The 57,671-nt window shown below is 50.1% G+C and carries 50 protein-coding genes and 1 pseudogene (2 of these 51 cut by a window edge); 49 read left to right on the forward strand and 2 right to left on the reverse strand.

Annotated elements, in window-relative coordinates; translation table 11 throughout:
- The 37 genes from ACZ439_RS21020 to ACZ439_RS21200 form a co-directional block, all read left to right on the forward strand.
- Positions 1-469, forward strand: the 3' portion of a protein-coding gene (locus tag ACZ439_RS21020; RefSeq protein WP_054799509.1) for a zinc-dependent alcohol dehydrogenase. The gene continues 575 nt to the left of window position 1, outside the view; 469 of the gene's 1,044 nt are visible here — the last part of the coding sequence; its start codon lies beyond the left edge, outside the window; its stop codon occupies positions 467-469.
- Positions 470-513: 44 nt separating this feature from the next.
- Entirely contained in the window at positions 514-1,554 is a 1,041-nt protein-coding gene (locus ACZ439_RS21025) for a substrate-binding domain-containing protein (protein ID WP_464621152.1), read from the forward strand.
- Positions 1,555-1,601: 47 nt separating this feature from the next.
- Entirely contained in the window at positions 1,602-3,092 is a 1,491-nt protein-coding gene (locus ACZ439_RS21030; protein ID WP_054796753.1) for a sugar ABC transporter ATP-binding protein, read from the forward strand.
- Positions 3,093-3,096: 4 nt separating this feature from the next.
- A complete protein-coding gene (locus tag ACZ439_RS21035; RefSeq protein WP_464620133.1) occupies positions 3,097-4,089 on the forward strand; it encodes an ABC transporter permease in 993 nt (330 codons plus the stop codon).
- A gap of 41 nt (positions 4,090-4,130) precedes the next feature.
- Positions 4,131-5,576, forward strand: coding sequence for an aldehyde dehydrogenase family protein (locus ACZ439_RS21040; RefSeq protein WP_464620134.1), 1,446 nt, complete (start codon positions 4,131-4,133; stop codon positions 5,574-5,576).
- Positions 5,577-5,610: 34 nt separating this feature from the next.
- Entirely contained in the window at positions 5,611-6,771 is a 1,161-nt protein-coding gene (locus ACZ439_RS21045; RefSeq protein ID WP_464620135.1) for an iron-containing alcohol dehydrogenase, read from the forward strand.
- Positions 6,772-6,862: 91 nt separating this feature from the next.
- Positions 6,863-8,323 (forward strand): aldehyde dehydrogenase family protein, encoded by a 1,461-nt coding sequence (locus ACZ439_RS21050; protein WP_464620136.1) that lies wholly within the window; start codon positions 6,863-6,865, stop codon positions 8,321-8,323.
- A gap of 61 nt (positions 8,324-8,384) precedes the next feature.
- The gene (locus tag ACZ439_RS21055; RefSeq protein ID WP_464620137.1) at positions 8,385-9,443 is read left to right on the forward strand and encodes a zinc-dependent alcohol dehydrogenase family protein; all 1,059 of its coding nucleotides are present in this window, start codon (positions 8,385-8,387) and stop codon (positions 9,441-9,443) included.
- 32 nt (positions 9,444-9,475) lie between these two features.
- Positions 9,476-10,801, forward strand: a complete 1,326-nt coding sequence (locus tag ACZ439_RS21060; RefSeq protein WP_464620138.1) for a substrate-binding domain-containing protein — start codon at positions 9,476-9,478, stop codon at positions 10,799-10,801.
- Positions 10,802-10,886: 85 nt separating this feature from the next.
- Complete coding sequence (locus ACZ439_RS21065) at positions 10,887-12,383, forward strand: sugar ABC transporter ATP-binding protein (RefSeq protein WP_464620139.1); 1,497 nt, start codon at positions 10,887-10,889, stop codon at positions 12,381-12,383.
- Position 12,384: 1 nt separating this feature from the next.
- The gene (locus tag ACZ439_RS21070) at positions 12,385-13,425 is read left to right on the forward strand and encodes an ABC transporter permease (protein ID WP_464620140.1); all 1,041 of its coding nucleotides are present in this window, start codon (positions 12,385-12,387) and stop codon (positions 13,423-13,425) included.
- A gap of 23 nt (positions 13,426-13,448) precedes the next feature.
- Positions 13,449-14,408, forward strand: coding sequence for an NADP-dependent oxidoreductase (locus tag ACZ439_RS21075; protein ID WP_464620141.1), 960 nt, complete (start codon positions 13,449-13,451; stop codon positions 14,406-14,408).
- Between the two features lie 2 nt (positions 14,409-14,410).
- Positions 14,411-15,439, forward strand: coding sequence for a zinc-dependent alcohol dehydrogenase (locus tag ACZ439_RS21080; RefSeq protein WP_464620142.1), 1,029 nt, complete (start codon positions 14,411-14,413; stop codon positions 15,437-15,439).
- A gap of 14 nt (positions 15,440-15,453) precedes the next feature.
- Positions 15,454-16,209 (forward strand): SDR family NAD(P)-dependent oxidoreductase, encoded by a 756-nt coding sequence (locus tag ACZ439_RS21085; protein WP_054796764.1) that lies wholly within the window; start codon positions 15,454-15,456, stop codon positions 16,207-16,209.
- A gap of 16 nt (positions 16,210-16,225) precedes the next feature.
- Positions 16,226-17,257 carry a zinc-dependent alcohol dehydrogenase gene (locus ACZ439_RS21090; protein ID WP_464620143.1) on the forward strand — a complete coding sequence of 344 codons (1,032 nt, stop codon included), beginning with the start codon at positions 16,226-16,228 and terminating at the stop codon, positions 17,255-17,257.
- Positions 17,258-17,394: 137 nt separating this feature from the next.
- Positions 17,395-18,252, forward strand: a complete 858-nt coding sequence (locus tag ACZ439_RS21095; RefSeq protein WP_054796766.1) for a transketolase — start codon at positions 17,395-17,397, stop codon at positions 18,250-18,252.
- Positions 18,249-19,214: a transketolase family protein gene (locus tag ACZ439_RS21100; RefSeq protein WP_054796767.1), complete on the forward strand. Its 966-nt coding sequence runs from the start codon at positions 18,249-18,251 to the stop codon at positions 19,212-19,214. The genes ACZ439_RS21095 and ACZ439_RS21100 overlap by 4 nt, the downstream gene beginning before the upstream one ends.
- Before the next feature lie 31 nt (positions 19,215-19,245).
- Positions 19,246-20,691: an aldehyde dehydrogenase family protein gene (locus tag ACZ439_RS21105; protein WP_464620144.1), complete on the forward strand. Its 1,446-nt coding sequence runs from the start codon at positions 19,246-19,248 to the stop codon at positions 20,689-20,691.
- A 40-nt stretch (positions 20,692-20,731) separates the two neighbouring features.
- The gene (locus tag ACZ439_RS21110; RefSeq protein WP_464620145.1) at positions 20,732-22,135 is read left to right on the forward strand and encodes an NAD-dependent malic enzyme; all 1,404 of its coding nucleotides are present in this window, start codon (positions 20,732-20,734) and stop codon (positions 22,133-22,135) included.
- A 129-nt stretch (positions 22,136-22,264) separates the two neighbouring features.
- Complete coding sequence (locus tag ACZ439_RS21115; RefSeq protein WP_464620146.1) at positions 22,265-23,209, forward strand: phosphotriesterase family protein; 945 nt, start codon at positions 22,265-22,267, stop codon at positions 23,207-23,209.
- 14 nt (positions 23,210-23,223) lie between these two features.
- Positions 23,224-24,150, forward strand: a complete 927-nt coding sequence (locus ACZ439_RS21120; RefSeq protein WP_054796769.1) for a phosphoglycerate dehydrogenase — start codon at positions 23,224-23,226, stop codon at positions 24,148-24,150.
- 27 nt (positions 24,151-24,177) lie between these two features.
- Positions 24,178-24,828, forward strand: a complete 651-nt coding sequence (locus ACZ439_RS21125; RefSeq protein WP_464620147.1) for a bifunctional 2-keto-4-hydroxyglutarate aldolase/2-keto-3-deoxy-6-phosphogluconate aldolase — start codon at positions 24,178-24,180, stop codon at positions 24,826-24,828.
- A gap of 6 nt (positions 24,829-24,834) precedes the next feature.
- Positions 24,835-25,650 carry a glucosamine-6-phosphate deaminase gene (gene nagB / locus ACZ439_RS21130; protein ID WP_464620148.1) on the forward strand — a complete coding sequence of 272 codons (816 nt, stop codon included), beginning with the start codon at positions 24,835-24,837 and terminating at the stop codon, positions 25,648-25,650.
- A gap of 149 nt (positions 25,651-25,799) precedes the next feature.
- Entirely contained in the window at positions 25,800-26,621 is an 822-nt protein-coding gene (locus tag ACZ439_RS21135; RefSeq protein ID WP_464620149.1) for an SDR family oxidoreductase, read from the forward strand.
- A gap of 185 nt (positions 26,622-26,806) precedes the next feature.
- On the forward strand, positions 26,807-28,303 hold the full coding sequence (gene glpK, locus ACZ439_RS21140) for a glycerol kinase GlpK (RefSeq protein ID WP_054796770.1): 1,497 nt from the start codon (positions 26,807-26,809) through the stop codon (positions 28,301-28,303).
- A 33-nt stretch (positions 28,304-28,336) separates the two neighbouring features.
- The gene (locus ACZ439_RS21145; protein ID WP_464620150.1) at positions 28,337-29,326 is read left to right on the forward strand and encodes a substrate-binding domain-containing protein; all 990 of its coding nucleotides are present in this window, start codon (positions 28,337-28,339) and stop codon (positions 29,324-29,326) included.
- 38 nt (positions 29,327-29,364) lie between these two features.
- Positions 29,365-30,870, forward strand: coding sequence for a sugar ABC transporter ATP-binding protein (locus tag ACZ439_RS21150; RefSeq protein ID WP_464620151.1), 1,506 nt, complete (start codon positions 29,365-29,367; stop codon positions 30,868-30,870).
- Entirely contained in the window at positions 30,867-31,871 is a 1,005-nt protein-coding gene (locus tag ACZ439_RS21155; RefSeq protein ID WP_464620152.1) for an ABC transporter permease, read from the forward strand. Before ACZ439_RS21150 ends, ACZ439_RS21155 begins: the two co-directional genes overlap by 4 nt.
- A gap of 97 nt (positions 31,872-31,968) precedes the next feature.
- Complete coding sequence (locus tag ACZ439_RS21160; RefSeq protein WP_464620153.1) at positions 31,969-32,877, forward strand: MurR/RpiR family transcriptional regulator; 909 nt, start codon at positions 31,969-31,971, stop codon at positions 32,875-32,877.
- A gap of 168 nt (positions 32,878-33,045) precedes the next feature.
- Positions 33,046-34,086 (forward strand): zinc-dependent dehydrogenase, encoded by a 1,041-nt coding sequence (locus ACZ439_RS21165; protein WP_054799521.1) that lies wholly within the window; start codon positions 33,046-33,048, stop codon positions 34,084-34,086.
- Between the two features lie 21 nt (positions 34,087-34,107).
- Positions 34,108-35,163: a galactitol-1-phosphate 5-dehydrogenase gene (locus ACZ439_RS21170; protein ID WP_464620154.1), complete on the forward strand. Its 1,056-nt coding sequence runs from the start codon at positions 34,108-34,110 to the stop codon at positions 35,161-35,163.
- A gap of 27 nt (positions 35,164-35,190) precedes the next feature.
- On the forward strand, positions 35,191-36,132 hold the full coding sequence (locus tag ACZ439_RS21175; RefSeq protein ID WP_054796776.1) for a shikimate dehydrogenase family protein: 942 nt from the start codon (positions 35,191-35,193) through the stop codon (positions 36,130-36,132).
- Between the two features lie 27 nt (positions 36,133-36,159).
- On the forward strand, positions 36,160-36,744 hold the full coding sequence (locus ACZ439_RS21180; protein ID WP_464620155.1) for a glucose-6-phosphate isomerase: 585 nt from the start codon (positions 36,160-36,162) through the stop codon (positions 36,742-36,744).
- Positions 36,745-36,861: 117 nt separating this feature from the next.
- Complete coding sequence (locus ACZ439_RS21185; RefSeq protein WP_464620156.1) at positions 36,862-38,058, forward strand: sugar ABC transporter substrate-binding protein; 1,197 nt, start codon at positions 36,862-36,864, stop codon at positions 38,056-38,058.
- 24 nt (positions 38,059-38,082) lie between these two features.
- Positions 38,083-39,576 (forward strand): sugar ABC transporter ATP-binding protein, encoded by a 1,494-nt coding sequence (locus ACZ439_RS21190; protein ID WP_054799522.1) that lies wholly within the window; start codon positions 38,083-38,085, stop codon positions 39,574-39,576.
- Positions 39,577-39,579: 3 nt separating this feature from the next.
- On the forward strand, positions 39,580-40,569 hold the full coding sequence (locus ACZ439_RS21195; RefSeq protein ID WP_464620157.1) for an ABC transporter permease: 990 nt from the start codon (positions 39,580-39,582) through the stop codon (positions 40,567-40,569).
- A gap of 95 nt (positions 40,570-40,664) precedes the next feature.
- Positions 40,665-42,368 carry a methyl-accepting chemotaxis protein gene (locus tag ACZ439_RS21200; RefSeq protein ID WP_464620158.1) on the forward strand — a complete coding sequence of 568 codons (1,704 nt, stop codon included), beginning with the start codon at positions 40,665-40,667 and terminating at the stop codon, positions 42,366-42,368.
- Positions 42,369-42,430: 62 nt separating this feature from the next.
- Here ACZ439_RS21200 and ACZ439_RS21205 read toward each other — a convergent pair whose 3' ends face one another.
- A complete protein-coding gene (locus ACZ439_RS21205; protein ID WP_464620159.1) occupies positions 42,431-43,225 on the reverse strand; it encodes an SDR family NAD(P)-dependent oxidoreductase in 795 nt (264 codons plus the stop codon).
- Positions 43,226-43,269: 44 nt separating this feature from the next.
- Positions 43,270-44,243 (reverse strand): annotated as a pseudogene (locus tag ACZ439_RS21210) (LLM class oxidoreductase).
- A 217-nt stretch (positions 44,244-44,460) separates the two neighbouring features.
- On the opposite strand from ACZ439_RS21210, the gene ACZ439_RS21215 reads away from it, so the two are divergent.
- The 12 genes from ACZ439_RS21215 to ACZ439_RS21270 all read left to right on the forward strand — a co-directional run.
- Positions 44,461-45,492: an NADH:flavin oxidoreductase/NADH oxidase gene (locus ACZ439_RS21215; RefSeq protein ID WP_054796783.1), complete on the forward strand. Its 1,032-nt coding sequence runs from the start codon at positions 44,461-44,463 to the stop codon at positions 45,490-45,492.
- 89 nt (positions 45,493-45,581) lie between these two features.
- Positions 45,582-46,346 (forward strand): GntR family transcriptional regulator, encoded by a 765-nt coding sequence (locus ACZ439_RS21220; RefSeq protein WP_464620160.1) that lies wholly within the window; start codon positions 45,582-45,584, stop codon positions 46,344-46,346.
- 99 nt (positions 46,347-46,445) lie between these two features.
- Positions 46,446-47,219 carry a Cof-type HAD-IIB family hydrolase gene (locus ACZ439_RS21225; protein ID WP_054799541.1) on the forward strand — a complete coding sequence of 258 codons (774 nt, stop codon included), beginning with the start codon at positions 46,446-46,448 and terminating at the stop codon, positions 47,217-47,219.
- 12 nt (positions 47,220-47,231) lie between these two features.
- The gene (locus tag ACZ439_RS21230) at positions 47,232-47,582 is read left to right on the forward strand and encodes a winged helix-turn-helix transcriptional regulator (protein ID WP_054796787.1); all 351 of its coding nucleotides are present in this window, start codon (positions 47,232-47,234) and stop codon (positions 47,580-47,582) included.
- A 477-nt stretch (positions 47,583-48,059) separates the two neighbouring features.
- A complete protein-coding gene (locus ACZ439_RS21235) occupies positions 48,060-48,935 on the forward strand; it encodes a D-psicose 3-epimerase (protein ID WP_464620161.1) in 876 nt (291 codons plus the stop codon).
- A 507-nt stretch (positions 48,936-49,442) separates the two neighbouring features.
- A complete protein-coding gene (xylB, locus tag ACZ439_RS21240) occupies positions 49,443-50,957 on the forward strand; it encodes a xylulokinase (RefSeq protein WP_464620162.1) in 1,515 nt (504 codons plus the stop codon).
- 32 nt (positions 50,958-50,989) lie between these two features.
- Positions 50,990-51,766, forward strand: coding sequence for an SDR family oxidoreductase (locus ACZ439_RS21245; protein WP_054796790.1), 777 nt, complete (start codon positions 50,990-50,992; stop codon positions 51,764-51,766).
- A 218-nt stretch (positions 51,767-51,984) separates the two neighbouring features.
- The gene (locus ACZ439_RS21250; RefSeq protein ID WP_464620163.1) at positions 51,985-53,016 is read left to right on the forward strand and encodes a zinc-dependent alcohol dehydrogenase; all 1,032 of its coding nucleotides are present in this window, start codon (positions 51,985-51,987) and stop codon (positions 53,014-53,016) included.
- 643 nt (positions 53,017-53,659) lie between these two features.
- Positions 53,660-54,457, forward strand: a complete 798-nt coding sequence (locus ACZ439_RS21255; protein ID WP_054796791.1) for an SDR family NAD(P)-dependent oxidoreductase — start codon at positions 53,660-53,662, stop codon at positions 54,455-54,457.
- A 21-nt stretch (positions 54,458-54,478) separates the two neighbouring features.
- A complete protein-coding gene (locus ACZ439_RS21260) occupies positions 54,479-55,555 on the forward strand; it encodes a sugar ABC transporter substrate-binding protein (protein ID WP_464620164.1) in 1,077 nt (358 codons plus the stop codon).
- Positions 55,556-55,634: 79 nt separating this feature from the next.
- On the forward strand, positions 55,635-57,146 hold the full coding sequence (locus ACZ439_RS21265) for a sugar ABC transporter ATP-binding protein (protein ID WP_464620165.1): 1,512 nt from the start codon (positions 55,635-55,637) through the stop codon (positions 57,144-57,146).
- 24 nt (positions 57,147-57,170) lie between these two features.
- A protein-coding gene (locus ACZ439_RS21270; RefSeq protein ID WP_464620166.1) for an ABC transporter permease crosses the window boundary here: on the forward strand, positions 57,171-57,671 show its 5' portion. Its footprint extends 450 nt past the window's final position; 501 of the gene's 951 nt are visible here — the first part of the coding sequence; its start codon is at positions 57,171-57,173; its stop codon lies beyond the right edge, outside the window.

A 57,671-nucleotide genomic window follows, 5' to 3' on the forward strand; every position in this document is an offset into this window, starting at 1 on the left:
GGTTATTGCATCGGTCACGAGCGATGCCCGCATCGAGGAAGCGCTGCAGGCAGGTGCCGATTATGCGTTTAACAGCAAGACATGCGATATTGTTGCCGAAGTGAGGAACGTTTGCAAGGACGGTGTCGATTTCGCCATAGATGCGGTCGGCAAAAATGAAATTATCAATCAAAGCATGGAATTGATCGCCCCATACGGACATATTTGCGTCTACGGGATTTCGCCGGAAACCGATATGAGGCTCGATTGGAGCAAAGCGCCGTATAACTGGCACTTGGATTTCAATCAATGGCCCTCCAAGCTGGAGGAAGCGGAATGCCACCGTCAGGTGATGAACTGGATCGAATGCGGCGTTCTGAAGCCGGAGACGTTCGTCACGACCGTTTTTAGTTTCGATCGTGTGCTGGAGGCGTTCGACCTGATCGGCCGAAACAGCAGCTTGAAGAAGACGGTCATTACTTTCGAGTAAACTTTATCAAGTATATACAAAAGGGGTGTTCAAACGTGAGAAAAATGAAAAAAGCAATGACGGCTGTAACGGCAATGGGACTTATCATGTTTGCGATGACGGGTTGCAAAATGGTGACTTCATCGTCGGAAGCCGGCAAAGCAGCGCCGGCGGCGTCAACCGAACAAAAGCCGGCAGTCAAGAAAGACCGTAAATCAATCAAAATCGGCTATTCCCAATTTACATTAGGCGCGCCTTATTTCGTTGCTTTGGTCGATTCAGCCAAAAAGACGGCGGAAGAAATGGGCGTCCAGTTCGTGTCCATCGACGGGCAGGATAACATCAATAAACAACTTGCCGACGTAGACGATTTGCTGGCCAAAAATATCGACGTCCTTCTTATGGATCCGAAGGATCCTCAAGCGTCCGTTCCCGCTACGAAAGCCGCAACGAAAGCGGGGGTTCCGGTCATTATCGTCGACAGCTCCATCGATCCGTCCGCCGATTTCGTTACGACAATCCAATCCAACAATTTGGCAAACGGCGAGCTGGTGGGCGAATGGCTGGCGAAGCAAATGAAAGGCAAGGACATCAAGATGGCGCTGCTCAGCGGCGCTCAAGGCAATCCGGTCGGCAAAGAACGGCGCCAAGGCGTCATTCGCGGCTTGACCGAAACCCAGATCAGCATGTCTGGCGGCTCCAGATTTGAAATCGTCGCCCAAGGCTGGGGCAATTGGGGCAATGAAGGCGGCTTGAAGGCGACGGAAGATATATTAACCGCTCACCCGGATATCAACGTATTGGTCACGGAAAACGACAGTATGGCCCTCGGCGCCATGAAAGCGATTCAAGCCGCAGGCAAGAAAGACGACATTCTGATCGTTGCCGCCGCAGATGGGCAGAAAGAAGCGCTGCAGCTGATCAAATCCGGCGACTATGGCGTTACCGGGATGAACAATCCCGCATTGATCGGGAAAATGGCCGTAGAGACGGCTGTCAAACTGCTCGAGGAGGGCGGTTCGTTCCCGAAAATTACGTACACGCCGCCGGTAGCGATTACGAAAGAAAACGTGGATAAATATTATGATCCGAACGCCCAGTTTTAAGTGGATGGATCGGAGTATCCCAGGCAGGTGTAAGGGAGGGATCGCGTATGGCCTCGGATGATGTCATCGAAATGCACAACATCAGGAAATCGTTCGGCGGTCTGCAGGCGCTCAAGGACGTTTCCTTCTCGCTAAAGCGCGGGGAAATTCACGCTCTTGTCGGAGAGAACGGGGCGGGAAAATCGACGTTGATGAAAATTTTGTCCGGCGTTTATCAAAGCGACTGCGGCGTTATCCGCATGGACGGCAAACCGGTTTCGATCGGCAATCCGCACATCGGACGGGAGCTAGGGATCGGCATCATTTACCAGGAGTTCTCGCTCGCTCCCGATCTTACGGTTGCGGAGAACATCTATATGTCCCAGCTGAGAGAGAAGGGGCATTTGGTTCGTTGGAAGAAGCTGTTTCGGGAAGCCGACGCGCTGCTCGAAAGTCTCGGCTTCCCTCTGGACTCCCGAACGCCAGCAGGTCGTTTAAGCGTAGCCTACCAGCAGGTCGTAGAGATCGCCAAGGCATTGTCCAGGCAAACCAAAGTGCTTATTCTGGATGAGCCTACAGCGGTGCTTGCTCCTAGCGAAGCGGAAAAATTGTTCAAGGTACTTGTCCGATTGAAGGAGCAGGGGGTCAGCATCGTTTACATCTCTCACCGCATGGATGAAATTTATCGGCTTTCGGACCGGATTACGGTGTTTAAGGACGGTACCAAGGTAGATACGGTGCTGCCATCGGAAGTCGGCCACGATGACTTGATCCGGATGATGATCGGCAGAAACCTGGAAGCGTTCTATCCCGAACGGAATACGGTACCGGGTGAAGTGATTTTACAGGTGGATGGTTTGAATTCCGGCAGTAGAGTCAACCAGTGCACGTTCAATTTGCGCGCAGGCGAGATTGTTGGCATAGCTGGCTTGATGGGCAGCGGCAGAACCGAGCTTGCTCAGGCGTTGTTCGGAATCGATCCGAAAGACGGGGGCAGCGTGATACTGCGCGGAAAGCCGGTTCATGCCAAATCGCCCAAACAAGCGGTTAGGCTGGGCATCGCTCTCGTCCCGGAAAGCCGGAAAGAGCATGGGGTTCTGTTAGACATGTCCGTTACGGACAACATCAATCTTCCGAATATGGCAAGCATTTCCGGACCTTTCGGAACGCTTCGCCAGAAGAAGGAAGCCCGGGTAGCACAAGGTCTAATTGAGAAATTGCGCATTAAGACGAAGTCGATCGATACGAAAGTCGGCCATTTGAGCGGCGGCAATCAGCAGAAAGTAGCGATCGCCAAATGGTATACGGCAGACTGCAGCGTCGTGATATTTGATGAACCGACCCGGGGAGTCGATGTCGGCGCTAAAGTGGAAATTTACAATTTAATGAACGAACTGGCGGCTCAGGGCAAGGGGGTCCTTATGATATCCTCGGATATGATGGAAGTGATCGGTATGTGCGACCGGGTGCTGGTCATGAGAAACGGATCCATTCAAACCGGCCTGAACAAACAGGAACTGTCGGAAGAAAACATCATGCGTCACGCGATAGGAGGGTAGCGCCATGAGCAGCTATAGCGCAGAAGCGAAGACGAAAAGGCGTCTGCTGCCTTCTTCGGCTGCCGGACATAAGGTTCTCGGTTGGTTTCAGAAATATAATACGGTGCTCGTCTTGCTTGTTTTGCTGGTGGTCTCCAGTATGATTTCGGATGTGTTCTTCACCGAACGAAATCTACTGAACTTGTTGCGTCAGTTGTCCGGAATCGGCATCATTAGTATGGGAGTGCTGTTGGTCATCTTGATCGGCGGCATCGACCTGTCGGTCGGATCCATATTGGCGCTGGGAAGCGTACTCTGTGCCTATTTTTTATCGTCCCAATCATGGCCGCTTCCTGTCGCCCTTGCCGTGACCATCGCGGTCGGGGCTTTGACCGGATGCTTATCGGGATATTTGGTGGCGGGCAGGCGAATCGCCTCCTTTATTGCCACACTTGCTATGATGACGATCGCACGAGGGCTGTCGTACATGATCTCCAAAGGGGCGCCGGTCAGCACCAACAACTCGATTCTGACAGACTATATCGGCAACGGCTTTATGTTCGGTATCCCGATTCCGGCGATTCTGATGATCATCGTCTTCGCTTTCACCGTGTTCCTGCTTAGGTTTACGGTTGCGGGACGAATGATTACGGCAATCGGGAGCAACGAGGCTGCAGTTACGTATTCCGGTGTACGAACGGCACCCTACAAACTGCTCGTATTCACAATTTCCGGCGCGTTTGCGGCGCTCGCGGGTATTATCAGCACGGCGAGGACGGGTGTCGGTTCGCCGCTGGTAGGCATCGGCATCGAGCTCGACGCCATTGCAGCCGTAGTCGTAGGGGGAGCCAGTCTGAGCGGCGGAAGAGGAACCGCACTCAATACGCTCATCGGCGTACTGATTATCGGCATGATCGGCAACATCATGAATTTGCTCGATGTACCGGCATATCCGCAACAGGTGATTAAAGGTATTATTATTATCATTGCCGTCATGCTGCAGGGAGTAAGGCGATAAAGCCGGTAACACGAAAAATAAGGAAAAGGAGCTTGTGAACGATGGAAATGTATATGAATGGAACTTGGAGAGCGAGCCGGAACGGGAAAGTAACCGAGGTATTGAATCCGACTACGAAGCAAGTGATCGATACGGTACCTTCCGCTACAGAGGAAGATGTGGAAGAAACGCTGCAAGCGGCCCAAAGCGCAAAAAAAGGGTGGGCCCGCACGCCGCTTTGGAAGAGAGAAGAAATCATCCTTCGCTTTTCTGATCGGGTATTGGAAAATAAAGAATGCCTCTCTGCGTTGTTGAGTCAGGAAGTCGGCAAACCGATCGCGCAATCGGAAGCGGAGATCGAAACGGTCGCACGGCTGTTCCGCAATTTTGTCGGGCAAGCCAAAACGCTTCATGGACTCAACATTCCGCTGGATATGCAGGCGGGAGTAGAGAACGACATTTATTTGACGCGGAAAGAGCCGATAGGCGTGATCGTCGGTATCGTACCCTTTAATTTTCCTGCAGAGCTATTTTCCCAGAAGGTTGCTCCTGCGCTGGCCATGGGCAACGTCGTCATTATCAAGCCTGCCAATGTAGCGCCGCTGACGATATTGGAGTTGACCAAGCTGCTTTATGAAGCGGGCTTGCCGGACAACGTGCTGCAGACGATTACCGGATCGGGCCGGGTTGTCGGCGAGATGCTGGCGCAAAGTCCGTTAGTCAACGGAATCAGCTTGACGGGAAGCACGGAAACCGGAATCAGAACCGCAATCAATGCGGCAAAGCATCTAAGCCGCGTGAAGCTGGAGCTGGGCGGCAACGATCCTCTGATCGTTTTTGACGATGCCGATCTGGAACTCGCCGTCGAACAGACGGTATTCGGCAGAACCTTGATGAATGGTCAAACTTGTTGCGCCAATAAACGAATGATCGTTCATCGTTCCAAGGTCAGCGATTTTACCGACTTATTGACGGCCCGCTTGCAGCGCATTCAGCATGGCGATCCGCTGCAGCGGCATGTAGGGATCGGTCCGTTAATCGACGAAGAAGCGCTGCATACCGTTCACAGTCAAGTTCAAACTACGATAAAACAAGGTGCGAAAGCGGTCTTGGGTGCGGAAATCGTTGACAATACCTGGTATTTGCCTACGGTCCTGACAAACGTCGCTCCGTCTTTCGAGGTAGCGCGGGACTTGGAAATATTCGGCCCCGTATTTCCGATCATTTCGTTCGAAACGGACGAGGAAGCTATCGCGATCGCCAATAGCTCGTGCTACGGCTTGAACGCTTCCGTGTTTACCAGGGATATCAACCGCGCCATGAACGCGTCTTACCAAATCGAATCGGGCATTGTCGCTGTGAACAATACCGGCACGTACAGGCCGGACGTGGCATTCTTCGGAGGCTACAAGATGAGCGGTCTCGGTAGGGAAGGACTCATCGGCGCGCTTGAAGAAGTGACTCAAACCAAAAGCGTAGCCATACGAAACGGTTTGAAATTGTATTGAACGAAAGCGGTAACGGAAGAGAGGAGAAAGTGCAATGTTTACTTGCTTCATGCCGAAAGTGGAGTTCGGAGCGGGCAAGGTTGGCCGCATCGCAGACTACGTTCAGGGAATGGGGAAGAAAGCGGCGATCGCCATCGATCCGTTCATGCATTCGCAAGGCATGGGGGATCGGATTGCTTCCGAATTGAGAAAAGTTTCTGTCGACAGCCTCATTATCTCCGACATTGAGCCGAATCCAAGCTGCTTCAAGATCGACGAAGCCGCACGTCTGGCAGGATCCGAACATTGCGATTTCGTCATTGCAGTCGGCGGAGGCAGCGCGATCGACTTCGGTAAGGGCTTGGCCGTCATGGTGAAGGGTCAAGGCTCTTCCTGGGACTACACGCAGCGAAACGACCATGAAGTGCGGTGGCCCGGATACGATACGCTGCCGCTTATCGCCATCCCGACCACCTCGGGTACAGGTTCGGAAGCGACCCCGTTCTCCGTACTGAACAACCCGGTGCTGAAGGAGAAGAGCACAATTGTCAGCGAACGGATATTTCCTAAGCTGGCGATCGTCGATCCGGAGCTGACGATGTCGATGCCTGCCAAAATTACGGCGTCCACCGGCTTCGATGCGTTCGCCCATGCGCTGGAAGCATTTATCAGCGTGAGAGCGAATCCGTTTACGGATATGGTGAGCAGAGAGGCGATGAGCCTGGCTGTAAGAAATCTTCCCGAAGCCGTAGCCAGCGGCGGAAACATCAAGGCAAGGAACAACATGGCCTGGGCGAGCACGCTTGCCGGAGCCGCGATCGCGCAGATCGGAGTCGCTTTGCCCCACGCCTTGGCTCAGCCTGTAGGCGGCATGTTCGGTGTTCCACATGGCGACAGCATTGCGGCGTGCATGGTCAACGTATTGGAAGCGAGCTGGCAAGCGGATCTTGAGAAATTCGCCGAAATTTCGTCGATTATCGATCCGTCGGTCAACACGCTAAGCTTGCGGCAAAGAGCGGAGAAATGCTCGGAGCTCGTCGGGAGACTGTTGTCGGATATCCATCTTCATGTCAACTATTCGTCCTTCGGCATGACGGAAAACGATATTGAAAAAGCGACGGCCATTGCACTGACAGGTTATTATTTCGATATCGAATGCCATCCCAAAAAAGTGACCGCGGAAGAAATCAAACAAATTTATAAGGCATGCTTATAATCATTTACAACAGGAGCCTTCATCGAAACCAATGTGGAGGCTCTCTTTTATTCACAGAATCTAATCGATTAGATTTAGGAGGGGATAAGCAATGCACATGTATATTTGCGGTGAATGGATTGATAACGAAGATCGGCAAGTTATCGCTGTAACAAACCCTGCAACGAAAGAGACGATCGATACTGTGCCGCACGCGAACCGGGTAGATGTCGAAAATGCATTGCACGCTGCGGCAAAAGCCAAGACGGGGTGGGCCCGTACGCCTGTCTGGAAGCGGGCAGAAATTCTGATCGAATTTTCAAAGCGAGTGACGGAAAACGCCGAAAGTCTGGCTACCCTGTTGAGTCAAGAAGCGGGCAAACCTATCGCTCAGGCCAGAATGGAAATCCAAGCCGTATCCCGGTTATTCCGTTCCTTTGCCGAACAAGCCAAATCCTTATACGGCCTGAACCTGCCGTTGGATCATCAAGCGGGGGTCGAGAACGATATTTATATAACTAGAAAAGAACCTTTGGGTGTCGTCGTATGCATCATTCCGTTTAACTTTCCAGCCGAGCTTTTTGCCCAAAAGGTGGCTCCTGTGATGGCAACGGGAAACGTCGCCATCGTAAAACCGCCCGAGGATGATCCGTTGACGATTCTCCAATTGACGAAGCTGCTTTACGAAGCCGGACTTCCCGAAAATGTATTGCAGATTGTTCCGGGGACGGGACCGACGGTCGGACAAATGCTGAGTTCAAGCCCGCTTGTCAATGGCATCAGTTTTACAGGAAGCACGGCGGCAGGCATCAAAGTTGCCGAACAAGCAGCCAAACATTTAAGCCGCATCAAGTTGGAGCTCGGAGGAAATGACCCGCTGATTGTTTGCGAAGATGCCGATATTGAACTGGCAGTGGAGCAAACCGTTCTCGGCCGTCTATGGAATAACGGGCAAGTATGTTGTGCCAATAAGAGAATGCTGGTGCACCGATCAAAAATTAACGATTTTACTGATTTGCTGCTAGCGAAATTGAGCGAAGTTACCTATGGGGATCCTTTGAATGAACAGGTTCGCTTGGGTCCGCTCATTCATGAAAGGGCTTTACAAACCGTTCACGAACAAGTCCAAATGACGAAGAGCCAAGGGGCACAGATCGCGCTTGGAGGGGAAATCGCCGATCATGCGTACTATCTGCCCACTGTGCTGACGAAAGTAGATTCCACGTTCGAGGTAGCAAGGGACATGGAAATATTCGGCCCCGTATTTCCGATTATTCCGTTTTCAACGGATGAAGAAGCGGTTGGGATTGCCAATCGTTCTATCTATGGCTTGAATGCATCCGTGTTTACCCAAAATATCAATCGTGCCGTGAATATAGGGTATCAGATCGAATCCGGCACGGTGGTTATTAATCATACGGGCAACTACCGTCCTGATTATACATTTTTTGGCGGCTACAAGATGAGCGGTTTAGGTCGGGAGGGGCTAATCGGGGCGCTTGAAGAAGCGACGCAAATCAAAAGTGTTGCCATTCGCAACGGAGTGGCCATTTATTTACCGGCTAGCGATTGAGCGTTCTCGTTTTCGGAAATGTATGCGGTTACACCAAACTTAATTATAGAAGGGAAAGTGAATGTACATGAAAGCGATGGTTCTGACGGAAATTAGAAAGCCTTTGGAAGTCATGGAAATGCCCGATCCGACTTTAACTCCCCACGGGGTCATTGTTCGCGTCGAAGCGAACGGCATTTGCCGAAGCGACTGGCATGCATGGATGGGGGACTGGAACTGGTTTGGCGTGAATTTGGAATTGCCGCACGTGCTGGGACATGAATTTTGCGGTGTCATTGAAGAGGTGGGAAGCGAGGTCAGAAGCTTCAAAAAAGGCGACAGGGTGATCGTGCCGTTCAGTCAAGGCGACGGTACATGCGAGCACTGCAAAAGCGGGCACCAAAACGTATGCGAAAATTATACATCACCGGGCTTCGATTACTGGGGAGGCTTCGGACGGTTTGTTCATGTGCCCAACGCCGAGCTCAATCTGGTCGCTCTCCCCGACAACATCCCATTTGTGGAGGCGGCCGCATTAGGATGCAGATTCATGACCTCATTTCATGGAATCGTGGATCAGGTCAAGGTAAGCCCGGGGGAATGGGTCGCCGTGCATGGTTGCGGCGGTATCGGACTTTCCGCTATTCATATCGCATCCGCCATCGGCGCCAAAGTGATCGCCGTAGACATTAATAACGAGTCCTTACAACTGGCAAAAGAGCTGGGAGCGGCCGTAACCATCAATGCCAAAGAAAAAGATGCGGTCGGGGAAATAACGGAACTAACGAAGGGCGGCGCTCATGTAGCGGTCGATGCTTTAGGTGTGAAAGCGACATGTCAAAATGCCGTTCACAGCTTACGTAAGAGAGGACGCCAGCTGCAAATCGGACTTACATCGCAAGATGAGCAAGGTTTGATTCCCATGCCGATCGACGTCATCGTTCAGAAAGAGCTTTCCATTGTCGGCTCGCTCGGCATGCAGGCGCATCGGTACGAGGCCATGCTTCAAATGGTGGAGAAGGGGATCTTGAATCCGGCTAAATTGGTCACCCGAACGGTAAGCCTGGAAGAAGCCGGCGGCGTTTTGATGTCCATGGGCGAATTCAAGACCGTTGGAGTTAACGTCGTCGATCGTTGGTAATCACATATCCATCATACCAGGGGGTCATGTTCATGAAGAAAACTGCATTCTTGAAGCTTGGATTGGCAATGTCACTTTCCCTTGCCGCTTTATCCGCGTGCGATCAACAGACTGCGCCGGCACCGAAAACCGTCCAGGGTACGCAGAAAGCCTCGGCTGACAGAAACACCGGTTATCCCGATATTTATCAATTGCTGCCTAAAACTTCGCTTTCCGGAGTAACGAATCCCAACATGGGAGATCGATCCAATATTAAAAAAGCGTTGCCTAAAACTCCGAAGGATCCGAAAAAAATTGTAATCGGCTGGTCTGAAATTACTCTTGATAATCCGTGGTTTGTGAATCTGATCGATAGCGCGAAAAAAATGGCGGAAAAATACGGCTATGAAGTGAAAGTGCAGGTTGCGGGAAGCAAACTCGAAAAGCAAAGCCAGGCCATCGATTCTTTTATTACCCAAGGCGTCGATATCCTTGTCGTCAATCCTACTGACGTATTGGGAGTTGCATCCGACATCAAGCATGCCGTGGAGGCGGGGATTCCCGTTATTGCTGTCGGAACGGCGCCGGACAGCTCGGCTCCAGTCATAACGACCATCAATCAGAGCTCTTATTCCAACGGTTTTGAAGCGGGGAAATACGTCGCCGAACAATACAAGAATGAGGATCCGATCAACGCCGCCTTAATCATTGGCGTTATGGGCAATGCCACTTCGGAAAGCCGCCTGAACGGAATGATTGGCGGGATCATTTACGGGCGCATGCAAAAGCTGGGAAAAACAATGTCCAAAGAAGAGGCAATGCTCAGAGGATATTATCTGTTTGAACAAATCAAGAAGAGCGGCAAGTTCGATGATCCCGAAACGAAATTTTCGGTGCTTGGAATCGGCACCGGGAATTGGACGGAGGAAGGCGGGCTCAAAGCTGCGGAAGATCTTCTTGCGGCCAATGCTTCCAAGCTGAACATTATTCTTGCAGACAACGATTTTATGGGGATGGGCGCTCTGAAAGCACTCGGCAATATTAACAAAAAAGGCGAAATCAAGGTGGCATGCTCTTCGGACGGGACCAGAGAGGCGCTAGAGCTCATCAAAAGCGGGGAATTGCTCGTTACCGGACCGTACAATTCCGCACAATTGGGTGTAGAAACGATTCAGTTGATTCATAAAATTTTTGCCGAAGGCTTTGATGCCAACAATATGCCGCTGGAGACCCACCTTCAGTCTGGTGCGATCACCAAGGACAATGTGGATCAATATTACGACCCGGATAAGTCGAATCCATTTTTCAAATATCAACCGATTGAGTTCAAGACAATCCCGGAAGTGCTCAAAGATCTAAAGGCGAAAACCGGATCTTAAAAATTTAGTATTGGTTCTGCCATAGGAGTCCAAGGCGCAATGAAGCGGGCTCTTATGGCGGAACTTAAGCAGGGAGGAGATGAACGTGAAAGACGGCAATTTGATCGAAATGTCGGGGATATGCAAAAGCTTTGGCGGACTTCGTGTACTCAATGAAGTGAATTTTAGCGCCAGAGAAGGAGAAGTACATTGTTTAATCGGAGAAAACGGCGCCGGCAAGTCGACCCTCATGAAAATTTTGTCCGGCGCTTACCAAAAAGATGAAGGCGAGATATGGATTAAAGGGAAGAAAGCAAACATCTCAAATCCGAGAGACGGTCTTCACTACGGCATTTCCGTCATCTATCAAGAGTTTGCCCTCGCCAAGCATTTGACGGTTGCAGAAAATATATTTATCGATAATCTAGGGAGCGGGAAGGCGTTCATCAATTGGCGAGAATTAAGGGCAAAAGCCGAAACGCTTCTGGAACAGCTGGGCTTTGCAGACATCGATGTGATGACTCCCGTTGCGGAGCTGCCCGTAGCCTATCAGCAGGTCGTGGAAATTTGCAAAGCTCTTTCGAGAAATTCAACCGTGCTTGTTTTGGATGAACCAACCGCCGTGCTTACTTCAAAGGAAGTAGAGAACTTGTTCCAGCTTATCGGTAAGCTCAAACAAAGCGGAGTTTGCATCATCTATATCTCCCACAGGCTTGAAGAGATCTTCAGAATATGCGACAGAATCACGGTCCTTAAGGACGGCAACAATGTGTGCACGGTGCATGTGAATGAGATCGACAAAACCGGATTGGTTAACTTGATGATCGGACGCGATTTGAACGAATTTTTTCCTGCCAGAAATGCGAATATTGGCGACGTCGTTTTGAAGGTGGAAGGCTTGACAGGCGGGAGCCGGTTTAAACAGATCAGTTTTGAAGTGAGAGCCGGCGAAGTTCTGGGAATTAGCGGGCTTGTCGGCGCCGGACGAACCGAGACGATGAGAGCGATATTCGGCGCGGATAAGAAGGATAGCGGGGAAGTGTACCTAAACGGCAAGCTGTTGGATATTAATAGTCCAAAACAGGCTGTAAGATGCGGAATCGCCATGCTGCCGGAAGACCGCAAAAATCAAGGGGTACTTTTGCAAATGTCCGTAAAAAACAACGCTACGCTGAATTCACTTGACGCTTTTACCAATTCGTTCGGATGGATACAGCGGCGCAAAGAAACATCCGCCGTGAACGATTGGGTCGGTAAGCTCGCCGTCAAGACCGCTTCGATAGAAACCCAAGTATCGAATTTATCCGGCGGCAACCAGCAGAAAGTGGCATTGATGAAATGGCTATCCATAGGGTGCAAAGTGTTGATTTTGGATGAACCGACCCGCGGCGTGGACGTAGGAGCAAAAGTCGAGATGTATAAAATTATAAATCAATTGGCGGAGGAGGGGAAAGCCATTATTATCGTGTCATCCGAAATGCCGGAAATTATCGGTATGTCCGATAGGGTGCTGGTGATGCGCGAAGGCGAAATCATGGGGGAGCTTTCCAAAGAGGAACTGACGGAACAAAACCTGATAAGGCTGTCAATGGGGGTATCCTGAAGTGAACAATGAACATGTAGAAATTCAAAATCACCAGGTCGACTACAGAACTAGAGCGGCCAAAAAGTTTGATGCCAAAGATTTTATAGTCAAATATAATGTTTTTTTCATACTCGCGGCATTGATCATATTGTCGAGCTTGTTGTCGGATGCCTTTTTCACCGCCCAAAATGTTTCCAATTTGTTGAGACAAAACGTCCCTTTGTTTCTCGTCAGTATCGGAATGCTGTTGGTTATTTTAACCGGCGGCATCGATTTGTCGGTAGGTTCCGTAGCGGCAGTTGGCAGCATGATGTTGAGTATATCGCTGACGAGCTGGGAATTTACCAGTGTCGGCGGATTAATCCTCGGAATAGCCATTTCCGTTCTTTTCGGCATGGCGCTTGGCTCCATAACCGGGCTGCTGGTCTCGTACAGCAGAATGTCTCCGTTTGTAACTTCGCTTGCGATGATGACCATGGCCCGCGGGCTCGCATTTATGATGACGAACGGACAGCCGGTCAGATTGCCGCTGGATCAGGCGTCTACCCAAATTGTGAATGATTTCGGCAATACGTTCATTCCGGTCATCGGCATCCCTTGGCCGATCCTGTTAGGTGCCGTTGTAGTGGCATTGTTCTATTTGCTCATGAAATATACAGCCTTCGGACGTCTGATCGTCGCAACGGGAAGCAACGAAACGGCGGTTCTTCTGGCCGGCATCAATGTGAAAAAATATAAATTTTTAGTCTACGCCATATGCGGTTTGTTAAGTGCGGTAGCCGGTCTGGTGGCCACCTCCCGCTCCAGCGTCGGCGTGCCGGTGACCGGAATAGGCCTGGAACTGGATGCCATTGCTGCCTGCGTAATTGGCGGAGCGAGCCTCGTCGGCGGAAAAGGGAGCGTTATCCATACGGTCATCGGTGTATTAATTCTAGCGCTGATCAGCAATATTATGAATCTCTTGAGCATACCCGACTACCCTCAGCAAGTCATCAAGGGAGTCATCATTATCGGAAGCATTTTCCTGCAAAGTGTAAGCAGCAAGAAAGCGGCAGTGTAATTGTTTCGAAAGGAGAGGCATCGATGAAAGGGATAGGCATACGGAGATACGGCGGGCTGGAGGCGTTGGAAGAGATCGTTGTTCCGACTCCTGATATTGCCGAAGATGAAATCTTGATTGAAGTCAAGGCGGCAGCCATAAACCCGGTCGATTGGAAAATTCGGGAGGGATATCTTCAAAAGGCGATTCCTTATCGCCTGCCGTTAATTTTAGGATGGGATTTCGCGGGCATTGCCAAGGAGGTTGGGGCAAGCGTAACGGCATTCAAAGTCGGCGACAAAGTATATAGCAGGCCGGATATCCATTTGCACGGGAGCTACGCGGACGAAATTGTAGTGAAACAAAACCTCGTGTCGCATATGCCGAAAAATATCGGTTTTGCGGAAGCGGCATCCATCCCGCTGGTCGGCATAACTGCATGGCAGGCGCTGCAGGATTGCACCGGCTTGAAGGCGGGGGAGAGAGTGCTCATTCATGCCGGAGCCGGCGGCATCGGAACGGTGGCCATTCAAATTGCCAAAGCGCTTGGAGCTTTTGTTGCGGCAACGACCAGTACCGGCAATATTTCGTTTGTCAAAAGCATGGGTGCGGATTGTGTTATTGATTACACTTGTGAGGACTTTTCGGAGTTATTGACGGACTACGATGTTGTATTCGACACACTTGGCGGAGAGATATTATTGCAAAGCTACAAAGTGTTAAAAGATGGCGGCCATCTCGTTACGATTTTTGGCAGCCCGGATATGGAAATTCCTCGCAGCGGGCTGGCAGAGCAAAAAAGGATAAAAACAAGCTACGTATTTACGGAACCGAATGCCCAGCGGCTTGATCAATTAACGAAACTTATTGAGTCGGAACAGTTGAAGCCGGTTGTTACCAAACGGCTCCCGCTGACGCTGGAAGGCGTAAAGGAAGGCCACACATGGAGTCAAACGGAGCGGGTCAGAGGCAAGATTGTGCTTCAAAGAGAAGAAGGAGTATGAAGATGAGGGCTTTAGTGAAAACAGAGCGTCTGCGGGGGCATGTCGTATTACGCGAGGTGGAGCTCCCGAAGCCGCAAAAAGACGACGTTCTGATTCGAATCCACGCGGCTTCCGTGTGCGGCAGCGATCTTCATGCATACCGTTACGACCCGTCCTACAGCTTTATGGCTGTTCCTGTCATATTGGGCCATGAACTGTCGGGGATCGTCGAGGAGGTCGGCGAGGGAGTAACGGACGTCAAGCCGGGAGACAGGGTGATCGTCGAATCCAACGTATCGTGCGGTCGTTGTGCATATTGTTTGGCAGGAGATCACCATATTTGCGAACATTACCGGGTTCGAGGCCTGCATCTGGACGGCGGGTTCGCGGAATATATCTGCACAAAAGTGTATGACGTTCATCGAATCCGGGCTGATTTGGACTTGCTGCGCGCCGTTTGGACGGAACCGCTGGTTGTTGTCGTGCACGCGATAAAGGACCGCGCCCAAATTCGTGAAGGCGATTATGTCGCCGTCTTCGGCCCAGGTCCGATCGGTATCCTTGCCGCCCAAGTTATCCGCACGGTGGGGGCGGTTCCGGTAATTATCGGTCTCGGCAGCGATGAGGAAGCCAGGCTGCCGGCTGCCAGAGCATTAGGGATCCGTACGGTCAATCTGTCCAAACAGGCGATCGGTAAAGTTATGGGCGAATTGAAGTGCGGCGCTTTCGATTGTATCATCGATTGCTCAGGCAGCACAACAGCCATAGAGACTGGCATCAGCGTGTTGAAAAAAGGCGGGCAGTTGATACTTGTCGGTTTGTTTTCAGATTTATCTGCATTAGATCTTTCGACTATCGTTCGACGCGAAATTCGAATCGTGGGCAGCTATGCCTGCAAGAAACAAAATTATCAAACAGCGTTGGAACTGTTATCCTCGGGAGCTGTCGAAGTCGAATCGATCATGACGGTTTTCAGCTTGGAGCAGTTTGAGCGGGCTTTTGAGGATGCATTGGATAAGAAAATATTGAAACCGGTATTTTTAATGGAATAGGGAGGGGATTTGCATTGTTTGATTTGCATGGGAAAACGGCTCTGGTCACAGGAGGAGCGAGGGGAATCGGCCGCATGATCGCGGAGGCTCTCGCCGAAGCCGGCGCAGACATCGCCTTAACGAGCCGTACGGAGGAAGAACTTCGGAAAACCGCCAGTCATATCGAGTCCATGTCTAGAAAATGTTTGTATCAGGCGTGTGACATCCGCGATGCCGGAGCACTGAAACCGTTCGTGGACCGGGTTGCCGCAGAACAAAATGGAATCGATATCCTGGTGAATGCAGCGGGGTTAAACGTACGCAAAGGATTTTTGGATTTGACTGCCGATGACTGGGATTTGGTGCTGGACGTTAACTTGAAGAGCATGTTTGTCGTCAGTCAGCTGGTCATCCCTTACATGCAGCAAAAAGAAGCGGGCAAGATTATTAATATTTCGTCGTTGTCGAGCGAAGTCGGGTTTCACGGCTTTGCCGCTTACTGCGCAAGTAAAGGGGGAGTCAGACAGCTAACGAAGGCGATGGCCGTAGAATTCGCCAAGGACGGCATTCAAGTGAACGCAATAGGGCCGGGGTATTTTAAAACGAAAATGACAGGCCCCGCTTTTGAGGATGGCGACAAAGTCAAATGGATGATCGAGCGCACGCCGATGAGGCGCGTGGGAAATGAGCATGATTTGGGAGGAGCGGGCGTCTTCTTGGCCTCCTCGGCTTCCGATTATATGACCGGCCAGACGCTGTATATAGACGGTGGATGGCTGGCGAACGCGTGAGCGCGAGGAGGAGAACATGAAAGCATTGGTATACGAATTAAACGGAAAGCTCTCCGTCCTAGAGCGCGAAAAACCGGCGCCTAAACAAGGAGAGGCTCTGATCCGTGTATACAGGGCGGGCATTTGCGGATCGGATATCGTAGCTTGGCAAGGCGGTTTTAGTAGAATCGTCAATCCGGTCGTATTGGGGCATGAAATTGCCGGCGTCGTGGAAGGGGTCAACGCTACAGGGAATGCGAATGTTTCTCCGGGTGACAAAGTCGCAGTTGAGCCTTTGATTTCCTGCGGCGTGTGCGAACCGTGCAGGCAAGGGTACTACAATGTTTGCAGAAAACTTGGTTTGTACGGCTTGGATAAGGATGGCGGGTTTACTTCTTTTATATGCGTACCTGTAGAGAGGCTGCATCGAATTCCGGAGGGAATGTCGATGGACCGGGCGGCGTTTACCGAACCGACCGCGGTTGCCGTACATATGATCAGGCGCTCCGGGCTTTTATTCGGGCAAACGGCAGCCGTGTTCGGGGCCGGTCCTATAGGTATCTTGGTTGCATTAGTGGCGCAAAAAGCGGGAGCTTCGCGCGTTGTCGTCACGGACATCAATGAGCACCGCCTTAAGCTCGCAAAGAAGCTCGGATTCCATACTTTACATGCTGCACAAGAAAATTCCTCCGCACGTATGAAAGATTTCTTCGGAGCGGAGGGAGCGGATATCTCGTTTGAGCTTGCAGCCAGTCCGCATTCGTTGGCTGCGGCCGTCGAAGTCACCAAAGTAAGAGGCGTGATCGTTGCCGGGGGGATGTTCAAGCAAAGTCCCGTTATCGATTTGCAACAGGTGACGATGAAGGAACAGCATGTTTTGGGCACGAGAGTGTACACGTATTCCGATTTCCATGAGGCGCTTCGATTGCTGAACGATGCGGATTTCCCCGTGGAGGAATTGATTTCGAAAAGAATTCGGGTTGAAGAAGCGATCGAGCAAGGGTTTCAGGCGATAAAAAACGGGGAAGATCTGATGAAAGTGTTAATCCGTTTCAACGAATCACTCTAATCGGGCTATTCATTACTAGACAAAATTAGCAATTCGAGATATGATGAAGCTATCATCTAATCGATTAGATGAGTTCTAAAACAAAATCTAATCGATTAGATGGGCGTCTATATCTCACTTAAAAGGAGTGGCTGAACATGGAGCATCTGGAAATCGTGAATGAGCAAAAATTAATGAACATTGCCGCCGAGATCCGCCGGAACGTGGTGAAAACCGTGTATCACGCCGGAGCGGGGCATTTGGGCGGTCCTATGTCCGCAACGGACTTATTGACAGCGCTATATTTTGAAGTTATGAATATCGATCCGAAAAATCCTTCTTGGGAAAACAGAGACCGGTTTGTCCTTTCTAAAGGACATTCCGCGATTGCTTTATATTGCACGTTGGCAGAACGAGGCTATTTTCCGAAGGAAGAGCTGGATACGTTCGACGAAATCGATTCGCGCCTGCAGGCGCATCCGGATATGAAGCTGCTGCCGGGACTGGATATGTCGACCGGATCGCTGGGGCAGGGGATATCGGCGGCGGTAGGCATGGCGCTTGGGGCAAAATTGAAAGGAATGCCGTTCCGGACCTACTGCATGATCGGCGACGGCGAGGCGCAAGAGGGCCAAGTGTGGGAAGCGGCCGACGTTGCGGCGAAATACCGGCTCGACAATCTAACGGTCATTCTGGATTACAACCGCTTGCAGCAATATGGATGGGAAGGAACGGAAGGAAGAACGCGGGAAATCCCGGTTTTTAATCCCGCAGCCCGTTGGGAGGCTTTCGGCTTCCATGTCGTTTCGATCGACGGACATGATTTCAAGCAAATCATCAAAGCGCTGCACGACGCCAAACAGGCGAACGGCCGACCTACGATCATCGTGGCTCATACCGTCAAAGGCAAAGGGGTCAGCTATATGGAGAACAACTACTTATGGCATTCCAAGATCCCGACCGATCAGGAACTGGCTGTTGCTCTATCCGATCTTCAAGGAGGCAATGCACAATGAATCCATTGACGACATTTTCCCCACTCATTTCGATGAGAGACGCATTCGGCGACAAACTGCTTGAGTTATCGCAAAGCGATCCGCGCGTGTTCGCATTGGACGGCGATCTGGCGAACTCGACGAAACTGGATAAAGTGGCGGAGCGCAACAGCGGCAAATTTCTGCAAATGGGAATCGCCGAACAGAACATGCTGGGAACCGCCGCAGGCCTCGCTTCCGTCGGGCTTCAGCCGTGGGTATGCTCTTTTGCGGCTTTTATCGTAAAGCGGGCATTCGATCAAATTGTGGTAACTGTCGCACAGCCCCATATGGATGTCAAGATGATCGGCGCTTACAGCGGGTTGTTGAACGGCTGTACGGGAAAGACGCACCAATCCCTTGAAGATTTCGCGATGATGCGTACGCTGCCGGGAATGATTGTCTTGGCGCCGGCCGATTCGGTCGAGCTGCAGCAAATGATGGATTTCGCGAACCGGTACGACGGACCTGTCTATATCCGGGTGGCACGCGATTCGTATCCCGTATTGTTCGACGAAGCGAGCTACCGTTTCCAACTCGGGAAAGGCGTGATCATGAGGGTCGGAACCGACGTCACGATCGTGTCGACCGGCACCCAAACCGGCCGCTGTCTGGAGGCTGTCGAGCTGCTAAAGCAAAAAGGAATTTCGGCGGAGCTTCTTCACCTGCCGTCCGTCAAACCGATCGATGCCGAAGCGGTCATCGCTTCCGCCCGCAAAACGGGAGCGGTCGTGGCAGCTGAAGAGCACAGCATTTACGGAGGACTGGGGAGCGCCGTCGCGGAACTGCTTGGAGAGCATAACCCGGTTCCTTTGGAGCGGGTCGGAGTACAGGACCGAAATTCGGAATCAGGATCCAACAGCGCTCTGTTGAACAAATTCGGATTAACCGCAATGCATGTGGCGGAGAAGGCGTGCAAGGCCATTGCGAGAAAACATAAGTAAATAATATCCCTTATCGTAAGGAGGAGACGCTATGCCGGGTCATACCATTCATGCAGGATCGATCATTGATGGGGAAGAGCTCATCGGGGGCGGCCGCATTTCGCAAGAAGTACTAAATCCTTACACCGGTGAAGTCACGGGAACCGTCGAATACGCTACGACAGACGATCTGGAACTGGCGGTCGCGACAGCCGATCGTGTATTCCGCGATACGATGCGGCATCTCCCCGCCTACAAGCGGTCGGCGATATTGCGCAAAACCGCCGATCTGCTGGAATCGCGTACGGAGGAATTCGCTAAGAGCATCGTTCTTGAGGCAGGAAAACCGCTTCGCGATGCGCGGGGGGAGGTCGGACGCGCCGTCCAGGTGCTCCGTTTCGCTTCGGATGAAGCGAAATCGCTGGGCGGCGAGCTCGTTCCGATGGATGCCGCCGTCGGCGGGGAAAACAGGATCGGGATGGTGCGCCGCTACCCCTTAGGCGTCGTGGCTGCTATTACGCCTTTCAATTTTCCGTTGAATCTGGTGCTGCACAAGCTGGCGCCTGCGTTTGCGGCCGGTAACACGGTCGTATTGAAGCCTGCCGACAAAACGCCTTTGACAGCGCTCCGACTCACGCGCTTGTTCGAAGAAGCGGGACTGCCGAAAGGAGCGCTGAACATCGTTCTTGGCAGAGGCTCGTCCATCGGCGAGCCGCTCGTGAAAGATCCGCGGGTGGCCAAAATATCCTTTACGGGAAGTGTGCCGATCGGACTGAAGATCAAAGAATGGGCAGGGCTCAAGAAACTAACGCTCGAACTTGGCTCTAACGCTCCCAATTTGATTTTTGACGACGCCGATCTGTCTGTGGCGATACCCGCTTTAGTGCGAGGCGCGTTCGCCTATTCCGGGCAAGCCTGTATCTCGGTACAGCGAATCTATGTCCAGTCTTCCGTTTATGACGATTTTATTAACGAATACGTGAGAAGCGTAAAACAGCTGCGAATCGGAGATCCAATGTCGGAGACGACCGATATCGGTCCGATGATTAGCGAGGCGGAGGCTAAACGCGCAGAATTGTGGGTGAAGGATGCCGAGAGTCAGGGAGCGACCGTTCTAACGGGCGGGATAAGAATCGGAACGGTTCTCGAACCTACAGTGTTGGCCGATGTCAAGCCGCACATGAAAGTTGTCTGTCAGGAGGTTTTCGCGCCGATCGTGTCCGTCATCCCGTTCGAAACGGAAGAGGATGCCGTTCGTATGGCTAACGATTCGGACTTCGGACTTCAAGCGGGCGTTTTTACGACCAATATCAACCGTGCCTTGCGCCTGGCGGATCAGTTGGTTACCGGCGGCGTGTGGATTAATGAAATATCGACCTACCGCCAGGACAATCACCCTTATGGCGGCGTTAAATTAAGCGGTGTCGGTAAGGAAGGCGTGAAATACGCGATTCAGGAAATGATGGAAAGCAAGTTTATCGGGATCAACATTCTTTGATCGGAGCTTCGGCTCGTTCTTCGGCAAGGGGAGGTAGCTGGTGGGATATAACAGCATCATTTTTCGTTTGGAGATTAATCATGAAGTGAGCACTTTTGGGGAAGTGGCCAACTCCATCGGCAAGGCAGGGGGCGATATCGTATCGATCGATGTGATCAGGACCAGCAAAAGCGGTTCCGTACGCGATATTACGGTCCATGTGTCGGAACTCGGGGAAACAGCTGTCGCCGAAGCTCTGCAGCAGCTCGAAGGCGTAACCGTCGTCAACGTTTCCGACCGGACGTTTTTGGCACATTTGGGCGGTAAAATATCGATTCATCCGAATATGCCGATTAAAAACAGGGACGATTTATCGCGCGTCTATACTCCGGGCGTAGCCAAGGTTTGCAACTCGATCCATGAAGATCCGGGCAAGGCTTATTCGCTGACCATCAAGCGGAATACCGTGGCAGTCATATCGGACGGGACAGCGGTGCTCGGCCTGGGAGACATCGGTCCCCAGGCTGCCGCCCCGGTCATGGAGGGAAAGGCGATGCTGTTCAAACAGCTGGCAGGCGTCGACGCTTTTCCCATATGTTTGGATACGAAAGATACAGACGAGATTGTGCGCACTATCCTTCATATCAGTCCGATCTTTGGCGGCATTAACCTGGAAGACATCAGCTCTCCGCGCTGTTTCGAAATCGAAACGCAGTTGGCCGAGCGTCTGAATATTCCGGTATTCCACGACGATCAGCACGGTACGGCCATCGTGGTCCTTGCCGGTCTGCTGAATGCGTTGAAGCTGGTTGGAAAGCGAATCGATCAAGTTCGGGTCGTCGTTAGCGGCATCGGTGCAGCGGGCGTCGCGATTTGTAAAATGCTGCTGTCCGCGGGAGTAACCCAACTGATTCCGGTCGATCGGGAAGGTACGATCGTACGAGGCGGACATTACCCGCATCCGATGTGGCAATGGCTTGCCGATCAACCGCAGGTGGGCTGCGAGAAAACGGGTTTGAAGGAAGCTCTGCGGGGGGCGGACGTGTTTATCGGAGTGTCCAAGGGAGGGCTTCTCACAGCGGAAGATATCAAGCAAATGGCCCCCGACAATATCGTATTCGCAATGGCCAATCCCAAACCTGAAATCGATCCGGAGGAAGCGCGCCCCCATGTCCGCATTCTCGCAACAGGCAGGAGCGATTACCCGAATCAAATCAACAATGTGCTGGCGTTTCCGGGTATTTTCCGGGGGGCGCTTGACTGCAGAGCGAGCCAAATCAACGATCCGATGAAGTTGGCGGCTTCCCGGGCCATCGCTTCCGTCATTGCGGAGAGCGAATTGAACGAGCTGTATATTATCCCCAGTATTTTTAACGAACACGTTGTTCCAAAAGTAAGGCATGCAGTCATTGAAGCGGCGATTTGGACAGGGATGGCCAGGCGCGTACCGCCTGATTTCAGATGATAAACATGTAAGGATGTAATGACAACCTAATGAGATGATGACAAAATGACGTACCTGTGTTAATCTATCCGTGAAGGGACTACTTCAGCTTAGCGGAAAGGAGAATTCACTACGTTCATTCGTACGGTTTTGGGAGATATCCCTTCTACGGAGTTAGGATTTTGTCACAGTCACGAGCATCTGTTCATTGCAGAAGGCAAGCCGTCGCAGTTGAATCCGGTACTGCGCATCGACGATTTCGAGAAGACGAGCGAAGAGCTGCACCGCTTTTTCCGTCTAGGCGGAAGAGCTGTTATCGATGCGCAGCCGGTCGGCTGCGGCCGCATGGCGGATTTGCTGGCCGCGGCGTCCGAACAAACCGGCGTTCACATTATCGCGTCAACCGGATTTCATAAGGCAAGCTTCTATGAAAAGGATCATTGGTTGTTCCAGATGGACGAAGAGCGTCTTGCCCGGCTGTTCATCTCCGAAATTGAAGCAGGGATGTATGTCGGTGCGGACCGGAATTGGCCGGCGGAGCGTATAACCGCCAAAGCCGGACTGATCAAAACCGCCATCGATGAGGATCAGCCGGGTGCGCTATGTATCAAGCTGCTGAATGCGGCAGCTCTCGCTTCGCTGCAAACCGGCGTTCCGATTATGTGCCATACCGAGACTCACCGCCAAGGCATCGTCGTTGCCGAACATTTCATGAGGCTGGGAATCGCTCCCGATCAGTTGATCGTCTGCCATCTGGACCGGACGCTCGGAGATGACGGCGTTCACCGGGCTCTCGCTCAATCCGGCGTATATCTGGAATACGATACGATCGGCAGATATAAGTATCACGACGATGAGAGTGAGGCGGATTTGATCGTTCGGATGCTGGAGCGCGGCTACGGCAGGTCAATTTTGCTAGGGCTCGATACAACTCGCGCCAGACTGAAAAGCTACGGCGGTGAAATCGGACTTGATCACATGACGGCAAGTTTTATTCCGTTGCTGCGCGAGCGTGGAGTTTCGGAGTCCGCCATAGCGGATATGATGGTTCACAACCCGTCATTCGCATTTTCGCGTAAGATCAGGAAGAACTAGAGGGGGAAGCGCATATGGCTCACAAAGTATTGGTTACACCCCGATCGTTCGGCAAAGGGAATCCGCAACCGATCGACATGCTGAAGGAGAAAGGCTGCGAACTCGTATTGAATCCGTATGGACGCATTCTGAGCAAGCAAGAAATGATGGATTTGGTCGCAGAAGCGGATGCGCTCATCGTCGGCGTGGACCCGGTCGATCAAGAGGTGCTGGAGCATGCCCCGAAATTAAAAGTCATTTCGAAGTATGGCGTAGGAACGGATAATATCGATTTGAACTATGCACGGAGCAAAGGCATTCCGGTGACGGTAACGAACGGAGCCAATAAGGATGCTGTAGCCGACTACGCGATGGCGCTCATGCTTGCCGCCGCAAGAAGAATGATTCCGATCGATAAGGGCTGCAGGCAGTTGAATTGGACGAAGATTACCTCCGTCGACGTATGGGGGAAGACGCTCGGACTCGTCGGCATGGGGGCAATTGGCAAAGGCGTAGCCGCAAGGGCGCGCGGATTTAACATGAAGGTGCTGGCGTATGATTTATTTCGGGATGAAGCTTATGCGGCTGAGCATCAGATTGAATATGTGAGCTTGAAAGAGCTGTTAGAGCAATCCGATTTTGTCAGCCTGCATCTGCCGCTAACGGAGCAAACGCATCATTTGATCGGCGCGAAAGAGCTGGCAAGCATGAAAGAAACGGCTGTCATTGTCAACACGGCGAGAGGCGGACTGATTGACGAGCAGGCGCTTTTGCAAGCTCTGCGGGACAATCGGATTTGGGGCGCAGGCATCGATGTGTTTGAACAGGAGCCTCCGCAGGATCGCGGTTTTCTGGAGCTGGACAATCTGGTCATCGGCTCCCATTGCGCAGCTTCAACCTATCAAGCGGTCGAGAATATGGGCGTTATGGCTGCAGCGAATGTCCTGGAATATTTAAAGTAACCGTTACGGACCAAGGGGAATAGGCCTATGTCGATTAATAAACTAAAAGTAATCAAACGAATTTGTGACGAAGGAATTGTAGCCGTGGTGCGTGCCGACAACGGCGAGCAGGCAATTAAGATCGCTGAGGCCTGCTTGGAAGGCGGCATCTCAAGTTTGGAAATTACGTTTACCGTTCCTTTTGCTCACAAAGTCATTGAGCAATTGGCGAACCATTTTACATCCGGCGAAGTAACGCTAGGAGCGGGAACCGTATTGGATCCCGAAACGGCTCGCATGGCCATTTTATCGGGAGCGCAATTTGTCGTAAGCCCGTATGTCGATGCGGAAACGATTCGGCTGTGCAATCGTTACGGCATACCTTGCATGCCAGGAGCAATGACTGTGAAGGAAGCGGTCGAAGGGATGAGTGCAGGAGCGGATATCATCAAGCTGTTCCCGGGCGAAGTCTACGGACCTTCCATGATCCGCTCGCTGAAAGGGCCGCTGCCGCAAATCAACGTGATGCCGACAGGCGGTGTCAACGAACAGTCGATTACAGAGTGGCTGGATGCCGGAGCAGTTGCAGTAGGCGTCGGAGGCTCTTTGATCAGCTCTGCAAAGCATGGTGACTACGCCTCGATTACGTCGAAAAGCAAGCGGCTCGTCGATAAAGTGAGAGCGTTCCGAGAGGGGTAAGACGAGATGAAAATTGCCGTATTTACCCGTCCCGAAGATGCGGACCGTATAGGGGCCGAAATTTTACTCCACATCGTTCAATCGAAGGCACATCCGAAGCTCGGGCTTGCAACCGGATCGTCTCCTGTCGGCATTTATCGCGAACTGGTGAACTTGGGGAAAACGAGATCGGTCAGCTTCCAGCACGTCAGCGCTTATAATCTCGACGAGTACATCGGACTGTCTTGGAAACATCCTCAAAGCTATGCTGCCTTTATGCGCGATCATTTATTCAAGTATATCGATATAGATCCCGCACGAATTCATATTCCCGACGGAACCGCGGATTCGGCCGAGGAGGAATGCCACCGCTACGAGGCGTTGCTGCATGAAGCAGGGTCTTTGGATGTGCAACTGCTTGGTATCGGATTGAACGGTCATATCGGCTTTAACGAGCCGGGCACCGATCTGTCTTGCGAGACTCATATCGTTGCATTGACGGAGGAAACGCGCAGGGCGAATGCCAAGTATTTTTCTGAGGAAGAGCCGATTCCCCGTCATGCAATAACGATGGGCATAGGTCCGATTATGAGGGCAAGCAAGGTGCTTTTCATCGCCCATGGCAAAGAGAAAAGCTCAATTGTTCATCAGGCATTTACAGGCCCCGTTACGACGAACTGCCCAGGATCCTTGCTTCAGCTGCATTCCGATACGGTCGTCCTGCTTGACGAAGAAGCGGCGGCGGAACTTACTCTTGGCGACAAACCGGCATTTCGGATGTTTAGAAACAAGAGGATCGATTTCGTCTACGACCCGGAGCCGGAAGCGTTCATTTGCGTCTAAAAAGATGTCCTTCGATTTTTTCATGACTGCAATCGAATAAAATTTCATTTTATGATTGACACAATAAAATAGTATTCTATAATATGAGTATAAGAAATCATTCTTATGGTTCAAGCAGCAGGAATTTCAAATGGGAGAGGGAGAAGCAGATGTACAGCCAAGGAAATAAGTTGGAAGGCAAAGTTGCAATCGTAACGGGGGCAGCTTCGGGAATCGGCGAAGCCGTAGCTAAGATTTTCGCGGCGAATGGAAGCAAGGTGCTGTTGGTTGATATCGACGGTACTCGGATGAAACAAGTAGCTTCCGATATTACCGCGAGCAATGGAATTTGCGAGACATTTTTGGGAGATGTTACTGAAGAGGATCAGGTGGCCGAATTTTTCAAGCTGGCGTTCGACAAATGGGGCAAAATCGATCTGTTGGTCAATAGCGCAGGCCGCGATTCGCTGTCACCGCTGATTAGCGAGACGACGCTTGAAGAATGGAACAAGACGATCGGACCGAACTTGACAGCCGTATTCCTGTGCTGCCGCGAAGCGTTCCGGTACATGGAGAAGCAGCATACCGGCGGAAGAATCATCAACATGGGATCCTCCTCGGCGAAAGTGGCATCCGGCCCGGGACACAGCCCATATCGCGCATCCAAGCACGGCATGATGGGTCTCAGCAAAAACATTTTGCTGGAAGGCAAGGGCAAGAATATCGGTGTAACGGTCATTAACCCTTCTCACGTAAAAACACCGATGACCGAAATTATCGATAAGGGCATTTACGACGGCGAAATCCCTGCTTACATTGAAGGATGGCTGGATGAGAAGGAAATGAAAGAAGGCATTTATAACAGCTGCATCGACGTTGAAAATGTAGCGGAAGCGACACTGTTCGTTGCAACGAGAACATCCGACGTCACAATTCCTTCATTCTCCTTCTACCCGACTCACAAGATTCACCGTTACGGCATGGAAGTATAATCGGTAGCATTGTCTTGACAAAGATGCGGTTCTCCGGTCCGGCGGCTATAGGTTCGAATGAGGTGGACGGCTCGTCGGGCCGTTCAGCCGCATCGCGTTAAGAAATAACAACGGTGCTTTCATGTAAGCGCTTTTGTCCTCGCAACACTTTTGGCAATTACAGCTTTGGAAAGTGGGTTGTTGGCATGGTAGCGAAATATGTACTGTCCTTTGATTGCGGAACAACCAGTGCAAGGTCTATATTATTCGACCGCAACGGGAATATCGTCTCGATAGCTTATCAAGATTTTGCACAGATTTATCCGAAGCCGGGCTGGGTGGAGCATAACCCGACGGAAATCTGGAACGCTCAACTCAAGACGGCTAAAGAAGCTATGCTCCAAGCCAACGCAAAGCCTGAGGACGTAGCCGGAATCGGCATTACCAATCAGAGGGAAACAACCGTTGTGTGGGATAGAGCGACAGGTAAACCTGTGATGAATGCCATTGTATGGCAAGACCGCCGTACGGCCGACATTTGCGAAGAGCTTAAGGAGAGAGGCCTGAGCGAGTACGTCAAAGCCAATACCGGTTTGCTGATTGACGCCTATTTCTCCGGAACCAAAATCAAATGGATTCTGGACCATATCGATGGCGCCAGAGAGAAGGCGGAGCGGGGAGAACTGCTCTTCGGTACGGTCGACTCCTGGCTAATTTGGAATTTGAGCGGCGGCAAGGTACATGTTACGGATTACTCCAACGCATCTCGAACGCTCTTGTTCAACATTAATCGGATTGAATGGGACGACGTCATGCTAAAGGAACTGGACGTTCCCCGCGCCATGCTTCCCGAGCTTCGCCCCTCCAGCGACGTGTACGGAATGACCGACGAAGCGTTGTTCGGAGCCAGCATTCCGATAGCTGCCGCAGTCGGCGATCAGCAAGGAGCGCTGTTTGGCCAGGCGTGTCACCAGGAAGGCATGGTTAAGGCTACTTACGGGACCGGCGGTTCTCTGCTGATGAATACGGGATCAAGACCGATCCGTTCCGATTCGGGCCTTCTTACGACAGTCGCTTGGGGATTGAACAATAAAGTGGAGTATGCGCTGGAAGGTTTGCTTTATGTCGTCGGCGCCTCGGTCCAATGGCTTCGCGACGAGCTTAAATTGATATCAAGCGCTAAGGAAACGGAACAGCTGGCCCAAGAAGTTCCCGATACCAATGGAGTTTACGTCGTTCCGGCTTTTGTCGGATTGTCCGCTCCATATTGGGATCAATATGCGAGAGGCGCAATTCTCGGACTTACCCGCGGGGCCAACCGCAACCATATCGTTCGGGCCACTTTGGAATCGATCGCTTATCAAATTCGCGATGTCATCTCCTGTATGGAACAGGATTCGGGAATTCCGAACAAGGAACTTAAAGTAGACGGTGGAGTATGCAACAACAATTTCGTTATGCAATTCCAAGCGGATTTGCTGGGCGTACCCGTCATCCGCCCGAAAATCGTGGAATCGACGGCGCGCGGTGCGGCATTCCTGGCCGGTCTTGCAACCGGTTTCTGGGAAAGCCAAAGTCAATTGCTGGACACTTTCGAGATGGAACGACGCTTCGAACCGGCATTGGAAGAGTGTAAGCGCAACCAATTGTACGCCGGCTGGCAAAAAGCGGTCGAAAGGACAAAGGACTGGGAAGTGCATTAATTCATTTTTACAAGAACAAGGGGGAATCGTACCATGAAAACAACAATTGTAAAAATTTTCTCGCTGCTTATGGCTCTGGTGCTGGTGTTGGTATCGGCGGCATGCGGAGCGCAAAATCAAGCCCCAAATGCAGCCGGCAATCCGAACGGAGGCGCAGCTTCCGCCAAAGACGGGAAGAAGCAGCACGTGTTTGCCGCATCTTATTTTACCCTGAACAACCCGCATTTTATCGACTGGAGCAAAGGGCTCAAATCCGAAATCGTAGATAAGCATGGCGACAAGCTCATCGAAGTCGACGCTCAATTGGACATCAACAAGCAAATTTCCGATGTGGAAGATTTCATTCAGCAGAAGGTCGATGCAATCTTTATTGCTCCGGTAGACAGCAAAGGGATCAAGACGGCGCTCCTTTCCGCCAAAAAGGCTAACATTCCTGTCATTATTATGGACGTTCCGCCGGAAGATACGGATTTGATTACCGCAATGGTCACGACCGACAACTTTATGGCCGGCAAAGTGCTGGGCGAAGCGATGGTGAAAAATACCGGCGGCAAAGCAAACGTAGCCATTATCGACTGGTCCGTCGTGCAAGCTGTTGTCGACCGGACGAACGGTTTCGAAGAGGCTGTAAAAAACTCTCCTGGCATTAAAATTGTCGCCAGACAAGATGGGAAAGCGTCTACGGAATCCGCGCTGCCAATCATGGAAAACTTCCTGCAATCGAACCCTGAGATCAACGCCGTATTTACGATCAACGATCCGTCGGCAGTAGGAGCTTTGGCCGCTATCGAGGCTGCGAAACGAACAGATATCAAGATCTACTCTATCGACGGCTCTCAGGATGCGATCAAATTGATTAAAGACAACAAAATTGTAGGCACATCCGCTCAGTTCCCAGTAAAGATGGGGCAAACGGCCGGCGATTTAGTATATAAAGTAATCAACGGAGAGAAATTCGAAAAATCGGTCAAAGTGGAAAGCGTATTCATAGATCAATCGAATTATCAGCAGTACTTGAAATAAGGAATGGTGCAAGACGCAGGTAAGGAAGGTGCCTTCATATGGACAACACACAGCCTTTATTGCAGATGAAAGAGATCAGTAAGAGTTTTCCGGGAGTCAAAGCGCTCGACCGCGTCAGTCTGGAAGTGCAGGCGGGCGAAATCCATGCTCTTCTCGGAGAGAACGGAGCGGGAAAATCGACGCTGATCAAGATTCTTGGCGGGCTGCAGCCACCGGACGAAGGCGACATCTACTTTGATGGCCGTAAGGTAGAAATCAAAGATGTCAGCTTTTCGGAAAGCATCGGCATTAGCGTCATCCACCAGGAGCTCTGTCTGGCTCCGAACATGACGGTAGCGGAAAATATTTTCTTGGGCAGGGAACCCGCCAAGGGTCCCCTGCACCTGATCAATAGGACAGAAATGACTCGCCGCGGCCAGCATGTACTGGATCAGTACGAGCTGGGGATTGACGCAAGCGAGCTGGTAGGCAGCTTGACGGTGGCCCAACAGCAAATGGTTGAAATCGCAAAGGCACTATCCAAGGATAACCGGATCATCGTCATGGATGAGCCCACATCGTCTTTAACGGACAAAGAAGTTGTCAAACTGCTCGATACGATTCGAGGGCTGAAGCAAAAAGGCGTCTCCGTCATTTATATCTCCCACCGTATGGAGGAGCTGTTCGCTATAGCCGATAAGGTAACGGTTATTAGAGACGGCACCTACGTAGGTACCAGAACAATGAAGGAAACGAGCTACAAAGAGCTGGTTCAGTTAATGGTTGGCAGAGAATTGAACGAAATTTATACGAAGCCGGCTGTTACTCCGGGAAAGAAAGTGTTGGAAGTACGGAATCTGAGCAGCGGGACTCGCGTGAAACAGGTTAGCTTCAGCCTTTACAAAGGCGAGATTCTCGGATTTTACGGCTTGGTCGGCTCCGGTAGGTCGGAACTGATGAGAACGATATTCGGAATCGATCCGCTTACCGGCGGCGAGATTCATGTAGGCGGTCAAAAAGCGGCGATCCAAAGTCCGAAGGACGCTATTCGATTTGGCATTGGTTTTGTCCCGGAAAACCGGAAAGAACAAGGGGCCATCCTCATTCAAAGCGTGTCCTACAATATCAGCCTTAGCGTGCTCGATACGCTAGTAAAGATGTTTCAAGTGGACAGAAAACAAGAGTCGGCGCTGGCCGATGAGTATATCGAGAAGCTGTCTATCCGTACACCTTCACCGGAGCAGCAATTGATCAATCTTAGCGGCGGAAATCAGCAGAAAGCGATCATCTCCAAGTGGCTGGCGATGAAACCGGATATCCTGATTCTCGACGAGCCGACCCGCGGGATCGATGTAGGCGCCAAAAAAGAAATTTACTCCATCATGTCGGCGTTGGCCCAAGCCGGGGTGAGCATCATCATGGTATCGTCCGAGCTGCCGGAAATCATCCATATGAGTACGCGGGTTATCACGATGCACGAAGGTACCATCAGCGGTGTATTGACGAATGAAAATGAAATCTCCCAGGAGAACATTCTTACTTACGCAACAGGAGGGGTAAAATGAAATTCAGGACTTCGCAAACGATGAGTCCGTCGGCCCTCAAGAATCACAATTCATGGACGAACTCGCCTATCCTTCGTTATTTCGTTTCCAACTCGGGCATATTGCTGGCGCTTGCCGGTCTGATCGTATTTTTCTCGTTGACGACCTCGACATTCTTGACGCCAAGCAACATTTTAAACGTCTTCAGACAAATATCCATTAATGCCATTATCGCTTTCGGGATGACCTTTACGATTTTGATCTGCGGCATCGACTTGTCGGTAGGCTCCATTCTGGCGTCATCCCAGGTCATTACCATCGGGCTTTTGTTCATGGGGGTGCCGATCGTTCCGGCGCTTGTATGCGGCATTCTGATGGGCGCCGTGCTCGGGATGATCAATGGATTTGTCATCACCAAAGGCAAAATTCCGCCGTTCATTGTGACCTTGTCCATGATGATCATAGCTCGGGGACTTTCCTACGTACTAACCGGCGGCCGGCCGATGAGCTTCAAAAATGATGTGCTGACTTTCATCGGTAACGGTTATATCGGGCCCATTCCTTTTCCCGTTGTCATTATGGTTGTTTGTTTGGCCCTTACTTCGTTCCTGTTGAATAAAACGAAGTTCGGACGGCATGTTTACGCCGTCGGAGGGAATCGGGAGGCGGCACGATTTTCCGGAATCAGCATTTCCAAAATCGAAATTTTGGTATACACCATTTCCGGGCTGCTTGCGGGATTAAGCGGGGTTATTCTGGCAGCGAGAATGTCGTCTGCACAGCCGACCTCCGGCGATGGCTTCGAGCTCGATGCCATTGCCGCCGTCGTCTTGGGGGGGACCAGCTTCTCCGGGGGCGTCGGAAAAATCGGCGGCGTTTTCATCGGTGCATTAATTATCGGTGTATTGAATAACGGATTGAATTTGCTGCATGTTTCGTCCTACTGGCAAATGATTATTAAAGGGTTGGTCATCGTAACGGCTGTTTACGTCGATTCTCTCAAAAAGAAAAAGCGCGTATGATCCGCTCCCCGTCCGCCTCGGATGAAAAAAAGTTTCCACTTCTAGAAAATGGTTTATAATAGTCTAGGAAATAGTCTGGAAGTGAGGTGCACCGACGGTGGAAGCAGGGAATCAAGTTCAACAGCAGGATGTATTTAGACTAATCAATAAGAAGATCGCTTATTTGAATCCGGCATTGCGTCGGATTGCCGATTACATTCTGGAAAATCCAATCCAGTGCAAAATCATTACGACGAAAGAACTCGCTGCTGCATGTAACGTGGCCGAGTCGACGATCACCCGTTTCGTCAAAGAAATCGGCTTGGACAGCTATCAGGAACTGAAGATCGGCATCGCCGAGGCGTTAACGATGAACGATGCGAGCGGCAATAGCCCGGCTGAGGATACGTACGTTTATGAGGATATTACCAATCACGATACGCACGAAGTGATTCTGGACAAAGTGCTGTACCGGAACGTTCAAACGTTAACCGAAACGAAGCAAAGATTAAATCTGGAGCAGCTGGATAAGGCCGTTGAAGCGATCGATCAAGCAAACGTTATTCTTTTCAGCGGCATGGGCTCTTCCAGTGTTGCGGCATTGTCGGGTGTTCTGCGCTTTACACGGGCCGGAAAGAAATGTATCCATCTCGAGGACCAAAGCTCTCAATTGATGTACGCGGCGATTGCAGGTCCGGGCGACGTCATGGTCGGCATCAGCAATTCCGGCCGGACCAAGAACGTCGTTGAATCGATGAAGCTGGCTCAGTCTAAAGGCGCGCGCACGATCGGCATTACGTCGTTCGAAGACTCTCCGATCATAAAATTTTCGGATATTGTGCTGTTTACGACTTCGAAATCGTCTAACGAAGGGTCGGCGCTGTATTGGGAAGCCTCCGCGTCGAAGGCGGCGCAAATTCTTGTGCTGGATATGATTTACGCTTGCTATGCTGCGAAAAATTTCAATCAAACCTTGAACTATATGGAAGAAACGTTCAAGGTGCTGCGCAGCTCAAGGGAAAAGTAAGCCAGTGTGTGACAACGAGCATCTCTGTCAAAGCAGGCTGTTATGGCTTTGATAGAATTTCGTTCGATCGAAATAAAATAAAATTATATTTTATAATTTACAATGAAGAATAAAATTCTGTATAATCAAAATGAGAGATAACCAACATCGGAGGGAGAGGAAACCGGCATGAAAGCAGCCTTCTATTACGGGATCGGCGACATACGAATCGAAGATGTTCCGGTTCCAGAAATTCAAGAGAACGAGATGCTTGTCAAAGTGAAAGCCTGCTCCGTGTGCGGAACGGATAACCGAATCTACCGTTACGGCCACTTTAAAGTTCCTGAGGGCGTTAAGCGTGTGCTTGGTCACGAAACCTCGGGTGAAATCGTCAAGCTCGGCTCCCAAATAACAGGTTATCGGGTCGGGGAGCGGGTTGCTTTGCCTCCGAATGTAGGCTGCGGCCATTGTCATATGTGCATACGCGGTTATAACCAATTGTGCCCCAACTACCAAGCGTTCGGCATCAGCATGGACGGCGGCTTTGCCGAATATGTCAAAGTTCCTTCATTTGCAGTCAACAATGTGATCAAGATTCCGGATCATGTTAGTTATGAGGAGGCGGCATTGGCTGAGCCCCTGTCCTGCGTGCTGCATGCTTACGAAGCTCACCGGACGGTTCCCGGCGATACGGTTCTGATCATCGGGCCCGGGCCGATCGGCGCTTTGCACGTCATGATGAACAAGATGGCCGGCGGACGGATCATTGTTGCCGGGAGATCGGACGCGCGGCTCGAGCAAATCAAACAGTATGGAGCAGATATCGTCATCAATAACAGAGAGAAGGATCTGAAGGCTGAAATCGATAAGATTACAAACGGTCTTGGCGTCGATGTCGTGATTACATCGAACTCCGATCCGGAGATGCAGAAGGTCGCTCTGGAAGTAGCCGGCTATCACGGCCGCGTCTCCTTATTTGGCGGGCTGCCGAAAGGCAAGGAATTCGTTACTTTGAACACAAACCTGATTCATTATAAAGAGCTGCTCGTTACGGCAACGACCGGCTCCAGCTTGCTGGACGTTCACAAAGCAATGAACATGATTTCCACCGGAAAAATCGATGTGAAGTCTCTCATTACCGCCAAATTCCCGATAGAAGAAACGGTTGCCGCTCTGGACTATGCCGCTCAAGGCTCGGGAATGAAAGCCTTGATTACATCGGAAGTTTGATCCGAGAGCAGGAGGATAACGATGAACAAAATGATGAATGCTGCGGTTCTGCATGCGCCGGCCGATCTGCGCTATGAGCAGGTAGAGATTCCTTCCTTTAACGAAGACGAGGTATTAGTACGGGTACGGGCCGCTGGAGTATGTGGTTCCGACCTCGGGCGCGTAATGAAGACGGGCACCTATCGGTTTCCGACGATACCCGGACATGAATTTTGCGGAGAGGTCGCCGAGGTCGGTGCCAAGGTCAAGGAATTTAAACCGGGCGATCGGGTTGCTGTCGCACCGATTCTTCCTTGCGGCGAGTGCGAGTTTTGCCAGGCCGGTGATTACGGCCTTTGCGACGATTACAATTACTTGGGTTCGCGTACTCATGGCGGATATGCGGAATATACCGTGGCGCCGGCCAGAAATCTTGTCCGCTTGCCGGATGAAATGTCCTTTCACGAAGGTGCCATGGTCGAGCCGGCTGCCGTCACCTTACACGGGATGATCCGCGTTGGCATTAATGTCGGCGATACGGTAGCGGTTCTCGGCTGTGGGACGATCGGCTTGTTTGCAATCCAGTTCGCCAAAATCATGGGAGCGACCCGAATCATAGCAACCGATGTCGCTCCCGACAAGCTGGAATTGGCACAGCGGCTCGGAGCCGATATCGTTCTGAACTCGATGGAAGTCGATGCGGTTCAAGAGATCAAGCGGTTGACCGGCGGCAAAGGTGTAAACGCCGCGATTGAAACTGCTGGGGTCGTTCAAACCCAGGAGCAGTGTCTAAGAATCGCCAAGAAGAAAGGCCGCGTGCTGTATCTTGGAACCGCACATCGGGATGTCGTTCTGCCGCCTAAGAGCTTTGAATGCATCGTCCGCAATGAGCTGTCGCTTGTCGGATCGTGGAACTCCTACAGCGCGCCGTTCCCGGGCGTGGAATGGCAAGCGACGATCGATTACTTAAAGAGCGGGGCTCTCCAGCTTCAGCCAATGATCACTCATATTCATGATCTTTCGGAAGCTCCGAAAGTATTCGTCGATCTTGTCGACCGCAAATATGCATTCACAAAAGTACTGTACGACATCAAATAATACGTATTTTGCATAGGAGAATGTGACATGATTCTACCGTCGAAAGCGACGCAACCTACGATGTATTTCATTGGAGTATCCACGGCCAAATCGTCCATCATGAAGCTGTTTCCGCTTTGGGCGGAGGCGCTTGGTCTGAAGGATGCCATAATCAAGGGTATCGACATCGAGATTCATGCGAAGCCTGAAGTATACAGGGAAGTCGTCGAATTTATCAAGCATGACGAACTGTCCCTCGGCGCACTCGTGACAACGCACAAAATCGACCTTTATGATGCGGCAAGCGATTTGTTCGACTATCTGGATCCCCATGCGACGATGTTCAAGGAGTTATCGTCGATCTCCAAGAAAGACGGGAAACTGGAAGGCTACGCCAAAGATCCGATCTCAAGCGGACTGGCGATGGAAGCATTCATCCCGGATCAATTTTGGAGCAGGCACGGCGGCGAGGCGCTGATTCTGGGCTGCGGCGGAAGCGCGCTTGCGATAAGCTCTTACTTGTCCGAGAAAGAGCATGGCGGCAACGTGCCGTCCAAGATCATTTTGACGAATCGAAGCAAACCGAGACTGGATTCGGCCAAGGAGCTGCTGTCGCAGCTCGATACGAAGGTGACATTCGAATATTATCTTTGTCCCGAGCCTGAGCAGAACGATGACGTTATGGCGAAGCTTAAGCCGAATTCTCTGGTCGTCAATGCAACCGGATTAGGGAAAGACCGGCCCGGTTCACCAGTGACAAATCAAGGCAAGTTTCCGTACAACGGCCTTGTGTGGGAGCTGAACTATCGGGGAGAGCTCGATTTCATGCACCAAGCATTAAAGCAGCAAGAAGAACGCGGTTTGCATGTGGAGGACGGATGGATTTATTTCATCCATGGATGGACGCAAGTGATCGCAGAAGTGTTCCATATCGAAATCAAAGGCGATGTGCTGGACAAATGCGCCAAAATCGCCGAAAGCATCAAATAAACCAAATTTGACCGAGAGGTGCTTACGATGAGTCAAGACGTAACCGTAAAGCCATTTTCCATGTATTTCGATCTTCTTAACGGAATGTCGAACGAAAAAAGCACGACGAAGCGCTATTTGAGCAACATGAAGGGCATGTTCTCCGACGAGGCGGCGCTGAATGCCATGATTGAGAAAGACAATTCGTTGATGTATGAGTTTTACGAGCTGGAAATGCCGGAGAAAGACGGCCATCTGCTGTTCGGAACCAGCATTGTGTATCCGGGTAAAGTGGGCAACGAATATTTCATGACAAAAGGACATTTCCACACGATCCTGGATACGGCCGAAGTGTATTATTGCTTAAGCGGCAAAGGCTATATGCTCATGGAAAATCCGGAGGGCGACTGGGTCGCCGAGCCGATGTCTCCGGGTAAAGCCGTGTATGTGCCCGGCCGCTACGCGCATCGAAGCATCAATGTCGGCGACGAGCCGATGATTACATTCTTTGTGTTCCGGGCCGATGCGGGCCACGACTACGGTACGATTGAAACCAAGGGGTACCGCAAGTTGATCGTGGAAAACAACGGCAAGGTCGAAATTGTAGACAATCCCAAATGGGGTAATGCATAGAACATCATGAGCGATGGGCCTGAATGGCATACAAATTCAGGCCCCCCCATTAGGGGGCTGTCTAAAAAAACAATATTGAAAGCGCTTAATATTCTATGATGAAAAGGGGAAATGAGTATGAAAGTTCAGTTTTTTAGTAAATCCGCTGCGGTATTGAGCGGTATCCTCATCCTGGCTTCGTTGGTCGCTTGCTCCAGTCAATCGAATCAAGCGGGCTCCTCCGGTCAGGCTGTACAAACCGATGCGGCTGCAGCCGGCAGCGAAAGCGCTAAGAAACTGGGGAAAATCGTCATCGGCTGGGTTCCTCCGGATATTACGGGCGTTTATAAAATTGCGACTACCTTTATGGAGAAGTCGGCCGAAGACGCCAGAAAAGCGGGCCTTGATGTCGAGATTCTTACAAAAGCGAGCAATAATCACGGCGACGCCAATGCGCAAATTCAAAACATTGAAGACATGATTCAAAGAAAAGTAAGCGCACTCATTATTTCGCCTGCCGACGTAGAACCGATGAAGCCGGTATTGAAACAAGCCAACGATGCCCACATCCCGATCATTATCGTGAATTTGCTGGAACCGATTCAAGGCGTACATGTAGACAGCTATATCGGATTCGACAATGCTGTTGCCGCCCAAGTATCCGGTTATGCTATGTTGAACGCGCTGGGCGGCCCTGGCGTTCTGGACGGTAAAGGTAAGAAAGTCGATATCAAGCCGGATCAGGAGCTGGATCTGAAATTTTGGCAAGAGCTGTACAAAGACGTCGATCCGAATTCGATCAAAGGGAAGATCGGCATTTTGTCAGGCGTTCCCGGCAGTTTCTACGATAATGAGCGTCAGAAAGGGTTTAACGAAGCCTTGAAGAAATTCCCCGGTGTCGAAGTCATCTCCAAGCAGCCGGCGGATTGGAACCGCCAGAAAGGCGTTACGGTGGCGGAAAACATGCTTCAAAATCATAAAGACATTCAAGCGATCTGGACGGCTTCCAACGAGATGGCGCTTGGAGCGATCAACTCGATCGAGAATGCCGGCCTCACAGGCAAGGTGATGGTAACGACGAACGATGGGACGCCTGAAAGCACGGACCGCATCCGCGAAGGGAAAATTTTGACGGAAACCTGGCACGGCTTCCCGGAATGGGGATGGTACGGCGTCAAGTTCGGCGTTATGCTCCACCTTGGCGAAGAAGTTCCGCAAACCTTCGACATCAAACCAAGAACCGTGTTCAAGGGCAATGCCGACAACTTCTATCCGAACCCGAAGCTGGAAGCGATTGATTGGAAGCAAATCATCGATCAAGCCAAGATCAAGTAAAACGTTCGAACAGGAGGGGTGGAGATGGCCGAATGCTTGTTGAAAATGAGCCATATTCGTAAGCGCTTTTATGAGACAATTGCGCTGGCGAACGTTGATTTGGAAATCCGCAAAGGAGAAGTCCATATTCTGTTGGGTGAAAACGGAGCCGGAAAATCCACCCTAATGAAAATCCTCTCCGGCTCCTACACGCCTGATGAAGGAGAAATCTATTGGGAAGATGAGTCCGTCTCCTTCAAGGAGCCATCCGATTCGCTGGCTCTTGGTATCGGCATGGTTTATCAGGAGCTGACCATCGTAAAAGATCTGAGCGTGATGGAAAACATTCAGCTGGGGCGTCTGCCCAGGCGAAAGCTGCTTCCATTGGTCAATTGGAAGAAAGCCTTCGATCATACCCGAAAAGTAATGGACGCACTGGGGCTTGATATCGATCTTCACGAGCGTATGTCTCATTACGATTTGGGCATTCAGCAGCTGGTTGAAATTGCAAGAGCCATATCGCGGGACGCCAAACTGATCATTCTCGATGAACCGACTTCCGCCTTGACGGACAAAGAGGTTCAAGCTTTGTTTCAGGCGATCAGGCGCTTGAAACAGCAGGGAATTTCCTTTGTTTATATTACCCATAAGCTGGAAGAAGTATTCGAAATCGGAGACAGGGTAACCGTATTAAGGGATGGGCATTCGATCTCCACCATCGAGGACATTTTGGGCGTTACTCAAGACTTGCTTGTCAGCATGATGGTTGGGCGTCCTATTGGCGAACAGTTTCCCAAGACCGATCATTGTACGGCCAAAGAAGTATTAAAGGTCAGCGGACTTGGGGACGGCAGGACGATTCATGACATCTCATTTACTTTACATGAGGGTGAGATTCTAGGAATCGCAGGTTTGGTAGGTTCAGGCATTACGGAGTTAGTTGAGACGCTGTTCGGCATGAGAAAAGCAGCCGAAGGCAGCATGACGCTATATGAACAGCCGTACGCCCCCCAAAATCCTAAGGCGGCGATCGATCGCAAGGTGGGCCTCCTGACGAAAAGCCGCAAAGAAGGCTTACTGCTTCATATGTCCGTCGCTCAAAATATTACCATCTCCAGCTTCTTTGGGTTCAGCAAATGGGGATTCCGAAAGAAGAAGAAGGAGAATAGCGTATCGGAACACTACAAGCGGCTGTTGAAAATCAGTACTCCGAGCGTAGGCAGCCCGATCGGGAAACTTAGCGGGGGGAACCAGCAAAAAGGCGCTATTGCCAAATGGCTTTGCAATGGAACGAAGGTCTTCATCATGGATGATCCGACCAGAGGCATCGACATCGGCGCCAAAGTGGAAGTGTATAAGCTTCTAAATCAAATTACAGAGCAAGGCGGATCGATTATTCTGATTTCCACCGAGCTGCCGGAATTGATCGGGTTATCCGATAACATTATCGTGATGAACCGCGGCAGGCTGGCAGCCGGATTTTCCGCGCGCGAATGCACGCAGGAGCTCATTATGGATAAAGCGGCAGGAGGTTTATAACCGATGCAAAGCGTGGATTACAATGTGGTTCCGGCGGAAAAAGCCGAAGCACGGAAAAAATCAATCCTGCATTATATTAACAAGTGCAGCCCGTTGATACCGCTAATCATTCTGATCGTTTATATGGCAGTCGCGAATCGCCAATTCTTTACGGTCAACAATTTCTTGAATATCTTTAAGCAAAGCTCCGTCATGGGGATTTTGGCGATCGGTCAAACCATCGTTATCATTGCGGCAGGGATCGATTTGGCGGTCGGGTCCGTGATGGCGCTTACCGGCTGTATCATTGCCGTTTCCATCATCCACGCCGGCGTTCCTCCTGCCGTTGCCGTTCTGATCGGCATTGCTTGCGGGACGGTAACGGGCTCGCTAATCGGCTTTATTATTACCAAAGTCAAAGTGCAGGATTTTATCGCAACCTTGGGTTCGCTGACGATGATACAAGGCTTTGCCTTGCTGACAAGCGGAGGACTTCCCATTACGGGTCTTCCCAAAGGGCTTCTGTTTATCGGCAACGGAAGTATCGGGAGAATTCCGATTGCTTTCATTGTATTTCTTCTTGTCGCCATTCTCGGTTGGGTCCTCTTGAAGCATACGACGTTTGGACGCAACGTTTACGCATTAGGCGGGAACAGGGAAGCGGCTTGGGTATCCGGAATTCATGTCGATCGCACGAAAATGCTCGTGTACGCGTTCTCCGGATTTTGCGCTTCGATTGCGAGCATTGTCATGCTGGGGCGCCTGAACTCGGCCAACGCACTGATGGGGGAAGGCATGGAGTTGTTGTCCATTTCTGCGGTCGTACTGGGCGGAACGAGCTTGTTCGGGGGCGCGGGCTCTATTGGAGGAACGTTGATCGGTGTCATTACAATGGCGACGCTCAGCAACGGATTGAATTTCCTGGATGTCTCCGCCTTTTGGCAGAAGGTTATTTTGGGAGCGGTCATTATTGCCGTCGTTGCGATCGATACGCTGCGCAGAAAGAAATGGTAATCCAGCCTAAGCGGCAAAAATATGGCTTAGCAATAGACCTTATACAAACCGGGCTGCAAAGTCCGGAATTTTTTTATTAAAGGAAGGAACACATCATGAGGCTAACGATAAGCAGAAAATTGTTTGGAGGCTTTGCCATCGTCTTGTGTTTGCTTGTAATGGTCAGTGTTATTAGCATTGCGAAGATGTCCGGCATGGGGCGAGAGGCGGATTCCATCGAAAATAAATGGATGCCCAGCGTCAAGACGCTGGCCGACATGCAAGCGGACATGTATGCTATTCAGCATACGCTGATGTCGATGGTCATGGAGAGCGACGATTATCAAATGAAGAGCTACCAAAGCCAATTGAACGATTCGATTGCAGAATTGAAAACTATTCAAAAGAAATATGAATCCGATTACGTTTCGAACGAGGATGAAAGCAAAATCATTCATCAATTCATGGAAGCGGAAGAGCAATATTTGAAAGTGTTTCCAGAGGTTATTCAAGCCAGGAAAAATTACGATCTGGTCACTGCAAATTTTCTTATATCCCAATCATTCCCTAAATTTGAACAGGCAATGAAAGGATTGGACGAATTAATCGCCCTTAACGATTCGGGATCGAACCGGGCAACGGGCAATTCGCTTCGAACCGTACAATCGGGGAGATGGTTTGTTATCTCGGTGAGCCTCGTAGCGATTGCAGCGGGGATCGGAATGGCTTATTGGATTTCCGTTATGATCTCCAAGCCGCTTGCCGCAGTGACGTCCGCCGTAAAGAGAATGGCCGATGGGGACTTAACGATGCAATATCTGGACATCCGTAGTAACGACGAAATCGGTAATTTAGGCAAATCTTTCAATCTTATGAAAGCCAGTATGAGGGAGCTTCTTTATCAAATCGGCACGCATTCCGAGCTGGTCGCAGCCTCTTCGCAGCAGTTGACGGCCAGTGCGGACCATACGAGCGCCGCTTCGGGACATGTGGCACAACATGCCCAAGAAGTAGCCGAGGCTGTAAGCCAGCAAGTCGAACGGCTGGAGGAAAGCAAGCGCACGATCGAGGAAATGCTAGAGGGCATCCGCCAAATCGCAGCCAGTGCGGACCAATCCTCCGCTGCCGTTTCCGAAACCAACCGTTTGTCGTTAAGCGGCAACGAAGTCGTCCAGACCTCGATGAAACAAATGGAATCGATCTATAAAAGCACCCAAGATCAAGTGAACGCCGTCAAGCGATTAAGCGAACAATCCCGCCAAATCGGCAGCATAATCGGCACGATCACGGAGCTGTCTTCCGATACGAATTTGCTTGCACTGAACGCCTCTATTGAGGCCGCCAGGGCAGGCGAGCATGGTAAAGGATTTGCAGTCGTCGCGTATCAAGTGCGCAAGTTAGCCGAACAATCGGCCGCGTCGGCGAAGGAAATATCCAAGCTGATATCGAGTATTCAAAACGAAACGAACAACGCCAAGGCATGCATGGAGCAGAGCGCGCAAGAGGTAACGGAAGGGATGAGAATCATACATGAAGCGGGGCAATCGTTCTATCAAATACAAACAGCTATAGAGTCGGTCGAAATGCAAACAGGCGAGGTGACTGCCGCGGTGAATCAAATGGCTGCAGGAGCAGACCGGATTGTTCATTCATTTGGAAAATTAAAGCAGTTGGCCGAACAGTCGGCGGTCAGTACGCAAGGTGTTTCATCGGTCGCAGAGGAACAGCTTGCTTCCATGGAAGAAATCAATGCATCTTCCGCCGCACTCTCCGGCATGGCTTCGGAGCTGCAATGCCTGGTCAATCGCTTTAAATTGTAGTCAATGGAAAATGGGTTGAGGTATCGATTTGAAGTCGATCCTCAACCCATTCGCTTGTGATGTTACAGCATATGCCGCACCAATCCGCCGTCAATCCGCAGTGCAGCGCCATTAATGGCCGATGAAAGCGGACTGCTTAGGAACGTAACGAAATTCGCAATTTCCTCCGGGCGGATGAGACGTTGAATAATGGAGGTTGGCCGGCTTTCCGCCATAAACCGCTTTTCGGCTTCCTCCGTTGTCATCGTTTCGTTTGGGTAGAGAGTTTTTAACCAGGCTTCGACGCCTTCCGTCAATGTAGAGCCGGGCATCACCGTGTTCACGGTTACGCTTGTTCCTGCCGTCAGCTCTGCCAAACTGCGGGAAATCGAGAGCTGCATGGACTTCGTAGCGCTGTAATGAGCCATGTCTTGAGGCGGAGTGACGGCTGCCTCGCTGGCAATAAATACAACCCGGCCTTCTCGTCTTTCGATCATACGCTGCAAGTAGTGCCGGGTGAGCCGTACGCCGCTCATGATGTTGACTTCAAAAAATTTATACCAATCGGCATCGGGAATGTTAAAATAGTTAGCCGATTCGAAAATACCCAGATTGTTGATCAGAATGTCAATGTCGGCAAATTTCCCGATGATCTCCTCGCATCCTTGCTCCCTTCCCAGATCGGCGACTGCTGCTTCCAGCTTTGCACCGGGATGGCGGTCGCGAATATCTTGGATCGTTTGAATGACTTTGTCTTCATGACGTCCGTTAATGATGACACGAACGCCTTCCGCCGCCAGCGACGATGCGATTGCTTTCCCAATGCCGGCTGTAGAGCCCGTTACTAATGCCGTCTTGCCTTGCAGATGTAGTTGCATTTAGATTCCTCCAATAGTTATAGAATATGGATAATAAACTGACGTTATTCTTTGATGGCGCTTACATCATGGGGCGGAAAGTAAGGAAGCACTTCTTGTCCCAATTCGTCCAGTACCTCATCGGCTTGGCGCTCGCCGTCGAATAAAGCGAAGAACAAGTGATTGACCCCGATTCTTTGGTACTGGCTTAAAAGTTCGATGAGTGCATTCCGTCCTACCCTGTAACCAAGCCGAATAGGGGGGGAGGCGTATTCGGATCATCGGTCAAATCTAAGTGCATCGGTTGGATAAAGGGCTTGAACCGTCCAGGATGATATTGTTGCGACATTGTTCTCCAGTGATGAATCGAAGAAGCTTGATCGGCCGGACTCCGCGGGTAGTAAATCCACCCATCTCCGTTTTGGGCAAACCATTCCATCGATTGTTGGCTGTATCCTGTAATGAATGTCGGAATGTCTTGCGTCGGCTTCGGAACTAGATTCGCTCTTTGAATAGTACCCCATGAATTGTTGATGGAGGGATAGTCCTCATTCAGCACCTGCTGCAAATAAGTAAACGCTTCTCGGAATTTTTCTCCGCGATTTGCCTGCGAAACTCCCAATGCGGCAAAATCGGCCGGCCTGTCTCCGGAAGATATCCCCATAATTACTCTTTCGGGAAAAAGCCGATCTAAGGTAGCGATCTCTTTGGCAACGCGAAGAGGGTGACGAAGGGTGAGGACGACAGCGGAAGTGCCGAATGCGATTTGGGAAGTATGGCTGGCCAAATAGGTCATATAAATCATCATATCGTAGATTTGCCCCGTCGCTGGATCCCCGAATGCAGGGTCTTGGAGCAGCACATCCCTAAGCCATAATCCCGTAAAGCCGAATTGTTCCGCCCTTTGTGATAATTCGATTTGCCGATTTAAGACCGGTGGATGAAAGCCGAAATTCTCCATAGGGATGTGAAGGCCCAATGTCAGCTTATTAGGGGCAAGCATGCGGCGAAATCCGGAGTGCGATTGAAATTTATCCATCTGATTCACCCCCAAATTCAATATGTCCAAAAGCTTTTTAGTGGTCAATACATCATGACAAGTAAAAGTATGCATAATAATGAACAAGATGAGAAGTACGTACTTTTTAGTGACATAGGAACTTTGAAGTGCCTATCTGACTGAAAAGTAAGTACTTTTCTTTTATCTCTACAATGATCATAATTCATTCAGAAGATAAGATGAAGGAAGTGATGAAATGAACCTCGGTTTGTTTACCCCTTACCGCTTGAAAGGTCTGCAGCTGAAAAATCGCATCGTCATGGCGCCGATGTGCCAATATTCCGTTACCTCCAAAGACGGCAAACCAAACGATTGGCATTACGTTCATTATGTGAGTCGTGCTATAGGAGGCACGGGGTTGATCATCATGGAAATGACGGATGTCGATCCGGACGGACGAATAACGGATTACGACTTGGGGCTATGGGCGGACGAACAAATACCCGCATTTGCTTCAATAGTAGATGGCGTACATCAACATGGTGCGAAAATCGGGGTGCAAATCGCCCACGCAGGGCGCAAAGCGGAGGATACAGCTCATCCGGTTGCCCCGTCGGCGATCGCGCTCCCGGGCGGCAAATATAAATTGCCGCGAGAGCTTACAACCGAGGAAATCGAGTCCATCGTCCATCAATTTGGCGAAGCGGCCCGCAGAGCCGTACAGGCCGGTTTCGATACGATTGAGCTTCATGGAGCACACGGTTACTTGATTCACCAATTTCATTCTCCGCTCGCGAATCAGCGAACCGACCGGTATGGTGCGGAGCTTACCTTATTCGGCAAAGAGGTAATCCAGGCGGTGAAACGGCAAATTCCTTCAGACATGCCGCTCATCTTCCGCATCTCGGCGGTGGAATATGCCGAAGGCGGCTACGGCATCGCTCACGCGATTGCCCTATGCCAAGCCTACAAGGAGGCGGGAGTGGATGCGTTTCACGTCAGCTCAGGAGGAGAAGGACCTTCCGGTACCCGCAGACCGAACATGTCACCCGGTTATCAGGTCCCGTTCGCCCGACAAATTCGCGAAGCTCTTGGCATTCCGGTCATCGCTGTAGGCATGCTGGAAGATGCGAGCCTCGCGCAATCGGTCATTAACAACGGCGATGCCGACTTGGTAGCCATTGCTCGCGGCATGCTGCGAGATCCGTACTGGGCTAATCATGCGGCTCTTGAACTGAACTGTGAACAACCGGATATCCCGCGTCAATATCGGCGGGGTTACGAGTAGTCATCGCATTGACAGACGACATGACTTGTGCTTAACTGGTAATGACAACGTGATCACTATAGGTAACGTTGCTTGGTTAAGCGGAAGGTGTGAACAAATTGCTCAAGGACGAGAAGGCTTTGCTCAAGGATAGCCCGTTACCGTTGTATTATCAGCTGAAGGAACTCCTGAAGTCGCATATCGAACTGGGTATCCTGAAACCCGGAGACTGCGTCCCTTCCGAAAGAGAGCTTGTCGAAACCTATGAGATCAGCAGACCTACCGTTAGACAAGCCATTAATGAACTCGTTGTAGAAGGATTGCTGACCCGCGAAAAGGGCCGTGGGACATTCGTTTCCGTACCTAAGATCAAACAATGGTTTCTGGAGAGCTTATCCAGTTTTTCGGAAGAAATGCAGAAGAAGGGTCTTGCCTATTCTACCAAGCTCTTATCGCTTGGGCGGACAGCTGGTACTTCCACCTTGCGAAGCATATTCGGTCCAGCCGGCAGCCAGTTTTATAAATTGGAACGACTGCGCTATGCGGAAAATAAACCTGTTGTGGTCGTCACTACATTTATGCCCGCGGAACTGTTTCCGGGATTGGAAGAAGAAAATCTGGAGAGTCAATCGCTTTACAGCATCATTCAGAATAAATACGGCTTTAAGTTGGGAAGCGCCACGCGCATTCTGGAAGCGATTGCCGCTACAGACGAAGATGCGCAGCTGCTGGAGATAGAGCCTCAAAATGCCGTCCAGCTGATACGCACGACAAGTTTTTTGGATGATCATACACCTTTTGAATATTCGATTGCTCGTTATCGCGGAGACTTAAGCAGTTTTACAGTAACTTTGAAATTTCAATCAAACGACTAAGCTTTGCATCACATAGACGGATTTGCCTGATCACCATGGGAACAGCCGGGGGAACAGGCTATTTGTCGCAATATGGAAACTTTCCAAGGGAGCTTGCAAATGGGCGGAAAAGTGATTTTCTTCGATATCGACGGAACACTGTTGGATCATAATAATCGACTGCCGGAGTCAACAAAACACAGTATCGGGAAACTGCATCGGGCAGGACATGTGGTGGCGATAGCTACGGCTCGACCTCCTTTCAGGTTCGGGAATATTGCTCAAGAATTGGGCGTTCGTTCCTATGTCAGCATGAACGGTCAGTACGTAACCGTAGACGGGGAGGTCATCTTCCGGGCCCCGTTAGAGCGGGAAAAAGTCAGCTCTTTAAAGAAATTCGCGGACGCCAGACGGCACCCGCTTGTCTTTGCGGATCCTGTGAACACGACAGCGTCAATTGCCGATCATGACGATATTGCTGCTTGTTTTGCCGGATTAAACGAGACTATGCCTCAATATGATCCGGACTATGATATGAACAGAGAAATCTATCAATGTATCGTATTTTGCAAAGAAGCCGCTGAAGGAGACTATCGAACGGTTTTTCCCGATTTGCACTTTGTCAGGTGGCATGATCTCGCTATGGATGCGATTCCGGCCGGCCTCTCGAAAGCTTTCGGTATTCAAAAATGGATTGAGCGAATGGGCGTTAACCGTGAAGATGTGTACGCATTCGGCGACTCCTATAATGATATCGAAATGCTTGAGTTTGCCGGTTGCGGAATAGCAATGGGCAATGCGCCGGATGCCGTTAAGAGGGCGGCAAAGCTTGTAACGAAAGCTGTGAACGAGGATGGTATTTTCCACGGCCTGCAAATGGCGGGCTTAATATAAGGGGGGACGACGATGCTGACGTACAAGGGAAAGGAGTATGTATGCCATCTTGATTTCGGGATGGAGATGGTTCGAAGCAAATGGAAGGCTGTCATCTTGTGTCATTTAAATGATGGCCCTAAACGATTTCTTGAATTGCAGCGGACCGTGACCGGCGTAACGCAGAAGGTGATTAACGAGAAACTGAAAGAGCTGGAGGAAGATGGGCTGATCGAGAAAACCATATACCCCGAAGTGCCGCCGAGAGTAGAGTTCAGACTTACGCAAGCAGGGAAAGAATTGTTTCCTGCATTGGACATGATTCAGAAATGGGCGGAAAAACATTACAGTAAGCAAACTTCCCCAGTTCAACCCCCTCCTTGACGAACTTCACTTCAAGTAATTTCTTTCCTCCAGAGCCTTATTCGAAAAAAATGTTACCCTATTGAGCAAAAGTAAGAGGAACGCAATTTGGATAGTGCGAGGAAATCCTAACTCCAATGGCAAAATGTTGTCATCGGAATGATGCTGGTTCTGACAGTAACCTACGACGGGATATTGGCTCCAAAAAAGCAGCGGGATTGGGCGAAGAGGGAATAGAAATAAATACCTCTTAGTTGGGTTCAAATTCATAAAAACATATCATTGACTAAATCGAATTGTTTTTCTATATTTACATTAGGAAATAAAATTCTATTTTATGAACTTGATGCGGAAATATAATATCGTGATGTTTGAAAGGAGGATTGAGCCGCTCAAGTGCTAGATCTGAGAATGATTCGCCACAATTGTAAGCGCTCCACTAGTGAAGCTTGTTGATAAAAAATAAAGCTTGCATAAAACAGAGGAGGTTTTAAGCATATGTACAAATACGGCGTTCATAGTTCATTCGGTGAAAAAGATTGGAACTTTGACTTGTTTAAAGCGGTGAAGCGGCATGCGAAGAATGGGTTTGATGTGGTTGAGATTTTTGTGCCTAACTTGTTAATGAGACCTAAGCATGAGTATCTGGAATTGAAAAAAGTCGCTGATGAGCACGGTATAGAGATGACTTACTCGACAGGACTTGCAAGAGAGCATGATCTCTCCTCCAAAGATGAGCGAATTCGCAGACAAGCAATTGAATATGTAAAGCATACTCTCGAAGTTATTGCAAGTATGGGCGGGACTGCTTTTGGCGGGGTCAACTATGCGGCTTGGGGAGGGAAACTCGAAAATGGTGAATTCGATCGGAGAGTCTATGTCGAGAACAGCGTGAAAAGCATGAAGGAATTGGCCAAAACAGCCGAGGATCTTGGGATTACTTACCTGCTTGAAGTTGTAAACCGTTTTGAGACAACTGTCATGAACACAGCCGAAGAGGGCAGAGCGTTTATCGAGGAAGTCGGAAGTCCGAATTGCAAACTCTTGCTCGATACGTTTCATATGAATATCGAAGAGACTAGCTTCAAAAATGCAATTTTAACCGCCGGAGATCGATTAGGCTACATGCATTTTGGAGAATGCGACCGCAGACTTCCAAGCAAGAATAGTAGAACAAATTGGGAAGAGCTGTATTTAGCTCTTAAAAGCATAGAGTTTAACGGCATTCTAACAATTGAATCTTTTATTGCGACAGGCGGCGAGATTGGGAGAGATATTGGAGTGTATCGCGATCTTACTTTCGGCAAAGATGACAATGAACTGGATGTTGCGATCAGAGAATCCTTGAATTTTCTAAAATCGCATGAAAACTAATCCAAGGAAAATCCTTTTTGGCGTTATGATAAACATTGTTTCTTAAAGTAAGGGGAGGGTTACACTTTGAAAATATATAATATTAAAGATATAGACGGTTTTTTTGAAGTATTGGATAAATGCCAGGGTGTAGTCGAACTCCTATCTTCGGAAGGAGATCGTATCAATCTCAAATCCAAATTAAGTCAATATGTAGCATTGAGTAAAATATTTACGGACGCACATATATCGGACATCGAGATTATTGCTCATGATCCGCATGACGTTAATTTACTGTTTCAATTTCTAGTTAATGGAAATCAATAAAAGCGATATTCAAACGCTGAGCTATCGGTAATATGACTCTGCTCATACTTCAAGGCTTTCGAGGTTGACATTACCGCAAATAGTTCCAAAAGCTCCCGAGGCATTGCTGTGAATGGATATTCTTGGCAATGCCTCATCTGCAAGCGCTTCAATTCGACGTCGTGAAACGATGAAACTTTGTAAGTCGGGATGTGTATATGGTTGGCAAAATATATCTTGGCGCATGATTTGGGGACATCGGGGAATAAAGCTACATTATTTTCCGAAGACGGCAAGATGGTAGGGAGCTATGTTGCCGCCTATCGGACCGAATATTTTAACGGTACATGGGCCGAGCAGGATGCGGAAGACTGGTGGAACGCCGTATGCGTAACCAGTAAAAGACTGATTGAATCGCTCAGTGTTGATACGGCGAATATTGCAGTTGTCAGCTTTAGCGGACAAATGATGGGATGTCTCTGTGTCGATAAAACCGGAAAGCCGTTACGAAGGGCGATTATTTGGGCGGACCAGCGGGCGCAAAAGCAAATGCTACAAATTGAAAGCCGTATCGCCCAGAAAGATTTTTATCGTATCGTTGGTCATCGCAATACAGCCTCGTACGGCATTCAAAAACTGATGTGGGTTCGCGATCATCAACCTGAAATTTATGAGCAAACTTACAAAACGCTGAATGCCAAAGATTTCATCGTACATCGTCTTACCGGGCAATTTTATACCGATTATTCGGACGGCAACAGCAATGGATGCTTTGACTTGACGAATCTGAAATGGTCCGACGAAATTATTGAATATGCCGGCATAGACCCCGATAAGCTTCCGGAGCTAAAGCCTTCGACGTTTGTGGCGGGACGAGTGACCAAGGAAGCGGCGGCGGCTACAGGCTTGGCGGAAGGGACGCCAGTCGTGCTTGGCGGCGGAGACGGGGTTACGGCAAGCGTCGGTGCAGGGTCGATCAGCCCTGGCAAAACGTACTGCTCGATCGGAACGTCCGCCTGGATTACGACCGCCTCGGAAAAACCGATTTTTGACGAGGATATGCGAACGGTTACGTGGGCCCATGTCATCCCTGGACTTTATGCACCGAATGGCACGATGCAAACAGCCGGCGGGGCGTATAACTGGGTGAAAAATACAATTTGCCAGTATGAAATGCATTTGGCGGAAGAAGAAGGCAGCTCGCCTTATGAATATATGAATGCGCAAATCGCGCAAAGCCCTGTTGGCTCGAACGGCATTATCTTTCTTCCGTATTTATTGGGGGAAAGGGCTCCCAGATGGGATCCGCACGCCAAAGGCGCCTTTATCGGTTTGAAATCGGAAAATCTGAAGGGCGATCTAATTCGAAGCGTGCTGGAAGGCGTGACTATGAATCTTGCCATCATTCTGGATATTCTTCGCAAGCAAGTTCGCATCGATGAAATGCTGGTCATCGGCGGCGGGGCTAAAGGCGAAGTTTGGCGTCAAATCATGGCGGATATTTATAACGCGAGAGTCATTGTGCCGAATGTTTTGGAAGAAGCGGGATCGATGGGTGCGGCTGTAACCGGCGGCGTTGGCGTGGGATTGTTCAAAGATTTTAGCGTGATTGACCAATTTATTCAGACGAATGCCGTACATATGCCGAATCCGGAAGCTGTGGCTGCTTATCAGCCTGTGAAAGAGCGCTTCAACGATTGTTATCATGCCTTGAAAGATGTTTTCGCAAAGCTGTAAAGCCTAATATTTGCCATGAGGAGAAGTGACAAATGGATACGCTGAAAAAATTGTTTTCGCTTGAAGGCAAAGTCATCCTCATTACCGGCGGAGCGCAGGGGATCGGCAAAGCGGTTGCCGAACATATCGCCGGAGTCGGAGCGGATATCGTCATTTTCGACCGGCAGGCGGAAAAGGCGCAAGCTACGGCCGACGCCATCGCGCAGCAATATCATTGCAAAACGATGGCATTTGAAGTCGATGTTACGAAGCCCGATCAGATCGCGTCGGCGATCGAAAAGGCGGATGCGGCCATGGGAAAGCTGGATTTGTTGTTTAATAATGCGGGGATTGTTTTGCAAAAACCGGTGATCGACCTAACGCCAGATGAATGGCTTAACGTCATTAACGTAAATCTGAACGGCGTCTTCTTTGTCGCGCAAGCATTCGGGAGGTATTTGATCACTCGCGGTAAGCAGGGGGTTATCGTGAATACGGCATCGATGTCCGGCTCGATCGTGAATTATCCGCAACAGCAAGCTTCCTACAATGCATCCAAAGCGGGCGTCATTCAGTTGACCAAATCGCTGGCGGTAGAGTGGGCCGATAAAGGAATAAGGGTCAATTCCATTAGTCCGGGGTATATTTTCACCGAGCTAACCTCCTTTGTCAGAGAAGATTGGCGGGAACTATGGAAAGATCTTACGCCGATTAAACGATTGGGGAAGCCGGAGGAATTGGCCGGTGCGGTCATTTATCTGCTTTCCGATTCGGCCTCCTTTGCGACGGGATGCGATTTGATTATTGATGGAGGATTCACCGTTGTGTAAAGCAACGAATGAGTAAAAGATAGTTAAGATGAGCATCTACACTGATCGCATAAAGCGGAACGCGATGCAGTTGGTCAACCCAAGCAGTGATGCCGAATTTGGGTCTGCCGAGCCCCTACAAATGTAGGAGGAAGGCAGATTGGATGGTACGAGGAAATTCTTGTCCCATCTGCCTCGGCGAATGCCGAGAGGCTATTGATTATACGAGGAGGCAGGTTATGAAAACATTAGTGGTAAACGCCGATGGGGTACTGGAAGTCAGAGAAATCCCGATTCCCCGATACAGTCCCAAACAAGCGCTTGTCAAAACGATCAGCTGCGGCATATGCGGAACGGATTCCACACTGATCAAAGCGAGCTTCAAAGGATTTCCCCGGGAAATATATCCTGTTATGCTTGGACATGAGGCTGTCGGTCAAGTCGTGGAGCTGGGATCCGAAGTGACCGGCTTTAAGGTTGGCGACATCGTGTTGCTGCCGTTTAACGACGCGAATCGTGAGTTATACGGTTCGTTAGGTTCGGCGTGGGGCGGCTTTAGCGAATATGGCGTCATTCACGACAGAGCCGCTTATCGAGAAGGCGATATTCCTGAGGTTGCCTTTGCTCAGCAGCTTGTACCGGCCGATATCGATCCGGTTGACGCAGCGTTGCTCGTAACGCTTAGGGAAGTGTTAAGCAACATCAACTATTTCGGCATCAAAAAACGCGATAGCGTTGTGGTGATTGGAAGCGGGCCTGTCGCCCAGGTTTTCGTAAAATTGTTAAGCCTGCTAGGTGTAGAGACCATTATCGGGATTGCCAGAAGCGAAGAAAAGCGGCAGCTTTTATTGGAAAACGGCGCCACAGCCGCTTTGAACAGCGGAGCAGTTGCTGTTGCCGAAACGATTCGCAATCTGTACCCAAGCGGTGTGGACTATGTGCTCGATACCGTCGGCTCCGCCGAGATCGTCAATCAGGCTATGGAGCTCATCAAGGATCGGGGAGAGATTCTTTGTTACGGCGTCCCGGCTAACAATCAAATGCAGCTCGATTGGAGCAAGGCACCCTATAATTGGAAGCTCAATTTTCAACAGATGCCATCAAAGCTCGAGGAAGGGGAAGCTTACGAGCAGGTGGTAGCCTGGATTAGAGAAGGCAAGCTCGACATGAAGTCATTTATTTCGGATTACTTTGCGTTTGACGACATTTTATATGCGTTTGAGAAGTATATGAACCGCGAAGTTGTAAAAAAGGCGATTATTACATATTAAATTAGCTCAATTCGATCGCTTTGCGCGCTCCAACGCTCATAAAGCCGCCGAGAAGACAATCGCGGCAATTAAAGTCATATATATGATAAGGAAAGGGCAGGTCGAATGCAATCATTCGTCTGCCCTCCTTGCGGTTGAATTCACCAACAAATTGTTTGGTTTGGCAGCCAAAAATAACTATAAAATGAGGGAATGAGGTTGTGGAAGGAAATTGCATTCCTCGCGTACTTACAGATCTGGATCGACAAGGAGGCACAAAGGAGAACCGAAACGCCAACAACTGTAAGCGTACTCCCCATGATGGGGTACGAATAAAACAGGATGATTGCCGGGCCTGAACGACATCCAAATTCAGGCCCCCCTAGCTTGCATTTCGTCAGGTGGCATGATAAAGCGATGGATGCGCCCTTGGACATGATTCAGAAATGGGCGGAAAAGTATTATGTTCCACAGAATCCCTCGATGCGAATATCTTCCGACGAACCCCATTCCAAGTAATTTCAATTCCGCGAAGACGCTAACTCAATAAAGATTACCATTTTGTAAGGTAACTTACTGAAAAGTGGGTACTTTTGCATTTTTTAGGGTCATTTATACTGGGGGGGACGAAAATGAAAACGCCATCATACGGGAGGTTATCGGATTGGAAACGGGTTTAAAGGGAAAGAACGTATTGGTTACCGGCTCGACGCTTGGGATTGGAAATGCCATTGCGCAAGCATTTCTGGAAGAAGGGGCCAACGTCATCATTAACGGGCGGAGCAAAGAGCATGTCGATCAAGTTGTGCAATTCATGCAGGCCCGGTATCCGCATTCGGAGGTAAGGGGAGTTGCCGCAGACCTGAGCACTCTGGAAGGCGCCAATCGCCTGTACGACGAGGCAGTGAATGGCGGAAAGCTCGATGTATTGGTCAACAATGTCGGTATTTACGGAGTGGTGCCATTTACCGAAATCACCGATGAAGATTGGTTCCACATCTTCAATGTCAACGTGATGAGCATCGTCAGAATGTCCCGGAGAGCGCTACCCGACATGCTTGCGGCGAACTCCGGAAAAATCATCAATATCGGTAGCGAAGCAGGCATCAGGGTAAACAGCGACATGGCGCACTATTCCACAACGAAGTCGGCTTGCCTGGGGCTAACAAAAGCTTTGGCGGAATTGACGAAAGGCACGAGAGTAACCGTGAACAGGATTTTGCCTGCGGCGACGATGACGGCGGGAGTTCTGGAGTATTTGGAAACAATAGCGAAAAGAGACGGCATTACGATGGAAGAGGCTCAAATCAATTATTACAAGCACGGTACGGACTCCGGGTCGCTATTGCAAAGATTTTTGACTGTCGAAGAAGTGGCCATGACCGTGATTTCTACAGCCGCCAACAGCGGCATTAACGGAAATAACATCCTGATCGATGCCGGGGTTATCAAGCATATTTGATCTCAATAGGGGGATTCGTCCATGATCAATCGGAAAACAGGAACAATGTTGGCGGCATTAACGCTTATAGTTTTGGCAGCGCTTGCAGGATGCAAAGACACCCCCGCCTCCAAGAACGACACCCAAGTGACTTCAACGGCAAGCGAACAGAAATCCGCTCAAGAAAGGGTATATTATTTCGTATCCGGGTTTCAGGCGCATCCCTATATGATCGATGCTCACCTTGGGTTCAAGTACGCTGCCGAGAAATTCGGGGTCAAAATTGTCAAAATGGGGCCTGACGGCTTCGACAGTAAAGCGGCGGCGGAAGCATTGGAGCAGGCCATTGCCAAGAAGCCCGCCGGTATTATTACTTGTTTGTGGGATTCTGCGGAGGTACCGGCTATCAAACGCGCCATGAAGGAAGGAATTCCGGTCATAGCCATGACGTCAACGGTGCCGGATGCCGGCGTCATGACCTATATCGGTCTGGATAATTATCAATCGGGTGTGGATACCGCCAAAGAATTGATCAAACAAGCGGGTAATTCCGGAAAACTCGTTGCACTTGGCAATTGGGGCGCGTCTAACACGGACGATAAATTTAGGGGCCTAATGGACGGATTAAAGGGCACCGATTGGGAGCTGTTAAGCAAAGTTGACGATAAGGCTAATACGGAGACGGCGATTGAAGCGGCAAAATCGGCTTTCAATAACTATAAAGATTTGACTGCCGTTGTCGGGCTTGATTCGAGCTCCGGTACGGGGATCGGTTCGGCCATGGAGGAGCTCAATATCGATCCCAAGAAGGTAGCTGTCGTTACCCATGATAGAGAAACCGGGACCGTCGAGTATATTCAAAAAGGCCTGATTCGAGCAACAGTCATCAATAAAACGGCAACGGATGCTTATATGTCCATTTTGCTGTTGGAAGCTTATAACGATCAGAATATCGGCTTAAAGAATGTACCGGTATCCAGAGATAACGCTAAGGCAAATGTCAACATCATGCCTGAGACGATGTACGAGCATACGGTCATCATCGACAAAAATAATGTGGATGAGTTCTTATATAAAAACTTGCCGCGTTTTCCAAAAGGCGAGAAGCTGTACCAGTAATTCGTAAACGGAGTCAGGGTCTGCAAGAAGAGACCGCTGACTCCGTCCCTTACACAGAAGCGGAGAGGAGAAGAGGAAGATGAGGGAAGAGTGCGATCGGCAAGTTGTCATCCATCAGGTTTCCAAACGGTTCGGAGCGGTCGAAGCTCTGAAAGAAGTATCATTTTCCGTAAATAGAGGAGAAATTCACACCTTATTGGGTGAGAATGGAGCGGGAAAGAGCACACTGATTAAAATCATTATGGGCGAGCAGGCACCGGATTCGGGATCGATCATGATCAACGGGACACCGGTAGAGATTTATAACCCTAAGCATGCGCAAATGCTGGACATCTCCATGGTTCATCAAGAATTGGCCGTGTTCGAAAATATGACGGTTGCCGAGAACATTTTCCCAATGAGCAATTTCAAAAATAAATTCGGGTTCATCGATAAGAAGAGATTGCATGATGAAGCGCAGAAAAAATTGGATGTATTCCAATTGCAGATCAAGCCCGAGCAAAAGCTGAGTACGTTGACGTTGGGCGAACAGCAAATGGTTGAAATTTTGCGGGCGATCAGTCTACGCAAACAAATCATCATGTTGGACGAACCTACTTCCAGCTTGAACAACGAAGAGGCTCATCGTCTTGTTCAAGTATTGAAACTGCTGAGGGATAGCGGAATTACCATCATTTACATCTCGCACAGGATTCCCGAGATACTGGAATTAAGCGATCGGGTGACGATTTTAAGAGACGGCCAATTTATATGCACACTAAATAACGACGAGCAGTTGACTGAGAACATTCTTATTAGCAATATGGTCGGTCGGGAGTTAAGCGGAGAATTGTACGTAACCAAACAGTACGAGTCCGGCTTGGAGAACAAGGACACGCTATTCGAGGTAAAAGGGCTAACCAAAAAAGGATCTCTTCATGATGTGAGTTTTCATGTAAAGAAAGGTGAAATATTAGGATTTTACGGTTTGGAAGGTTCGGGAACGCATGAGCTGTCCCGGTTGATCTTCGGGCTTGAAAGCAGAGATCATGGACAAATTTATTGCTGCGGCAAGAAACTGGAAAAAATCACCCCGGAGCAGCTTATTGAACACAAAGTTTTATATCTCCACGGGAATCGCAAACAAGCCGGCCTTTTGTTACATATGTCGACTATGGATAACATGTCGTTGCCCGTATTGAAGAAGCTATCATCTTGTACCTTGTTGAACGTAGAAGCGCTCAAACAACATACGACCCGTTTTATCCGTATGTTTTCTGTTGCGATCCACTCGATTTGGACGAAGCCGGGGACGTTAAGCGGCGGCAATCAACAGAAGATCATGCTGTCCGTTTGTTTGGGAGCGGAGCCGGATTGCATGATTATTAACGATCCTACGCGCGGAATCGACGTGGGAGCCAAGAACGAAATACATCAATTCATACTCGATAAAGCCAAGGAAGGGATGAGCCTGATTGTATTCAGCTCGGACCTGCCGGAATTAATCAGCCTGGCGGATCGAGTGCTGATCTTGAGAAACCGGACGCTCAGCGGCGAACTCAAGGGCAGCGAAATCAACGAAAAAGCAATTATGTCATATGCGGCGTTATAAGCGGTGCAAGGGGAGGAAAAAGCGATGATTATCGAGAGAAACGTAGAGCATGCACGAACATTGGATGTTTCTAAACCCAGGCTTCGTCTCGGCGCTATGTCCATTGTAGCACTCACCCTGGTTTTATGTACGCTCCTCAGTGTCGCAACGAACAGTTTTTTTTCCTATAACAACATTTATTCGATCTTGTTTGGCGTTTCCATTCAATTTTTTGCCGTCATTGGGTTTACCTATTTAATGATCATGGGAGAAGTGGACATGTCGGTCGGAGCAGTGTACGGATTTAGCGGTACATTGGTGGGTGCGTTGATGATTCTCTCCTTGCTGGTTTGCGTTTTTTTGGGAGCGGTTTCAGGCTGGCTTGTTACGACATTCAGGATCAATTCCATGATGGTAACGATCGGCATGATGACCATGATCCAAGGCGTAAACTGGCTGTTGATCGGTACGCTTCAAGGGTATTCCTTCCCGGACAGCTACAGGCATTTCATCAATTTCCGTATCGGAGGCATCCACTGGAGCATA

Source organism: Paenibacillus sp. JCM 9796, from assembly GCF_055379675.1.

What these genes read in the sequence shown, in the direction of transcription:
- ACZ439_RS21075 (WP_464620141.1), top strand. Translation starts at nt 13,449, where the DNA reads ATGAAAGGGATAGGCATACGGAGATACGGCGGGCTGGAGGCGTTGGAA.
- ACZ439_RS21145 (WP_464620150.1), top strand. Translation starts at nt 28,337, where the DNA reads ATGAAAACAACAATTGTAAAAATTTTCTCGCTGCTTATGGCTCTGGTG.
- ACZ439_RS21185 (WP_464620156.1), top strand. Translation starts at nt 36,862, where the DNA reads ATGAAAGTTCAGTTTTTTAGTAAATCCGCTGCGGTATTGAGCGGTATC.
- ACZ439_RS21190 (WP_054799522.1), top strand. Translation starts at nt 38,083, where the DNA reads ATGGCCGAATGCTTGTTGAAAATGAGCCATATTCGTAAGCGCTTTTAT.
- ACZ439_RS21195 (WP_464620157.1), top strand. Translation starts at nt 39,580, where the DNA reads ATGCAAAGCGTGGATTACAATGTGGTTCCGGCGGAAAAAGCCGAAGCA.
- ACZ439_RS21100 (WP_054796767.1), top strand. Translation starts at nt 18,249, where the DNA reads ATGAATCCATTGACGACATTTTCCCCACTCATTTCGATGAGAGACGCA.
- ACZ439_RS21170 (WP_464620154.1), top strand. Translation starts at nt 34,108, where the DNA reads ATGAACAAAATGATGAATGCTGCGGTTCTGCATGCGCCGGCCGATCTG.
- ACZ439_RS21090 (WP_464620143.1), top strand. Translation starts at nt 16,226, where the DNA reads ATGAAAGCATTGGTATACGAATTAAACGGAAAGCTCTCCGTCCTAGAG.
- ACZ439_RS21120 (WP_054796769.1), top strand. Translation starts at nt 23,224, where the DNA reads ATGGCTCACAAAGTATTGGTTACACCCCGATCGTTCGGCAAAGGGAAT.
- ACZ439_RS21105 (WP_464620144.1), top strand. Translation starts at nt 19,246, where the DNA reads ATGCCGGGTCATACCATTCATGCAGGATCGATCATTGATGGGGAAGAG.
- ACZ439_RS21200 (WP_464620158.1), top strand. Translation starts at nt 40,665, where the DNA reads ATGAGGCTAACGATAAGCAGAAAATTGTTTGGAGGCTTTGCCATCGTC.
- ACZ439_RS21095 (WP_054796766.1), top strand. Translation starts at nt 17,395, where the DNA reads ATGGAGCATCTGGAAATCGTGAATGAGCAAAAATTAATGAACATTGCC.
- ACZ439_RS21205 (WP_464620159.1), bottom strand. Translation starts at nt 43,225, where the DNA reads ATGCAACTACATCTGCAAGGCAAGACGGCATTAGTAACGGGCTCTACA.
- ACZ439_RS21260 (WP_464620164.1), top strand. Translation starts at nt 54,479, where the DNA reads ATGATCAATCGGAAAACAGGAACAATGTTGGCGGCATTAACGCTTATA.
- ACZ439_RS21245 (WP_054796790.1), top strand. Translation starts at nt 50,990, where the DNA reads ATGGATACGCTGAAAAAATTGTTTTCGCTTGAAGGCAAAGTCATCCTC.
- ACZ439_RS21040 (WP_464620134.1), top strand. Translation starts at nt 4,131, where the DNA reads ATGGAAATGTATATGAATGGAACTTGGAGAGCGAGCCGGAACGGGAAA.
- ACZ439_RS21235 (WP_464620161.1), top strand. Translation starts at nt 48,060, where the DNA reads ATGTACAAATACGGCGTTCATAGTTCATTCGGTGAAAAAGATTGGAAC.
- ACZ439_RS21175 (WP_054796776.1), top strand. Translation starts at nt 35,191, where the DNA reads ATGATTCTACCGTCGAAAGCGACGCAACCTACGATGTATTTCATTGGA.
- ACZ439_RS21250 (WP_464620163.1), top strand. Translation starts at nt 51,985, where the DNA reads ATGAAAACATTAGTGGTAAACGCCGATGGGGTACTGGAAGTCAGAGAA.
- ACZ439_RS21060 (WP_464620138.1), top strand. Translation starts at nt 9,476, where the DNA reads ATGAAGAAAACTGCATTCTTGAAGCTTGGATTGGCAATGTCACTTTCC.
- ACZ439_RS21165 (WP_054799521.1), top strand. Translation starts at nt 33,046, where the DNA reads ATGAAAGCAGCCTTCTATTACGGGATCGGCGACATACGAATCGAAGAT.
- ACZ439_RS21030 (WP_054796753.1), top strand. Translation starts at nt 1,602, where the DNA reads ATGGCCTCGGATGATGTCATCGAAATGCACAACATCAGGAAATCGTTC.
- ACZ439_RS21125 (WP_464620147.1), top strand. Translation starts at nt 24,178, where the DNA reads ATGTCGATTAATAAACTAAAAGTAATCAAACGAATTTGTGACGAAGGA.
- ACZ439_RS21025 (WP_464621152.1), top strand. Translation starts at nt 514, where the DNA reads ATGAAAAAAGCAATGACGGCTGTAACGGCAATGGGACTTATCATGTTT.
- ACZ439_RS21035 (WP_464620133.1), top strand. Translation starts at nt 3,097, where the DNA reads ATGAGCAGCTATAGCGCAGAAGCGAAGACGAAAAGGCGTCTGCTGCCT.
- nagB (WP_464620148.1), top strand. Translation starts at nt 24,835, where the DNA reads ATGAAAATTGCCGTATTTACCCGTCCCGAAGATGCGGACCGTATAGGG.
- ACZ439_RS21155 (WP_464620152.1), top strand. Translation starts at nt 30,867, where the DNA reads ATGAAATTCAGGACTTCGCAAACGATGAGTCCGTCGGCCCTCAAGAAT.
- ACZ439_RS21225 (WP_054799541.1), top strand. Translation starts at nt 46,446, where the DNA reads ATGGGCGGAAAAGTGATTTTCTTCGATATCGACGGAACACTGTTGGAT.
- ACZ439_RS21045 (WP_464620135.1), top strand. Translation starts at nt 5,611, where the DNA reads ATGTTTACTTGCTTCATGCCGAAAGTGGAGTTCGGAGCGGGCAAGGTT.
- glpK (WP_054796770.1), top strand. Translation starts at nt 26,807, where the DNA reads ATGGTAGCGAAATATGTACTGTCCTTTGATTGCGGAACAACCAGTGCA.
- ACZ439_RS21050 (WP_464620136.1), top strand. Translation starts at nt 6,863, where the DNA reads ATGCACATGTATATTTGCGGTGAATGGATTGATAACGAAGATCGGCAA.
- ACZ439_RS21230 (WP_054796787.1), top strand. Translation starts at nt 47,232, where the DNA reads ATGCTGACGTACAAGGGAAAGGAGTATGTATGCCATCTTGATTTCGGG.
- ACZ439_RS21080 (WP_464620142.1), top strand. Translation starts at nt 14,411, where the DNA reads ATGAGGGCTTTAGTGAAAACAGAGCGTCTGCGGGGGCATGTCGTATTA.
- ACZ439_RS21055 (WP_464620137.1), top strand. Translation starts at nt 8,385, where the DNA reads ATGTACATGAAAGCGATGGTTCTGACGGAAATTAGAAAGCCTTTGGAA.
- ACZ439_RS21150 (WP_464620151.1), top strand. Translation starts at nt 29,365, where the DNA reads ATGGACAACACACAGCCTTTATTGCAGATGAAAGAGATCAGTAAGAGT.
- ACZ439_RS21265 (WP_464620165.1), top strand. Translation starts at nt 55,635, where the DNA reads ATGAGGGAAGAGTGCGATCGGCAAGTTGTCATCCATCAGGTTTCCAAA.
- ACZ439_RS21215 (WP_054796783.1), top strand. Translation starts at nt 44,461, where the DNA reads ATGAACCTCGGTTTGTTTACCCCTTACCGCTTGAAAGGTCTGCAGCTG.
- ACZ439_RS21180 (WP_464620155.1), top strand. Translation starts at nt 36,160, where the DNA reads ATGAGTCAAGACGTAACCGTAAAGCCATTTTCCATGTATTTCGATCTT.
- ACZ439_RS21135 (WP_464620149.1), top strand. Translation starts at nt 25,800, where the DNA reads ATGTACAGCCAAGGAAATAAGTTGGAAGGCAAAGTTGCAATCGTAACG.